The following is a 57,671-nucleotide window of genomic DNA, read 5'->3' as shown; positions in this document are numbered from 1 at the left end:
CCAGTCCGGCCACCAGTCGCACCGCGTCCACGTCCAGCGGCTCCACGCGGACCCGGTCGGCGAGCCTGCGCTGGAGCGCGACGGCCTCCTTGGGGTCGCGGGGCCAGTTCTCCGGGTCGTCCAGGACCCTCGCGACCCGCTCGGAGATCTCCGACATCCCGATCCTCCCGTTCGTTCGGTGGTACGCGTCCTCCATCCAATCCCATTACCCAGCCGGGCGCGGTGCCCGGGAACGGACGGAGGCGCTGTGCGACACTCCACAGCTCCCGGTACCCGGAGGAGGCGTATGGGCGCTGTACGGTGGTTTCCGCAGTTTTGCACTGACTGGTCAGTTCAAAAAACCGGAGGAGACGAGGGATGCGTCGGGCAACCGGAGCTCGTGTACAGGCCGAGGGCGTCGGGCTCGCCACCCGGGAGGGCCCCGTGTACACGGGGGTGGGGTTCACGGCCCGGCCGGGCACGCTCACCGTCTTCCGGGCCGATTCGGGGGGCGGGCGCAGCGCCCTGCTGCTCACCCTGACCGGCCGGATGCGCCCCTCGGAGGGGACGCTGCACGTGGACGGCCACGCCCTGCCCCGGCACGCGCGCCGGGTCCGCCGGATCAGCTCGCTCGGGCTGATGGACGAGGTCAACCCCCTGGACGAGCGGCTCCGGGTCCGCGAGCACCTGTCCGAGGGGCTGCTGCTGCGCATGCGCCCCGCCGCTCGGAGCCTGGCCGACGAGGCCATGGAGGCCGCGGGGCTGGGCGGGCTCGACCGCCGGTCGCTGGTGCGGGAGCTGTCCATGCTCGAACGGCGCCGCCTCGGGCTGGCCCTGGCCCTGCTGGCCGAACCCCGGCTGCTGGCCGTCGACGACGTCGACGGCGGCCTGGACCCCGGGCACCAGGCCGACCTGTGGCGCACCCTCAAGGAGCTGTCGGACGACGGGCTGACGGTGGTCGCCACCTGCGCCGACTCCGACGAGCTGGCCGGGGTCGCCGGACCGGACACCCAGGGGCCGATCCCGCTGCGCCAGGACACGGGGGACCCGTCCGCCTCCGGAACGGGCACCGGAACCGAAAGCGCGGGCGCCCCCGGCGGCACGGACGCTTCGGAGGACCGCGGCACCGGTGGCGCGACCGCCGTGGCTCCGGGGACCGGCGGGCGCCGCGGACGGCACCGCCGCCACGTCGGCCTGGACATCCTGTGCGGCGGCCGGGAGGAGGGCGGGGACCGTGGCCGGGCGTAGACGTTCGCGCCCGCTCGTGCGCCCCCTCGCGGTGCCCCGGCTCGGGCTGCTGACCGTACGCTCCTTCCTGCGCTCGCCGCTGCCCGCCGCGGCGCTGGCCGCGCTCCTGCTCATCCCCCTGCTCTACTCGGGGATGTACCTGTGGTCGTTCTGGGACCCCTTCGGCAGGATGGAGCGCCTGCCGGTCGCCCTCGTCAACGAGGACGAACCGGTCGAGGTCGGGGACCGCGAGGTCGACGCCGGGGGCGAGCTCACCGACACCCTCCTGGAGCGGGGGGACCTGGACTGGCACCCGGTGGACGCCCGGGAGGCCGCGCGCGGTGTCGCCGACGGCACCTACTACGTCTCCCTGACCATCCCCTCCGACTTCAGCGCCGACCTGACCTCGCCCTCCCGCGCCCGGGAGTCCCCCTCCCCCGCGACCCTGGAGGCGCACTACAACGACTCCAACAGCTTCATCGTCCGCCAGCTGGCCGGAAGCGCGTTCCGGGAGATCCAGGAGGCCGCCGCGGCGTCGGCGATCAACGGCTACCTGGACCAGATCTTCCTCGGTTTCAACGAGATCCACGACAGGACCGAGGAGGCCGCCGAGGGGGCCGACGAGCTCTCCGGCGGCGCGGACGAGGCCGAGGGGGGCTCCTCCGAACTGTCCGGAGGCGTCGGCGAGGCGCACGCGGGCGCCGGGGAGCTCAGCGGCGGCCTCGACCAGCTGTACGCCGGTTCGCAGGAGCTGGCCAGCGGTGCCGCGACCGCCTCCGAGGAGGTCTCGGCCCAGGTGGACAAGCTCGACGCGCTGGCCGACGAGTGGCTCCCCCGGCTGGAGGAGGACATCCCCTCCCTCCAGGAGCACGCCGCGACCGCCGCCGAGGTGACCGGAGCCCTGTCCGCGGCCCTGGAGGAGCTGCCGGAGGTCGACACCGCGGCCCTGGAGGAGGTGGACGGGCGCCTGGCGTCCTACCTGGAGGAGCACCCCGACCTGGAGACCGCGGACCCCGACCTGTACACCCTGCTGTGCGACCTCCAGGAGGCCGTCGACACCGCCCAGTCGGCGGCCGGGTTCGTCGAGGACAACCGCGACGCGATCACCGCGACCGCCGAGGACGCCGCGGCGCTGAGCGCGGAGGCCGCCGCGCTCTCGGAGGACCTGCCCGCCATGGCGGAGAGGGCGGAGGACGCCCGGGACCGGGCCGACGAACTCGACGAGGGCCTGGCCGAGCTGGCCGAGGGGTCCGCGGGGCTGCGCGACGGGCTGGCGGAGTCCGCCGACGGCGCGGGTGACCTCGACGAGGGGTTGGGCGAGCTCAGCAGTGGCGCCGACGAGCTGCACTCGGGGCTGGAGGAGCTGGCCTCGGGTTCCGACGAGCTCGCCGAGGGGCTCGACGAGGGCGTGGAGCAGGTCCCCACCTACTCCGAACAGGGGCGCGACGACGCGTCCTCGACGATGAGCCGTCCGGTACGGCTGGACAGCGCCGTCTCCAACGAGGCGCCCGACTACGGGACCGGGTTCACTCCGTTCTTCGTGCCGTTGTCGCTGTGGGTGGGCGCGATGGTGGTGTTCATGGTGCTGCCCGCGCTGTCCTCGCGGGCCCTGGCCTCCTCGGCCCCCTCCTGGCGGGTGGCGCTCGCCGGGCGGATCGCCCCGCTCGTGCTCGGCGTCGGCCAGGTGCTGGTCATGATGGTCGCCCTGCACCTGCTGCTGGGGCTGGAGGCGGGGAACTGGCCGCTGCTGATCGCGTTCCTGGTGCTGACCGCCGCCGCGTTCGCCGCGACGGTGCAGTACCTGAACGTGGCCTTCGGCGCGGCGGGGCGGGTGGTGGCTCTGGCGCTGCTGGTGCTCCAGCTGACCTCGGCGGGCGGGACGTACCCGATCGAGACCAGCCCGGCCTTCTTCCAGGCCGTGGGGCCGTTCCTGCCGCTGCACTGGGGCGTGACCGCGCTGCGCCACATGATCGGCGGCGGCGATCCGGACCTGGTCCGGGCCGCGTTCGGGGTGATGGCGCTGTGGCTGGTGGTGCCGCTGCTGCTCACGTGGTGGACCGTGGAACGCAAGCGCGTGTGGACGATGGGCGCGCTCCACCCGACGCTGAAGCTGTGACGTGCTCCGGGGCGGCGGACATGGCGCGACCTGTACGAGTATGGGCGAGAATGGACCGGATGAGTGCGAGCACGCCCGACCACCCCGTGAGCGGCCGCCGCGAGGCCACCCGGCGGCGCCTGTTCGAGGCCGCGGTCACGCTGATATCCGAGCAGGGGTACGGCGCCACGACCGTGGACGAGATCGCCGAGCGCGCCGGGGTGGCCAAGGGCACCGTCTACTACAACTTCGGCGGCAAGAGCGAGCTGTACGCGGCCCTGATGGAGTGGGGCGTGACCCGGCTGGCCGACACGCTCAAGGACGCGGTCCCCCTCCCGGGACCGGTACCGCCCCCCGCGAGGCGCTCGCCGCCGTGCTGCGCGCCGGAGTGGTGTTCATCGGCGAGCACGAGTCCCTGGCCCGCCTGCTCATGGCGGAGGCCTGGCGGACCAACCGGGCCTGGTACGCCACGGTCCTCCAGATCCGCACCGAGGCGATCGGGGTCATCACCGGCCTGTTGGACGACCTGGCCGCGGAGGGGGCGCTGCGACCGGACCTGGACACCGGCCTCGCGGGGTCCGCCCTGTTCGGCATGGTGGTGACAGTGGCCCTGGACTGGCGCACGCTCCAGCCCGGGCGCCCCGTCGAGGAGGTCCACACGGCGCTGGCCCGCATGGTCGGCGGCCTGGTCGGCCCCGCCGCCTCCCCCGACCGGACGAGCACTCCGGACACCTGAGAGGACGTACTTCGCGATGGCCACCCTCTACCCCCTGATCCCGCTCCTGGCCGGGGTGGTCATGCTCTGGGCGGTGACGCGTGACACGCGTCTGGAACTGCGGCTGCGCCGCCACGGGATGCGCGCCAAGGCACGCGTGATCGGCTACCACGAGACCTCCACGGCCTCCCGGATGATCGTGCAGTTCCGCACCGAGGACGGGCACGAGGTGCACGCCGAGCACGAGAACACCGGGTGGACGGCCTCCCGCGCCGGGGAGATCGTGACCGTCGCCTACGACCCCGACGCGCCCGAGCGGGCGCGGATCGTGTCCGCGCCCTGGTTGTCGCACTACGTGCGGGTGCTGTTCGGCGGCCTGGGCGCGGTCCTGGTGTTCACGGGGCTGCTGCTGGGCTACCTGGCCTGGCGCTGACCGCGTTGACCTGAGACCCGACCCGCACACCGTGATCTTGTACTTGTGGCGCGTCCCGACCGTCGAGCCCCGCCACAGGTACAAGATCATCCAGGCCGGGGCCCTCCGGCCACATAGGCGACGTTTCCGGCCGGTCCACCGGGCCGCAGGTGCTTCGGAACCCGCCTTCGCTTCTCACCCCCCGCTCCGCCCCGCGGCCACGGACTCCCCGCGCGGGGCGGAGTAGCGGACCATGCGTGAGGGCAGGGCCCCGTCCAGGGTGGCGCGGGTGCACACGCGCACGCCGCACAGCAGGTCGGCCACGCCCGCGCCGTCGGGCCGGACCAGAACGCTGCTGACGTGCACCGCGGCCACGGCGAGCGCGTACCAGGGCAGGCCCAGGGCGAGGAGGACGGCGACGGGTCCCTGGAGCAGGCAGGTGCGCGTCAGGACCCGCCAGCGGGCCGCCGGAGCCGGGTACCCGCGTTCGCGCAGCGCCAGCCGCACCGAGGCGGCCCCCGGGGTGGCGCGGTCGCGGCGCGTCAGCGCGGGGACCGCGGCCAGGACCGTGCCCAGGACCGTGCCCAGGCACAGCAGGGCGGCCGTACGCGTCCCGGTTCCCGGCTCCGTGGCGCCGAGCGCGTGCGCCAGGGCGGCGAGGGCCGCCGCGCCGAACCACCACAGGCCCAGGTCGAGCAGGGCTCCGGTGAGCCTGCGCACCGGCCCGGGCGCGGCGCGGTCCGCGACGGCCGCGGGCCAGCCCCGGGCGTACCCGGGCGGGAGCGCCCACCGGGCGAGCAGCCAGCCGAACAGGGTCGCGGCCGCGCCCCAGACCACGAGCCCGGGAGGAGCCTCGGCGTAGGCGCACGGGTACAGGCCCAGGAGGCCGGTGGCGCGGACGGCGACCACGGCCGCGGCCAGGGCCGTCCCCGTCAGCACGGTGACCGCGGCACCGCGGCGGAAACGGTGCCGGGCCAACAGGCCGACCGCCAGGAACAGGGCGAGTGGACCCGCCTCCTGCCCGGGCGCGGGAAGGACCCCCCGGCCGGAGCTGCCGTCGCCGAGGGGGTCCACGCACAGGCCGTCGACGGAGGCGGGCAGCGGCCAGACCGCGTACGCCGCCAGACCGACGGCGGTGGCCAGGGCGGCCGCGGTGCACAGGCCCGGCCAGCCGCGCGGACGGCCGTAGCGGCGGTACTGTAGGCCCAGGTAGAGCGCCGCCGCGCAGACCACCAGCAGCGGGACTCCCACGACCGCGACCTCCACGGCGACCGGTCCCCCGTCACGCGGCTGGCCCATACACATCCCCCGTCACGCGGCGCACTCTCTCCGGCACGCCACGCTAGTAGGCGCGGCGCCGGTGCGCGTGCCGAACACGGACATCGCGCGGCGGCGACCGGGTCCGGGGAGGGCGATGCCGGTCACCCGGAGCAGGACTTGCCATACTCTCCGCCATATGTGACCTTTGCCCTATTGTCACAATGCTTCACAGGAGGAAACACCCCTACCAGTCACCCGAGAAGTGGACATTCTCGCCTCCCATGGCAGACTGCCCCCACCACCCGATATTTCAGCGTTTCACCGGCGAGATACGATCCCCCACGCCGAAATGCCGCGTTTGTGGTTACCCTGCGGTACGTCCCGTGTCGAGAACCCCCGACGGACGCAGCCCGCGGGACACGAGACCGCGCACAGGCGGGCCGGGACGCGCCGCCTCCCCCGGCGGCCGCGGCCCCCCACCCCCAGAAGACCCCGGACGCGGATCGACAGGAGAACCGTGCAGGCAGTACCCAAGCGACGCGGTCGGAGCATCACCTCCCGCATCCGCGCAATGGTCATGATCCCCACCACCGCCCTGGTGGTGCTCTGGCTGGCCCTCACCGCGGCCCTCGCCGGAGACGCGGTCATCCAGATCCTCCGCGCCAACGCCACCGGCGAACTTGTCACCCCCGCCGCGGTCGGCCTCGTGGACGTGATGCAGGAGCGGTCGCACACGATCGCCCACATCGAGAACCCCGGGAACGCGGAGATCGAGGGCCAGCTGGCCGAGTCGCGCGAGAGCACCGACGCCTCCCTGGGCGCGGTCGTGGGTGAGCTCATCGGCTTCGCCGACATCGCCCCCGGCGAGAGCGGCCACCACATCGAGATGCTGCACATGCAGTACGGCGAGATCGACGAGATCCGCTCGGCGGTCGACGCGGGCGAGGCCTCCCGCGCCGACGTCCTGGACTACTACAACGAGCTGATCCTGCACGGCGCCGACAGCTTCGACAGCCAGGCACGCGAGGGCGACCTCGGGAACGCGGTCAGCTCCAGCTTCACCGCGACGTACATGTTCCGCACGGTCGACCTGTTCGCGCAGTCCGACGCCCGGGTCGCCCGCGCCTTCGCCACCGACGAGCTGACCCTGGAGGACCAGCGCCGGTTCACCGAGCTGGTCGGCTCCTACGAGAGCATGCTCGCGGCCAACGGCCACTACCTGGGGGGCGAGGGCCAGGAGGCCCGGTTGGAGAACCTGCTGGCGAGCCAGGAGTACGCCGACCTCCAGCGCATGCAGGACGAGATCATCGACCGCCAGGCGACCACCGAGACGGTCACCGACCCGGTGACCCTGGTGCCCAGCGAGGTCCAGGACCTGTCCATGCCGGTGGACTACGCCGCGTGGGACGAGTCCTACGACCACGTCCTGACCGAGCTCACCGCGATCGGCGCCGACGAGGCCCTGTACGCCGCGGACGTCACCCGCGCTCAGGCCAACCAGGCCGTGTTCCTCGCCGTGGCGGGCAGCCTCGGCGTCGGCGTCGTCACCGTGGCCGCCTTCCTGCTGGCCCGCCGCTCCTCGCGCACGCTCACCGAACGCCTGCTGCGTCTGCGCGAGGACTCCAACGACATGGCCGAGCACCGCCTGCCCGACCTCATGCGCCGCCTGCACGCGGGCGAGCAGGTGGACACCTGCACGGCCGTTCCCCAACTGGCCGCCGACGACGACGAGCTCGGCGACGTCGCCGGGGCGTTCAACACCGCGCAGCGCGCCGCCATCGACGCGGCGGTGCAGCAGGCGGAGCTGCGCCAGGGGGTCAACCGCGTGTTCCTCAACATCGCGCACCGCAGCCAGACGCTGGTCCACCGCCAGCTGCGGCTGCTGGACCGGATGGAGCGCGAGCAGGAGGACCCCGAGCAGCTGGCCCAGCTGTTCAAGCTCGACCACCTGGCCACCCGCTCCCGCCGCAACGCCGAGAACCTGCTCATCCTGGGCGGCGAGGCGCCGGGCCGCACCTGGCACCGCCCCATGCCGCTGATCGACGTGCTGCGCGGCGCCATCTCCGAGTCGGGCGACTACACCCGCGTCAAGCGGGAGCGGATCGCCCGCGTGCACCTCAACGGCCCGGCCGTGGCCGACGTCATCCACCTGGTCGCCGAACTGGTCGACAACGCCGCGATGTTCTCGCCGCCGCACACGCACGTGCGTCTGAGCAGCGAGGACGTGCCCAACGGCGTGACGGTCGAGATCGAGGACCGGGGCCTGGGCATGACCGAGAGCGAGTTCGCCTCGGCGAACGCGCTGCTGGCCAACCCGCCCGAGTTCGACGTGATGCGCCTGAACGAGAAGATGCGCCTGGGCCTGTTCGTGGTCTCGCACCTGGCCCACCGCCACGGGATCCGCGTGCACCTGCGCCCGTCGCCGTACGGGGGCGTGCAGGCCATCGTCCTGCTGCCGCACGAGCTGATCTCCGGCGACCGCTCCCCGCTGCCCTCCGACGAGAGCGGCGAGAACGCGTGGGACGTGCGCGAGATCCTCGACCGCACGCCCGGCGGCGAACTGTCGTCCGGCAGGCGCGTCAAGCCCGTGCTGACCTCGGTGTCCGCGCCGAAGGAGGAGGTTCCCGCCCGGGAGGACGAGGACTCCGCGGACTCCGCGGACTCCGCCGGGGACGAGGGGGACGAGGGGGACGAGGACGGCGCCGTGACCGCCGTGACCGCCGAGGCTCCGGTGGCCGGGGCCGCGCCGGAGGGCGGTACGGACCTCCTCGACGCGGACGGCGACCACCCCCCGCTGCCCACCCGGACGCCGCTGCCCACCCGGACCCCGACCGTCAGCGCGGTCCCCGACCCCGGCGCCCCCTCCGCGGCCGAACCACCCGCCATGGTCGAGGCGGGCGGGGGGAGGCCGCCGCTGCCCAAGCGGCGGCCCCAGGAGAACCTGGCTCCGCAGCTGGCCGCCGACCCCGTGGCCGACACCCGGAGCGGTCCCGCGACGGGCGGCGCGTCCTCCGCGAACGCGACCCCGGACGGCCAGGAGCGTCTGGCGCGCCTGCGCCGGAACATGTCCGCGTTCCAGAAGGGCACGGACCGCGGACGGCGCGAAGGCAAGCAGCAGACCAACGACACCGACAAGGACACGTAACCGTGACGAGTACTCCTGAAAGCGCCCAGCGTGACAGTGGAAGCGGCGCGGGCAAGAAGGACATCGACTGGCTGCTGGACGAGCTGCTCGACCGCGCGGTGGGATCCCGCCACGCGATCGTGCTCTCCGCCGACGGGCTGCTGATCGGCCGCTCCCGCGAGCTGGTCAAGGAGGACGCCGAGCACCTGTCCGCGGTGGCGTCCGCGTTCCAGAGCCTGGCCCGGGGCACCGGCCGCCACTTCGGCGGGGGCGAGGTGCTCCAGACCGTCGTGGAGATGGAGAACGCGTACCTGTTCGTCACCGGGGCCGGGCGCGGGGCGTGCCTGGCGGTGCTGGCCGAGGAGAGCGCCGACGTCGGCCTCATCGCCTACGAGATGAACGTGCTGGTCGAACAGGTGGGCCGTTATCTGGACGCCGCGCCCAGACGCGAGGGCGCTTCCGGGGAAGCCACGCGATAGGGGACGCCATGCAAGCGCACAACGAGCTGCCACCCGGGGAGGGGCCGCACGGCCTGCCCCAGAGGGACGCGGTCGGCGGGTACGACGAGGGCGCGGCGGCCGGGCAGCAGGACGCCGGACCGCTGGTACGGCCGTACGTGATCGCGCAGGGCCGCGACCACGCCGACACCGTGCAGCTGGACATGATCAGCGTCGTGATCGCGGCCAAGCGTGCCGAGGTCGACGAGATGGCGCTGGAGCCGGAGCAGATACGCATCCTGGAGCTGTGCCGACGGCCCCAGTCGGTCGCCGAGGTGTCCGCGCACCTGGACATCCCGGTGGCCGTCGTCAAGGTCCTGCTCAGCGACCTGCTCAACCGCGGCCTCGCGTTGGCCCGCGCCCCCTACACAGCGAAGAGCCCGGTGAGCCGGGACGTACTCCAGGCGGTTCTCGATGGCATCCAGCGACTCTGACGACACGCAGGCGCCCGTTCCGGCGGCGCTCAAGATCCTCGTGGCGGGGGGTTTCGGGGCCGGTAAGACCACGATGGTCGGATCGGTCAGCGAGATCGCGCCGCTGAGCACCGAGGAGGTGATGACCGAGGCCAGCTACGGGATCGACGACCTGTCGGGGGTGGAGGCCAAGACGACCACGACCGTGGCGCTGGACTTCGGCCGCATCACCATCAACGAGCACCTGGTGCTGTACCTGTTCGGCACCCCCGGCCAGGAGCGGTTCTGGTTCATGTGGGAGGAGCTGTCCGAGGGGGCGCTGGGGGCGGTGGTCATCGCCGACACCCGCCGCCTGGAGACGTGCTTCGCGGCGGTGGACTTCTTCGAGCGGCGCGGCGTGCCGTTCGTGGTGGCGGTGAACTGCTTCGAGGGCGCCCACCGGTACGAGCCCGAGGAGGTCCGCGACGCGCTGAGCCTGGACCCCGCGATCCCGGTCGTGCTGTGCGACGCGCGTGAGCGCGAGTCGGCCAAGAGGGTGCTGGTGACGCTGGTGAACCGGGTGGCCGAGCGGATGGCCGCCTAGGACGTGCTTCACGAAAGGGGCGGGGGCCTGTCCCCCGCCCTTCGTGTCGCCCGCCGGGGACGGACCCCTGCCCGCCGGGGACGAAGCCGGGGGTTTCGGACGCTCTGCCCGGTTGCGGACACGTTCGGTATCCGAGAACCGCTGTACACAAGGAGCTTCCAGGTAAAGTGCGCCCCGTGGAGCGCCGCGAGGCGCGCCACACCCGCAGACCACGGCCCCGTCTGAGCGGGCCCGCACGAAGGTGACTGGAGTTACCCATGAAGCGGTTCGAGTGGCGCGACCGGATCCATGCCCTGGACGCCGAGGACGACTGTGAGCAGATCGTGCGCATCCTCGGCAGCCACGAGTTCCCGTGGGACATCGAACAGGCCCTGGGCCTGGCCCTGTACCGCACCTACGCCGTGCCCAGCGTCGGCGAGCTGCTGGCGCACACGCGCGAGTTCACCGAGCGCACGCAGCACCGCTACGACGACACGGCGCTGATCCTCAACGACATCATGGAGCACGGATTCGGTCCGGGCCGCGGCCGTGACGCGCTGCGCCGGATGAACCAGATGCACCGCTCCTACGACATCAGCAACGACGACTACCGCTACGTCCTGAGCACCTTCGTGGTCATGCCGGTGCGCTGGATCAACGACCACGGCTACGGCTGGCGCAGGCTGAGCGACCACGAGATCGCCGCCAACACCAACTACTACCGCAAGCTCGGCAGGCACATGGGGATCAAGGACATCCCCGAGGACTACGCCGGGTTCCTCGAACTCCTCGACTCCTACGAGCGCGAGCACTTCGCCTACACCGAGGGCGGCCGGGCCGTCTCCGACGCCACCCTGGGGCTGATGGTGGACCTCTACCCGGCCTGGCAGCGGCCCCTGGTGCGCCCCTTCACCAAGGCCCTGCTCGACGACCGGCTCATCCGCGCCTTCGGCTACCCCGAGCCCTCCGCCGCCTGGCGGCGGCTGAGCGCGGGCGCGCTGAGGCTGCGGGCCAGGGTGGTGCGCCTGATGCCGCCGCGCCGGGAGCCGCGCTGGGCCAGGATGAGCCCCAACATCCGCAGCTACCCCCGGGGCTACGACCCGTCCCGGATCGGCACCTTCCCCCAGGGCTGCCCGGTCCCGCACGGCATGGTGACCCGCGAGGTCGCCGCCACGGGCGCCCGCGTGCCCGCGCCGGACCAGGCGGTCGCACCGGCGGGCGGGGAGGCGTCCGCGCAGGCCTCCGAGGATGACGCGCAGAGGTAGCGGCCCCCGGCCCCGATCCCCTCTCCCCGAAGGAACCGCAGTTGACTTCCTCTCCTGCCTGAAGGCAGGAGAATCCGGAACCACCTACTGGTGGTTCGAGGCCAGGGCCTCGTCACGGGTCGCCCCGTGGCCTTCCTGTTTCATTGCCGGTCGCCCCGTCCGGGAGGACTCCCGTTGAGGTCTCACACCAGCTCCCGCCCCTACTGTGTGGGCTTCGCCATGATCACACAGCGGGGGCCCGGCCCCAACCGCCAGCCCGGCGGCTTCGAGATTGAGCGCCGCGTTCACATCCCGGTCATGGGCCACCCCACAACCGGGGCACGTCCACGTCCGTACACGCAGCGGCAACGACGCGTGCACGTAGGCGCACCCGGGGGTCGAGCACGCCTTGGAGGAGGGGAGGAACCGGTCCACCACGACCAGATCGCGTCCGTACCAGGCGCACTTGTACTCCAGCATGGTGCGCAGCTCACGCCAGGCCACATCGGAGATCGCTCGGGCGAGTCTGCGGTTCTTGACCAGGTTGCGCACGGCCAGGTCCTCGATCACGACCGCTTGGTTCTCGCGGACGAGTCGAGTGGAGAGCTTGTGCAGGAAGTCGCGCCTGCGGTCGGTGATGCGGGCGCACACCCGCGCGACTTTGCGGCGGGCCTTGTCCCGGTTGGCGCTGCCCTTGGCCTTACGGGCCAGCGCCCGTTGAGCCTTGGCCAGCCTGGCGCGGTCGCGTCGCTCGTGGCGGGGGTTGGCCACCTTCTCCCCCGTGGACAACACCACCAGCGACGTCACACCCATGTCCACACCCACCGCGTCGTTGGCGGCCGGAGCCGACTCGACGGTGTCCTCGCACAGCAGGGACACGAACCAGCGCCCGGCCGCGTCACGCGAGACCGTGACCGTGGAGGGGCGTGCTCCTTTTGGCAGGGGCCGCGACCACACGATGTCCAGGGGTTCGGCCATCTTGGCCAGGGTCAGGTGGCCGTCGCGGTAGCGGAACGCGGACCGGGTGTACTCCGCGCTGGCGCGCGACGTCTTCTTGGACTTGAACCGCGGGTACTTCGCGCGCCGGTCGAAGAAGTTGCGAAAGGCGGTGTGCAGGTGGCGCAGCGTCTGCTGGAGCGGGACGCAGGAGACCTCGGTGAGGAAGGACAGCTCCTCGGTCCTCTTCCAGGCGGTGAGCATGGCCGAGGTCTGGGAGTAGCCCATCCGCTCCCGGCGCTGCTGCCAGGCGGCGCTGTGTTCGGCCAGAGCACGGTTGTGGACCAGGCGCACACACCCGAACGTGCGCGACAGCTCAGCCGCCTGCGCGTCGCTCGGATAGAAGCGGTACCGAAACGCCCGCTTCACACTCTTGCTGGTCATGGCACACACCGTAGCGACCGCCCTGTGGTCGCGTGAGCAGAATCCAACACAAAGTCACGAGAAGGGAGCGGGTGTGTCCTCCGCGTCCTGAAGGGCGGGGTATCCACGCCCAACAAACAGATGAAGCGTTTCGACCTCAGAGACGAGATCCACCACCTGGACCACGAGGCCGACTGCGTACGGATCATGCAGATCCTCAACTCCCAGGAGTTCCCCTGGGACATGGGCCGGGCGCTGGGCATCGCCCTGTACCGCACCTACGCCGTGCCCAGCATCGGCGAGCTCCTGGGCCGGACCAACGAGTTCACCGGCAGCACCCAGAAGCGCTACGACGACACCGCGCTGATCCTCAACAACATGATGCGGTACGGGTTCGAGCCGGGTCAGGGCCGCGACGCGCTGCGCCGGATGAACCAGATGCACCGCTCCTACGACATCAGCAACGACGACTACCGGTACGTGCTCAGCACGTTCGTGGTCATGCCGGTGCGCTGGATCAACGACCACGGCTACGGCTGGCGCAGGCTGAGCGGGCACGAGATCTCCGCGATCACGCACTACTACCGCAGGCTCGGCCGGTACATGGGGATCAAGGACATCCCCGAGACCTACGAGCAGTTCCGGGACCTCCTCGACTCCTACGAGCGCGAGCACTTCGCCTACACCGAGGGCGGCCGGGCGGTCTCCGACGCCACCCTCGACCTGATGGTGTCCTTCTACCCGCAGCGCGTGTCCGGACTGGCCCGGAAGTTCTCCATGGCGATCCTGGACGAGTCGCTCATCGAGACCTTCCGCTACGAGCCGCCCAGCAGGGCCTGGCGGCGGGCGGCGGACCTGGCGCTGAGGCTGCGGGCCCTGGTGGTGCGCCGGATGAAGCCGCGCGAGGAGCCGCTGTGGGCGGACGGCAACCCGAACATCCGCAGTTACCCGCGGGGGTACGACGTCAACCGGATCGGCACCTTCCCGGCGGGCTGCCCCGTGGCGCACGACGTGGACCCGGTGGGCCACGAGGAGCTGTACGGCGACGGCGGCGGGAGGGACGGCGCTGCCTCGGAAGCCGTGGAGCTTCCCGCGGCTCCGGAGCCACGGGAGGCTCCGGCCGAGGCCTCCTCGGACGGGCGCGCGTGACGGCCGCGACCGGCTCCGCGGCGTCCGGGGGTACCGGACCCGTGGGCTCCGCGTCCGATGGCGCCGGGCCCACCGCCCGAGGCACGGTCAGCGGGCCCGGTGCCCCGCTGCCCCGTTCCGTGCACGCCTGGTACGGCAGCGGCGCGGTGGCCACGGGGATCTTCAACACGGTGCCCGGGCTGCTGCTCCTGATCTACCTGACCGACACGCTCGCGGTGAGCCCCGCCCTGGCCGGGGCGGTGGTGCTCCTGCCCAAGGTGGTCGATCTTCTGGTCAGTCCGTATATCGGAATCTGGTCGGATAGGACGCGTTCACCCTGGGGTCCGCGGCGCCCGTGGATGCTGGCCGGGGCGCTGACCCTGCCGGTGCTGTTCGCCGCGATGTTCGCCGGTCCGCCGCTGGAGGGGGGCTCCGCCGCGGTGTACGTGGCGGCCGTGTTCGTGGCCGCCGCGCTGGCCTCGTCGGTGTTCCAGGTGCCGCACACGGCCATGCCCGGGGAGATCACCTCCGACTACCACGAGCGCTCCACGTTCAACACGTGGCGGACCGCGTTCGTGGGGCTCGCCCTGATGCTGGGCGGCGCCCTGGCCCCGGTCGTCCAGTCGGCCCCCGCGGACCCCGTGGCCGGGTACCGGCTGATGGGCCTGCTCATGGGCTGCGTGGTGCTGGTGTCGATGCTGGGTTCGGTGGTGGGCACGCGCCGGGCACCGCGCCCGGTGTTCGCGCACCGCACGGAGGGTCTGGCGACCCAGCTGCGGGTGGCCTTCGCCCACCGGCACTTCCGGGTGCTCTTCCCCGCCAACCTCCTGATGGCCACGGCGAGCGGCACCATGGTCGCGGGCGTGCCGTACGTGACGGCCAACGTCATGGGGAACCCGGGCTACACGAGCGTCCTCATGGTGTGCGTGCTGGTGCCGCTGATCGCGTCGGCCCCGCTGTGGCGGCGGCTGTCCCTGCGCGTGGACAAGCGCCGCGCCGCCGGGTACGCGGCGGCGGTGTTCGCCCTGGGCGGCCTGGGTCTGCTGCTCATCCCGCTCTGGGGCTTCCCCGGCGCCGTGCTGTCCTCCGTGCTGGTGGGCGTGGGCCTGTCCGGGACGACGCTGCTGCCGTGGTCGATGCTGGCCGACTGCCTGGCCACCACCGACGCGTCCGGGCGGCGGCAGGGCGGCGTGCTCTCGGGCGTGTGGACCGCTGGGGAGGCCATGGCGCAGTCGGTGGGAACCGGGCTGCTGTCGCTGGCCCTGGCGGTGAGCGGCTACGTGGAGTCCGGGGCCGGGGACATGGTCCGGCAGAGCGACGAGGCGCTGCGCGGCATGCTGGTCGGCAGCACGCTGGTGCCCGCCGCGGTGATGCTGTGCTGCCTGGTACCGCTGGCGTTCTACCGGCTGACCGCCGAGGAGGCGGGCGCGCGCTGACCGGAGGCGTCGCTGGCGCGGCGCCCGGGGTTCCCGCTTCCGGCGGACCGCTGGGCTTCGGCGGCGGGACGCACGGGCGTTCCGCCACCGCCTCAGGGGAGCAGGACGGTCCTGCCGCGCCCGTGGCCGGTGTCCAGCTCACGGTGGGCCCGGGCCGCCTCCCGGAGGGGCGACCGGCGCGGGGCGCCCCCGAAACGACCGCCCCGGGAGGACCGCCCGCGACGGCGCCCGGCATCAGCGGCCCAGACGGCGCCACAGCGGGCGCGGGAGCAGCCGCATCCCCGCGAAGAGCGGCTGGAGCACGCGCGGCGCCCACACGGTGGTGGCCCCCGAGCGCAGTCCTGCCGACACCGCGTCCGCGACCTGGCCCGGGGTGGCCGGGAAGGGCGCGGGCGCCACGTGCGCCGACATCCGCGTCGGCACGTAGCCCGGCCGCACCACCAGCACCCGTGCGCCGGACCCGTGCAGGGAGTCGGCCAGCCCCTGCGCGAAGCCGTCCAGGCCCGCCTTGGCCGACCCGTACACGAAGTTGAACCTGCGCACCCGCACCCCCGCCACGGAGGAGAGCACCACGAGCGTCCCGTGTCCCTGCCCGCGCAGGCGGGCGGCCACGGCCAGGTCGGCGGACACGTGCCCGGTGTAGTTGACGGCGGCGGCGCGGGCGGCGGCGGCCGGGTCGGCCTCGTACTCGGACTGCTCGCCCAGCACCCCGAACGCGTCCACCACCACGTCGAGGTCGCCCACCAGCGCCACCGCGGCCGCCACGGTACCGGTGTGGGTGTCGGGCAGACCGGCGTCGAAGTCCACCGAGCACACCCGCGCCCCGAGCGCGGTGAGCGCGCCCGGCGGGGAGGCCACCCCGCCCCGGGCGGCCAGCACCACCTCGCGGGCGCCCTCGCGGACCAGCCGTTCGACGATGGCCAGGCCGATCTCGCTGCGGCCGCCAAGCAGCAGCACGCTCCGCACCGCTCCCACCGAGTCGCGCACGGCTGTCCCTGCCTTTCCGGAGGTTCGTGTTTCTTCTGGGCCTCCGCTTCGCTTCGGCCCGCCCGTCGCCCGCCGGGGGCGCTTCGCGACGGGGCGGGCTACCACCCTCAACAGACGCTACGCGCAGCGCTCTCCTTGTTCGGGCGCCCTTCGATGCGGGAGCCTTCGGCGCCTCCGGTGAGACGGCTCGTCCCTCGCAGTCTCACCTCCGCCACCTCCAGAACCCCGTGGGCACCCGAACACCCCCTCTCGCGCTGAGGCTCGTTCGGAGAAGAGGTCCGGGGACGGCCGTCATCGTGTCACCGAGGGGCCGCGCTGTCACAGCAGCCGCAGTCGGCGGGCCAGGTCCGAGACCAGGACCCCGCCCGGGTCGGCCCGCTCCCGCACGCGGCGCCACGCGGGCAGACCGGGGTACATGGCGTGCACGGCCTCGGGGCGGGCCCGGCTGTCCTTGGCCAGGTACAGGCGGCCCCCCGCGTCGGCCACGCGCTCGTCGAAGCGGTGCAGCAGGGGGCCGAGGCCGGGCAGGTCGGCGGGCAGGTCCACGGCCAGCGACCACCCCGGCCGGGGGAAGGACAGCGGCCCCGGCGTCGGCCGCCCCATCCTCTTGAGGACCGCCAGGAACGACGGCGCGCGCGTGCGCGACAGCTCCCCGGCGATCCACGCCAGGGCGTCCTCCGCGCCGAAGGGGACCACGAACTGGTACTGCACGGCCCCGTGCCTCCCGTACAGCCGGTTCCACCCGTCGAGGGCGTCCAGCGGGTGGAAGTAGCCGCCCACCGGCTGGACCCGGCCGCGCCGCCTCCTGGGCGCCCGGCCGTGTTCGAGGGCGTTGAACGCGCCGACGGTCCACCGGTTCAGGGCCGCCACCGGCGGGGTGAGGGGCGGCACGGGCAGGCTCGTGTTCCGGTACCGCAGCGGATCGCGGCGCAGCGGCGCCGGGAGGTCGCCCGGCTGCGCGTGGTGGGCGCGGGTGACCACGCCCCGGCCCAGGCCGCTCCCGCGGGCGAACAGGTCCAGCCAGGCCACCGAGTACCGGTGGCCGGGACGCGCCATCAGCTCCAGCGTGGCCTCCAGGTCCCGCGTCCGGTCGGTGTCCACCCGCATGTACGCGGTCCGTACCGGAAACACGCCCAGGGTGGCCTCGGTGACCACCCCGGTCAGGCCCATGCCGCCGACGGTCGCCCAGAACAGGTCGGGGTCGCCGCCGGGCTCCGGACCCAGACGGCGCGTGCGCCCGTCCGGGGTGACCAGGGTGAGGGAGCGCAGGTGCGCGCCCAGGGAGGAGTCGGCGTGGTGGTTCTTGCCGTGGACGTCGGCGGCGACCGCCCCGCCCAGGGTGACGCGGCGGGTCCCGGGCGTGACGGGGACGAAGAGGCCGCGGGGCAACAGGCGGGAGAGCAGGGCGTCCACGCTGGTGCCCGCGGGGGCGGTGACCTCGCCGCGTTCGGCGTCCACGCGCACGGGCCCGGTGAGCCCGGTGCAGTCCAGCACCAGTCCCCCCGCGTCCTGGGCGGCGTCGCCGTAGGAGCGCCCGAGCCCGCGCGGCAGCGCCCCGCGCTCACCCGCCAGGGCGAGCGCCTCGGCGACCTGGGCAGGTGTGCGGGGGCGCACCACGCGTGCGGCCGTGGGCGCGGTGCGCCCCCACCCCCGCAGGAGGACCGGCCGTCCCGGCGGCGGCTGGTTCACAGGTGGATCCCCGCTGCGACCAGGACCGCGAGTCCGCAGAGGGCGAGCTGGAGGGGCCGGTCGCGCAGGGCGATCTCCTCCGGCTCCTCCCCCACGCCCCGGTCCACGAGCAGGTTGTAGCGCAGAACGAACATGATGAACGGCACGATGCTCAGCGCGTGGAAGAGCGTCCTGTGCCCGTCGCCCGGTTCCAGCGCCCACAGGCAGTAGGTGACGATCATGGCGCCCGAGGCCATGGTGCGGGTCTGGGAGAGGTAGGCGGTGCTGTAGCCGCGCAGGGCGGGCCGGACCACGGCCGCCGCGGCGGCCGGTTCCCCGGGGACATCGCCGGTCGCGGCGGTCGCGGCACCGGTCGCGCGCAGTTCGGCCTCGCGCTTGCCGACCACCACGAGCAGCGCGGCCAGGGACACCACGATCACGAACCACGAGGTCAGCGGCACGCCGACGGCCACCCCGCCCGCCACCGCGCGCAGCACGTGGCAGGAGGCGACCGCGACCAGGTCGCACACCACCAGGTCCCGCAGGTAGCGGGTGTAGACGAGTGTGAGCAGCACGTACCCGGCGACCAGGACGGACAGCACGGGGTCGCCCAGCGCCAGGGAGGCCAGCGGCGCGGCGGCGCTGAGCGCGATCCCGGCCGCGACGGCCGCGGGGACGGGGAGCGCGCCGGAGGCCACCGGGCGGTGGCGCTTGCGCGGGTGCGCGCGGTCGCGGTGCGCGTCGTGGACGTCGTTGAGCAGGTAGGTGCCGCTGGCGGCCGCGCAGAACAGGGCGAACACCGCGGCGCTGGTCAGCAGCGCCCCGGGCTGCGTCAGGGCTCCGGCCGCGGCGGGCGCGGCCAGGACCAGGAGGTTCTTGAGCCACTGCCGGGGGCGGCACGCGCGGACGAGCGCGCCGACCGTCCCCCCGTCGCCGCGCGGCGCCCCGGCCGCCGCCGGTCCCGTGGCCCGCGTCCTCTCCGTCACCGCGGCCGGGGGTCGGAGGGCCGCACACCGACGCGCCTGGTCGGACGCGTCGGCGAGGGACGGGCGCGGGGGTCAGTTGTGGTGGTCACGACGGCGGCCCGTGGCGAACAGGACGACAGCGATGCCGATGAATCCGACACCGACGACGAGGCAGGCGACGGGCAGGGTGGTCTGGAGGAGGGGGAGCACGGTGCGCCCCTGCTCGGAGTTGGCGACCGCGTTCTGGACGGACTCGTCGTTGGAGACGAGTTCGGCGTCGAACAGGGTCAGGACCTCCTCGCCGTCCACGACGACGACGCGGTTCTGGTCCTCGCTGATCTTGAGGGGGGAGCCGGTGACGGGCTCGATCCAGTAGGTGCGGGTGATGGAGAAGACCTCGTCTCCGGTGACGTCGCCCTCGCCCTCCATCCCGGCCACCGAGCGGGGCAGGGTGCGCTCGCCGATGACCTCGCCCTCGACCTCCTGGACGAACCTGTAGGTCTCGACCCCTCCGACCTCCTCGGTCCCCTGGAACTCCATGGGGACGACCTCACGCGCGGTGGTCTCGAAGAAGTCGTAGTCGCGCTGCTCGGTGAAGAAGGGGAACTTCCAGGCCTGGCCGCTCTGGGCGACGGACTCGTCGTTGACCATGGCGTCGCAGCAGTCGACCGTCTCCCCGGTGACGCGGTCGTGTCCGGCGCGGCGGCTGCTGGAGGTGATGCCGAAGTCGGTCTCGGCGTCCCTGACCCAGGTGAACTGGTCCCACACCACCGTCTCGTCGGTGCTGGAGGCCACGTCGGCCCGGATGGTCGAACGCGCCTCCAGGGTGGCGTCCTCGACGAGCTCGACGTCCTCGATGTTGAAGTAGGTGGCCCCGTCGGCTTCGAGGACTGTTTCGCTGTAGTAGTCCAGAGGGGTCTTCATCAGGGAGCTCGACAACCACGTGCGCATCATGGGGGCAAAGGCGAGGAAGAAGACCCCAAACGCGACGAGAACGACCGCAACGGTACGGCGCATGTGCCCTCCTGGGCGTATGAGAGTCCAGATCTGGAACTGGGTCTAGTGGAACTAGGTTCAGTTCCGGGTAGAGTACTGCCCAGTAGCGAACGACGTCACCAGGGCGTGTCGAAATTTTTATAACGCGTTCTAGTGAAACTCGTTCCGCCCTCTATCCAGTCCTGGAAGGCCCATGGCGCCCACCTCCTCCTCCGCGCCCGGGGACCCTGCCGCCGGTGCCCACCCCGTCAGCGCGCGCACCCCCGACCCCTCGCTGCTGCTGCCTCAGGTCGACGGCCGCCACGAGGCCCTCGACGGCGTCCGCGCGGTGGCCGCCCTGATGGTCCTGGTCTTCCACGTGGCCACCGAGACCGGCGACTCCCTCGCGCCGGGGGTCCTGGGCGGCCTGCTGTCCGCCTTCGACGTGGCCGTGCCGCTGTTCTTCGCGCTCTCGGGCGTGCTGCTGTACCGGCCCTGGGCCCGCGCGGCCCTGGACGGGGTGCGCGGGCCGCGCGCCCGCCCCTACCTGTGGCGCCGCGCCGTGCGCGTCCTGCCCGCCTACTGGCTGGTGGCCGTGACGGCGCTGCTGGTCTACTCCCGGGACGAACTCGGATCGCCGCGGTACTGGTGGGAGGTCCTCACCCTCACCTTCCCCTTCAACACCGACCCGCCGTGGGTGGGCACCGGCCCCTACGGCCTCGGCCAGATGTGGAGCCTGTCGGTGGAGGTCAGCTTCTACCTGCTGCTCCCGCTGTTCGGGCTGTTCCTGGCCCTGTGGGCGCGCGGCGGCCGGGGCGTGGACGCCCGGGGGCGGCGGCTGCTCGTGGGCCTGGGGGTCATGGCGCTGCTGGGCCTGGCCGCGCTGGTCCCGCAGTTCTATCCCGAGCCCCGCGAGTACATGCACGCCTGGCTGCCCCGGGCCGCGGGCCTGTTCGCCGCCGGTATGGCGCTGGCCGTGCTCTCGGAGTGGGCCTGGCGCGAACCCGGCACGGACGGCCCGGTGCGCCGCCTGTGCCGGACCGTCGGCTCCTCCCCCGGGGTGTGCTGGCTGGTCGCGGGCGGGTTCTTCGCGCTGAAGGCCACCGAGGCCTCCGGCGGCCGCTTCATCGGCTCCGGCGGCATCTGGACCTCGGCCGTGGACTCGCTGGCCGGGATCGGGTTCGCGTTCTTCCTGATCGCCCCGTGCGCGCTGGCGCCGCGCCCGGTCGGGGAGCCGCTGCCGCTGCGGGAGGCGCGGGCCTGGCGCGGCGGCCGGTGGCTGGACTCGCTGCTGCGGCACCGGGTGTGCCAGTTCCTGGGACGGATCTCCTACGGCGTGTTCCTGTGGCAGTTCATGGTGCTCTACCTGTGGCGCGACTTCACCGGCCAGGAGATCTTCACCGGATCGTTCTGGCTGGACGCGGTTCCGGTGACGATCGGGACCGTGCTGCTGGCCGCGGCGAGTTACCGGTGGGTGGAGGAGCCCGGCCGCCGGTGGTCCCACCGCCTCTCCCGCGGACGGCGGAGCCCGGCCCACCTGCCGTGATCTTGTGCTTATGGCGAGTCTCGGCCGCCCAACCTCGCCATGAGTACAAGGTCATCCCAGGTCAGACCCCATGCATCACATCCGCAACACTTCCGGCCAGCCCACTAGCCCTCCGCGCGCCCGCCCTCCTCGGGAGCCCACGGGTTGCCCTCCACCGTGGGCGCCATGCCGCCCACCGACACCCAGTTCAGGCACAGCCCGCCCCGGTCCTGCGGATCCTCGGGCACGAACACCGACAGCTGCTCGCCGGGGGCGCCCGCGGGCACGTACCGGGTGCCGTTCTCCTCCGCGGCGGGCAGCTCGACCTCGATCCAGTCGTCGCCCAGCGCCACCACCACGCCGACGTCCTCCTCTGCCGTGTAGCCGAGCGTGACGACCTGGGCTACGCCGCCGTGCGCCTCCACCGGCCAGGACACCAGCCCCTCCCAGGGCTCCAGGCACTCGTCCGCCGGTCCGGGGGCGAACATGTCGCTGTCGTCGGAGGGCCGCGCCGGGACCAGGAACCCGGCGTCGTTGAACACGTACGCGGTGGCGGCCTCCTCCGGCACGGCCATCCGCGCGGCCACGTCGTCCGACGCCAGCGGCGGCAGCACCCACGAGCTCAGGCGGCGCTGGCCGTTCCACTCCAGGACCACGTCCTCGGGGACCGGACGTGCGTACAGGCCGCCCTCCTCCGGGACGTCCTCCAGCGCCGTGCGCACCGTGTCCAGGTACCACTGGAGGCGGTCGCCGCTCAGGGTCTGGGCGTAGGCGTGGGTGGAGCAGCCCGCCGCCACCGCGTACACCACCGTCGCCAGCGCGGCCGCGACCCGGGCGGCCCGCCGGGGCCGCACGCGGTAGGGCGCCGGGGCCACCGGGTCCGCCGAGGCCCCGCCGACCAGGGCGCGCGCCCGTTCCTCCCTGGTGGGCAGGTAGGCCAGGGCCAGGCACAGGGCGAACACCAGCGCCGCGTCCGCCACGTACCGGGGGTCGGCGGCGGCCACGTCCTGGAACCGGCCGCGCGCGATGATCGTCGGGATGACGTCCACGACCACCAGGTAGGCCAGCAACAGCACCCAGGCCCGCCACGCCCCGCGCCGCATCCGCAGGCTGACCAGCACGATCACGGCGAAGACCGCCCAGGCGGCCAGCACGGTCACACCCGGCACGTCGACCAGGCCGCCGGTCGGGGTGACCGGGCCCCACTCCAGGGGGCCGCCCAGAGCACCGACCGGAAACACCTCGGTGAGCAGCCCGCGCAGCATCGCCAGGGCGGGCTCGCCCTGGGGCACGCCCGCGCCCTCGCCGCCCCCCGCCGCGCGCATCCGCGCCAGGTAGAACACCGCGTAGGCGGCGAACAGCGCGCCCATCGCCGTCCAGAACGGCCGGTGCAGGGCCCACGCTCGCCGGGCCCCGGCGACCGGTCCGCCGGGGTAGAGGTGGGCGGCGGCCACGGCGAACAGCAGCAGCGGCAGGAACATCGCCTTGACCGTGAACAGCATGCCGAACACGACGGCGCCGCCCGCCCGCCAGGCCAGGCGGTGGTCGTCCGTGCGCAGGTAGCGCACGGTCCACAGCACGGCGAGCACCAGGGCCAGTTGGAGGGGGACCGCGTTGAGCGCCGCTGACCACCAGCCCAGCACGGGCACGGTCAGCGGGGCCATCGCGTACACGGTCAGCGGGGCCAGCAGCGCCCAGCGGCGGCCGAACAGCTCCCACACCAGGCGCAGGAAGCCCACCATCGCGGCGGCCTGGAGGGCGAGCATGGTGCCCGCGCTGACCCACCACTCGTAGGGCCACAGCGCGGTCTGGAGGTAGACCAGGAACAGCGCCCCCGGCATCAGGTGGCCCTTGTGCAGGGTGAGCAGGTAGTCCGGCCCCAGGTCGCTGGCGTGGGCGTTGGCGAAGAAGAGGTAGTCGTCCTCCACGAAGTAGGACTCGCCCAGCACGTAGGCCCGCAGCCCCAAGGCTCCCAGCACCACCACAAGTCCCGCCAGGACCAGCCGGTCGCGGGCCAGGCGGCGCGCGGCGGCCCACACGGCGCGGGACGCTCCGCCCGGCCCCGGGTTCCTCCCGCCGGGCCCCCCGACGGAGCGGCGCACCCTGGACGCCCCGGCCGGGCCGGACCGCGCGGCTTCGGCGCCCGGACCGTCGTGCCCACTCGCGGTGGGGGGAACAGGCGGCATCGGCATCTCTCCCGCCGTAGTTGGCCGATCCGGAGAAGGGGTGCCAGAATACAACACGTTCCACTTTTTCTTTCGACCCTTGCCGCAGGCCATCCCGGCCTGAATACCCGGAACAGGAACACGATGCAGGCTCCGTGTTCCGGCGGGGTCGCGAACACCGTGGAGGTGATGCGGGTGGGGCTCGAACAGGTCCGCCGCGACTGGACGCGGCTGGGTTGCGCCGAACCCCTGTGGGCGGTGTGCGTGGACCCCGGAAAGAGGGGAGGCGGCTGGGACGACGACGAGTTCCTCGCCTCCGGACGGGCCGACATCGACCCGTCCGTCGCCCGCCTGGAGGAGCTGGGCATCCGCCCCGAGGGGGGCCGGGTGCTGGACTTCGGGTGCGGCGCGGGACGGCTGTCCAACGCCCTGGCCGCACACTTCCCCGAGGTCGTGGGGGTGGACATCTCCGCGCCGATGCTGGAGGAGGCCCGCCGCCTGGACCGCTCCGGGGGGCGGATCGGATTCGTGCTGAACGAGCGTCCGGACCTGTCGGTGTTCGGGGACGACTCCTTCGACCTGGTCTACACCAACCTGGTCCTCCAGCACCTGCCGCCCGCCCTGGCCGAGGGCTACGTGCGCGAGTTCGCGCGGGTGCTGCGCCCCGGCGGTGCCATGGTGCTGGGCGTGCCCGAGTCCGAGCGGCGCACCTTCAAGGGGCTGGTGTTCCGGTACGCGCCGTGGCCGCTGGTGGCCCTCGCCCAGCGGGTGCTGCTGCGCTACCCGGCGCCGATGCGGATGCACACCCTGCGCACCGGGCGGATCGCCGAGCTGGTCCCGGGCGGCCGGATCGCCGCCTCCGACGAGTACTGGGGCGGCGACCACTGGCGCCACCTGCGCCACTTCGTGGTGCTGGAGGAGAACACGTGACCGCGAACACCACCGATCAGGGCACCGTCCCCTTCCGCGCCACCCTGGGCCGGTCGGTGCGGTTGTTCTCCGCCTTCCGCAGGGAGCAGGCCGACCCGGCGTCCTTCTACGGCACGCTCGCCCGCGACACCGTCGCGCAGCTGCGCTCCTACACGCCTCTGGACGGCAGGATCGTGGTGGACGTGGGCGGCGGCCCGGGCTACTTCGCCGACGAGCTGAGGTCGGCCGGGGCCCGCTGCCTGTGCGTGGACGCCGACGCCCACGAGATGACGCTGCACGGGCGCGACGCCGACGCGTACGGCGTCCAGGGCAGCGCCCTGGACCTGCCGCTGCGCAGCGGGTCGGTGGACGTGTGCTTCTCCTCCAACGTGCTGGAGCACGTGCCGGACCGGACCCGGATGGCCGACGAGATGGTGCGGGTGACCCGGCCGGGAGGGCTGGTGTACCTGTCGTACACGCTGTGGCTGTCCCCGTGGGGCGGCCACGAGACCTCGCCGTGGCACTACCTGGGCGGCGCGTACGCGGCGGAGCGGTTCGCGCGGCGCCACGGCCGGCGGCCCAAGAACGACTTCGGCCGCACCATGTACGCCGCGCACGCCAAGGAGATGCTGCGCTGGACGCGCGGGCGCACCGACGTGGACGTGGTGGACGTGCGCCCCCGCTACCTGCCCGGATGGGCCAGGCCGGTCGTGCGGGTGCCGCTGCTGCGCGAGATCGTCACCTGGAACCTGCTGCTGGTCCTGCGCAGGCGCTGACCGACAGGCCCAGGACGTTGCTGGTGGGACACATGGTCCTCTGACCCGCGGTGATCTTGCTCCTAGCGGCACTGTGGGCCGTCGACATTGCCGCTAGGAGCAAGATCATCCCCGGCGGGCGCACAGCAGCGGACCTTTTCTGGCACAGGACCGGTCGACGCGCTCACTCCAGGTCGAACGGCAGCCTGCGGCGCGTGTGCTGGACGCTGACCCAGTGGTCGGCGGTGAACTCCTCCATCGCCCACTCGCCGCCGAACCGGCCGAGCCCGGAGTGGTTCTCCCCGCCGAAGGCGGTGTTGGCCTCGTCGTTGAGCGTGGAGTCGTTGACGTGTGTCATGCCCGCCCCCAGGCGGCGGGCGAAGCGCACCCCCCGCTCAGCGTCGCGGGTGTGCACCGCGCTGGACAGCCCGTACTCGGTGTCGTTGGCGATGCGCAGCGCGTCCTCCTCGTCCTCGGCGCGGACGACCGTGGCCACCGGGCCGAACACCTCCTCGGACGCGCTCGGCATGTCGTTGGTGGCCAGCAGCAGGTGGGGCGGCAGGACCCTGCCCGCCGGGCCGGTCGGGTCGCCGGACAGCAGGAGCCGCGCGCCCTGCTCGACGGAGCGCGCCACCACGTCCCGCACGCCGTCGCGCTGCTCGTCGTCGATGACGGGGCCGATCTGGGTGGCGGGGTCGGAGGGGTCGCCCACCCGCAGCGCCTGGGCGCGCACGAGCATCCTCTCGACCAGCTCGTCGTGGACGGTGGCGTCGGCCACGACCCGGTTCGTGGCCATGCAGATCTGGCCCTGGTGGTAGTAGGAGCCGAACACGGCGGCGTCCGCGGCCAGGTCGAGGTCGGCGTCCTCCAGCACCACCAGCGGCCCGTTCCCGCCGAGTTCGAGCGCGCGCCTCTTGAGCGGGATCTGCCGGGCGATGTGGCGGCCGACCTCGGTGGAGCCGGTGAACGAGATCATCCGGGCGAGCTCGTGGGTGGCCAGGGCGTCGCCGATCTCGCCGCCCCTGCCGACGACCACGTTGATCACCCCGGGCGGGAGCCCGGCCTCCTCGTAGATCCGGGCGAGCAGCAGCCCACCCGTGACCGGGGTGTTCTCGGCGGGTTTGAGGACCACGGTGTTGCCGAGGGCGACGGCGGGAGCGACGGAGCGGTGGGAGAGCTGGAACGGGAAGTTCCACGGACTGATCACCGTGACCACGCCGAGGGGTTCGCGGTAGACGCGGTTCTCCTTGCCCGGTGTGATGCCGGGCAGGATCCTGCCCAGGACCCGCGTGGGGTAGGAGGTCACCTCGACCATGCCGCTGCGCACCAGCCGCCACTCGAACTCGGCGCGCTCGCGGACCGCCCCGGCCTCGTGGACCAGCCAGTCGACGATCTCCTCGCGGCGCGCGTCCAGGACGCGCAGGGCCCGCACGAAGACCTCCGCGCGCTCGGCGGCGGGGGTCGCGGCCCAGCCCGGCCACGCCCGCTGCGCCTCGCGGTAGGCCAGGTCCACGTCGCCGCCGTCTGCCAGTCGGAACTCGGCCAGGACCGTGTCGTCGTAGGGGTCCACGTCCTGGACGACGTTCCCGGACGATCCGTGCCGCCACTGGTCCCCGATGGGCATCCGGTCCAGTCCCGTGTAGGCGTCCGGCCTGCGGTCCGCGTGCATCGGCCCTCCCCTGCTTCGGCGTCACTGATGCCACGGTCGCCCCTGCCCGGAGCGCGGGCAACGGGACTTGCCGCCTCTTGGCCAACTGTTCAGCGACTCCGCGACCGCCCTTGCCGCCCGTCGTCCTCAGCGGGCGGGGGTGAGCAGGAGCTCGCTGACGACGCGGCCGTCGGCCCCGGTGACCGTGGCCGTCCAACCGCCCAGGTCCACGCTCTCCCCGGGCTCCTCCGGGATGTGGCCGAGCAGGACCAGGACCATCCCGGCCACGGTCACGTAGCTGCCCTGAGGCCGGTCGGTGAGGACGACGCCGAGGTCCTCCAGTTCGTGGACGGGGTAGGTGCCGGGCAGGCGCAGGGCGCCGCCGTCCAGCCGGGCGGGGACGCGCTCGTCGGTGTCGGTCTCGTCGTAGATCTCGCCGACGACCTCCTCCAGCAGGTCCTCCAGGCTGACGATGCCGCTGACCTCGCCGCTCTCGCCGATCACGACGGCCAGCTGCTGGCGTTCGACGGTGAGCCGGTGCAGCGCTGCGGAGACCGTCAGCGAGTCGGGGAGCAGCAGCGGCTCGCGGGCCAGGTCCTCGGCCGTGCCCTCGCCCCGCAGGAGGTCGGACCAGTGCACCACGCCGACGATGTCGTCCACGTCGCCCCGGGCGACCACCGGGGCGCGCGAGTGGCCGTGCTCGGCCAGGAGCAGGGCCGCCTCGCGCGCGGGCAGGTCGGCGGGGACGGTGTCCACGTCGGGGCGGGGGACCAGGACCTGGCGCAGCGTCCGCCCGGTGATGTCGAAGGCCCCGGAGAGGATGGTGCGCTGCTCGGGGGTCATCTGGCCCTGGGCCGCGATCATGTCGCGCAGCTCCTCCTCGGTGGCCTCGTCCCGCGTGCCCTTCGGGTCCACTCCGCTGAGCCGGACCACCAGGTCGGTGGAGACGCTGAGCAGCCACACCGCGGGGCGGGAGAGCAGTGCAAGCGCGTTGAGCGGGCGGGCCACGAGCAGCGCCCAGGGCTCGGCGCGCTGCATGGCGATGCGCTTCGGGGCGAGTTCGCCCAGGACCAGGGTGACGAAGGCGAGCACGACGGTGACCAGCACGACCGACACCGGAGCCGCGTAGGAGCCCAGGAAGCCCAGCGGCTCGACCAGGGGTCGGGCCAGCGAGACGGCCGCGGCGGCGGAGGCGAGGAAGCCCGCGAGGGTGATACCGATCTGGATGGTGGCCAGGAACCGGTTGGGGTCGCGGGCGAGCCGGGCCACCGCGCGGCCGCCCGGGCCGCGTTCCTCCAGCCGCCTGACCTGTCCCTCCCGCAGCGTGATCAGGGCGATCTCGCTGCCCGCGAACACGGCGTTCACCACGACCAGGACCAGCACGAGGCCGATCTGGGCCCCGTAGCCCTCCATGGGACTCCCCCGCGGTCGACTGTCGGTCTCCGGAGCTGGGATTCCTTCCCCGAAACCCGCGGGCCACACACCGCCCCGGGCCGTCGTCCACACACCGCCGGAGCCCACCGCCCCCACGGCAGTGAATCCGATTTTTTCTCCTTCACTTCAGTGCTGTTGCCGCAGGTAGGGCCACACACGAATCACCGTGAAGAACGGTTGTCCCACAGGGAAGTGGGAAACCTTGATGGAGCAGACCGAGCAGACCGAGCAGGACCTACGCGACGGCCCCGGCCAGGACAGCCTGGAGCGTCTGATCGAGTCGGCTCTGCTTTCCGGCAGCCAGCTGACCTACTTCGGTGACGCGGTCCCCAGCATGGTCCCGGACGAGCTGGGCGGTGACGAGCACCCGTCAGTCGTCAACCTGTGGTGGACCTCGATGACCGAGGAAGAGCAGGAACAGGCCGTACGGGACCATCCCGAGCTTCTGCGCGAGCTCGACGGCATCCCGGCGACCGTCCGCGACCAGCTCAACCGCGACCACCTCGACGACGAGATCGAGCGGTTCGAGGAGGACACCGCGGAACGGGACGAGGAGATCAGGGATATGGCCGCACGGGGCGGCAACGGCTCCTCCGCGATCGCCACGAGCATGGCCGACGACGACACGCTCGACAACCAGCTCAAGGAGCTGAAGGAGCTGAGGGAGAGCCTGGATGACGAGAACAACGACAGGTGTCTTCTCGCTCTCGACACCGAGGGCGACGGCCGCGCGATCGTCGCCAACGGCAACCCCGACACCGCCGACAACGTGGCGACTCTGGTTCCCGGTACCACGACCAGGTGGGCCGTGGCGACAGTCTGATGTTGGCGGCAGAGGACGCCGATCCAAACGCGCATCACTCCGTCATCAGCTGGATCGGATACGACGCCCCCAATGTCCCGGAGGCGGCCCTCGAAGGACGGGCCGAGGGCGCGGTCAACGAGCTGAGCGGGTTCCAGGACGGGCTGCGGGCGACCCATCAGGGGCCTCCGTCCAACAACACCGTCATCGGCCACAGTTACGGTTCCACGGTGGTGGGACATACCGCGCAGAGCCAGCAGGGCCTCGACGCAGACGAACTGGTAGTCGTCGGCAGCCCTGGAATGAACGCCGACCACGTGTCCGATCTGCACATGCCTGCGGAGGACATGCACGCGTCGACGGCACAGAACGACAGGATCAACAAGGGATGGTTCGGTGCCGGATCTGAGGCCGCACACGGCACCGACCCCACCCAGGAGAGCTTCGGAGCCACTCCCTTCCCCTCGAACCCGGGGACCGCAGGTGGTAACTGGCCGCTTGGAGAAGCCCGCTCCGAGTACTTCAACGATGAGACCACTTCATTGGCTTGCACGGGTGAGGTCATCGCGGGACAGCGTTAAGGACCATCTGAACATGATGCGACCAGGTCAGAGGGCCTGTGCCCTCGTACTCGCTCTGGCGTTGACCGGCTGCGGTGTCAGCACGCCGAATGAGACAGGAAGGGCAGAGACCATCACCGAGGATGAGGCTGCGGAGAAGGTCAGGGAACACGTCGACAACGCGATGACCGCCCTTCCAGAGGACGCGGAGTTGGAGGAGCGACGCGGAACCGTCGTCGCCGCCTGCGACGACCCCACAGACGGCGGCTCCAGGGACCGCGTCACCGTTAGCGAGAGGTTCTGGGTCCGCGGGCTTCCCGTGGAGGACAACGAGACCAACATCGAATCGCTCCACGCGTACTGGACCGCCAACGGCTACCAGGTACTCCACGACCAGCGGCCAGACGAGCTCTTCCTCGCAGCGGAGAACGAGGAGGACGCCTTCCGCATGTCCATCAGGACCGCGGGGGACGACAGTCTCACCCTCGGCGCCTCCTCACCCTGCATCTGGCCCGAGGGCGCCCCGGACTCATGACCCTCGCTTCGCGGCTCAGACCAGCCGCTCCAGGGCCCTGCGCGGGGAGCGGGCGTGCCGTCCCATCCCCGCGAACGGGCACTCCTCGCGCTCCAGGGAGATCGTGAGGTCCCGGGCCGTCTCCACCTTCTCCAGCTCCTCCCAGGTCAGCGGCGCCGCGATCGGCGCGCCCGGCCTGGCCCTCACCGAGTACGGGGTCACCGCGAGCTGTTCGCGGCCGTTGCGCAGGTAGTCCACGAACAGCCGGTCCCCGCGCGCGGCCCTGCGCACCTCGGTGGTCAGCTCGTCCGGCCGCCGGGCCGCCACCCGGTCCGCGACCGCCTCCGCCAGCACGCGGACCTCCTGGTCGTCCGTCTCGGGCCGCAGCGGCGAGCGCACGTGCAGCCCCCGGGACCCGCTGGTCATCACGTAGGCGGCCAGCCCCAGGTCGTCGAGCACCTCCCGTACGTCCCGCGCCGCGGCGCGGCAGGCGGCGAAGGCCCCGGGACCGTCCCCGGCGGGGTCGAGGTCGAGCACCATCCGGTCGGGCAGACCCAGGTTCGGCCGCCGGGACTGCCAGGCGTGCACGGTGATCGCCGCCTGGTCGGCGCACCAGACCAGCGCCGCCGCGTCCTGGCACAGCATCATCCGTCCGCCGCTGGTCTCCACGGTCCCCACCCAGTCCGGAACCGACGGGTGCTTGACGAAGAACCCCTGCACGTCGATCCCGTCGGGGAAGCGCGCCAGGGCCACCGGACGGTCGCGCAGGTGCGGCAGCATCAGGGGGGCGATCCGGGCGTGGTACCGCGCCAGGTCCTCCTTGGTCGCCCCGCCCTCGCCGAACAGCGGCTTGCCGGGCCTGCGCACCCGCACCACGCGCCGTCCCGCGCGCACCCCCGCGGTCTCCGTCGCCATGCCCGTCCCCCCGTTCGCCGTGCGGCCCGCCTACCCGGCCGCCGGGCCCGGAAACAGCCCCCCGGACGGCACGAACGCCCGGCCGGGGAGATCCCTGGCCGGGCGTTCGGGGTCGGCGCGCTGCGCCTGCGCCTTTCGACTACTTGCGCTTGTTGATCTCCTCGGTCAGCTGCGGGGCGACCGCGTGCAGGTCGCCCACGACGCCGAAGTCGGCCAGCTCGAAGATCGGGGCCTCGGGGTCCTTGTTGATCGCCACGATGTTCTTGGCGGTCTGCATGCCCGCGCGGTGCTGGATCGCGCCGGAGATGCCCAGGGCCACGTACAGGTTCGGGCTGACCGTCTTACCGGTCTGGCCGACCTGGAACTGGTTCGGGTACCAGCCGGAGTCGACGGCGGCGCGGGAGGCGCCCACGGCAGCGCCCAGCGAGTCGGCCAGGTTCTCCACGACCGAGAAGTCGTCGGAGCCCACGCCGCGCCCGCCGGAGACCACGACGGCGGCCTCGGTGAGCTCGGGGCGCTCACCCTGCTCCTCGTTGACGCGCTCGACGACCCTGGCCGTCCTGGCGGCGTCGGAGACCTCCACCGACACCTGCTCCTCGGCGGCGGCGCCGGAGGCGGCCTCGGCCGGGACGGAGTTCGGGCGGACCGCGACGACCGGCACGCCGGTACGCACGCGGGCGTGGGTGATGGTGGCACCGCCGAAGATGCTGTGCTCGGCGACGACCTCGGCGTTGACGTCCACGACGTCGGTGAGCACGCCGGAGCCCAGCTTGACCGCGGTGCGGCCCGCGATCTCCTTGTTCTCGGCGGTGGCCGAGACCAGGATCGCTGCGGCGCCCCTGTCCTGGGCGAGCTTGGCGAGCAGCTCGGCCTTGGGAGCCACGACGTGGTCGTTCAGCTCGGCCGAAGCCACGTAGACCTTCTCGGCGCCGTACTCGGCCAGGGTGCCCCTGCCCGACTCGGCGCCGTCACCGATCCACACGGCCGCGGGCTCGCCGATGCGGCGGGCGGCGGTCAGCAGCTCGGTGGTGACCTTCTTGACCTGTCCGTCGACGTGGTCGACGAGGACGAGGACCTCAGCCATATCCCTTGAACCTTCCCTGAGTCTCTCGTCTGACCTAGACGAACTTCTTCTCGACGAGGAACTCGGCGATCTTCGCGGCGCCGTCGCCCTCGTCCTTGACCACCGTGCCCGCGGCGCGCGGCGGCGCGGCGTCGAAGTCGACGGTCTCGGTGGTGGCGTTGGCCAGACCCACCCTGGCCGTGTCGATGCCCGCGTCGGCGGCGGACCTCTTGTCGACCGGCTTCTTCTTCGCCTGCATGATGAGCTTGAAGGACGGGTAGCGCGGCTCGTTGATCTTCTCGACCACGGAGACGACCGCCGGGAGCTGGGCCTCGACGAGGTCGTAGCCGTAGTCGGTCTGGCGCTGGATCCTGATGGTGCTGCCGTCGATGTCGACCTTGCGGGCGAACGTGAGCTGCGGCAGGCCGAGGTACTCGGCGAGCGCGGCCCCGACGACGCCGGTGCGCGCGTCGGTGGACTCCGAGCCCAGGACGACCACGTCGAACTCGATGGTGCCCAGGGCCTGCGCGAGGGCGTAGGCGGTCTGGAGCGAGTCCGAGCCGTGGAGCGCGTCGTCGTTGACGAAGACGGCCTTGTCCGCACCCATCGACAGGGCCTTGCGGATGGAGTCCGTGGCCTGGTCCGGTCCCATCGTCAGGATGGTGACCTCGCCGCCGTGCTTCTCCTTGAGCTGGAGCGCCTCTTCGATCGCGTACTCGTCGAGCTCGTTGATGACACCGTCGGACGCGGCGCGGTCCAGCGTCTTGTCATCGGCGTTGAGCTTCCGTTCGGTCGCCGTGTCCGGGACCTGCTTGACCAAAACGACAATATTCATGGCCGGTGGCCGACCTCCCTGCACTCCATGATCCGCCGTGCGGCGGCCGGACGCTGGCGCGCCCCCTACTGCCAACAATGCCGAATGCCGTTCGGTCATCCGACGGCGGGGCCGTCTTCACGTCCAGACAGGTCCCGCGATGTGCTCATAGCCCAGATGTTACTGGCTAGTAGCTTGGAGGCCAACCCCTGGTCTCCGGTGTGACTGAGGCAACCCTAAGCACCGCCGTGCCGACGTACCGCCGCCGACGTACCGCCGCTGACGGTCCGCCACGGGCGGTCCACCGTCGCCGGACACCGGCCGCGGGCGCCCGCCTCCCGCTCCCCACCCTAGTCGCCGCGGATCCCGCCGGAACCGGTCACACCACCGGTAACAGGCCAGAACCTCCCCCGCCCCGGGGACGCCGAAGGCCCCGGGCCGGAGCCCGGGGCCTTCGCGGTGCCTGGTGAGCGGTGCCCGGTGAGCCGTACGGCCCCCGGGCCGGGGTCACTGCCCGTCGAACCAGTCCGAGGGGCCGCCCAGCGGCACCCAGTCCGGAGCCGCCGACAGTCCGAACGACAGGATGAGCATGGTCAGCAGCACGAGGCCGATGACGACACCGACGTAGACGTACAGGTTGCGGTAGTGGACCCGGCGCACCAGCCACACCGCCTGGTGCCGCGCCTCGCGGCCGCTCGGCATGACGTAGCTGAGCAGGATCATCACGAAGGTCGCGAAGGCGCCGGTGTAGTTGGCGCCTTGTCCCGGCACGTCCGCGATCCGCGCGTAGATCATGCCGACCAGGATGCCCGCCAGCAGGTAGATCAGGCCGAAACCGAGCGTGCGCAGCGCCATGCGCCCGAAGGCCCACGGGAAGCTGAGCGCCACCACCATGTTGTCGGAGCTGCGCGGGCCGCGCGTCTGGAGGCGGCGGGCGTGCTCGGCCTTGACCACGTCCAGGGCGCCCAGCGCGGCGATGAGCACGACGCCCAGGATCAGGCCGAACCAGGGGAAGAGCAGGGACACACCGGCCACGGAGACCAGCATGGGCAGGATCGTCAGCGGGTGCATCCGCCACGACCGCTCCTCGTACTCCTCGTCCTCCTCGTCGGAGTCGTTCGGGAAGTAGTCGCTCACCCGGTCGCTGCCGCCGCGCCGGAACCGGCCCAGCAGACCGCCGCGCCGGTCCTCGTACTCGTCCTCGTCGAACTCCTGTGTCTGGTTGCTGCCCCGGCCGTCGTCCACCGGGGTGAGGATGTCGGCGAAGTCGCCCTTGTGCAGCGGGGTGTTGAAGAACTGCGTGTGCGGCGCCTGGTAGCCCTCGTCCTCGCGCTCGTCGACGGGGCGCCGACCGTACCCGTCCCGGTCCACCGGGTCCATCATCATGGTGCCCTGCGGGTCCTCGCGGGAGAACTCGTCGGGCTGGATGCGCCGCGTGCCCAGCATGTCGTCCGGCTCGTCGCGGACCGGGCTGATCCGCATCGTCCCCTGCGGGTCGTCCGGGTCGTCGGCGTCGCGCGGGGCGATGCGCTCGGTGCCCGGGAGCCCGTCGTCCTCGTCGTCCCAGCCGCGCCGGGCGCCCGACAGGTCGTCGGTGGCCTCCGGGTCTCCGACGGGGCGGCGGCCGTTCACGGCGCCCGAGAGGTCGTCGGTGGACTCGGGGTCGTCGGCCAGACCGCCGGAGTGCGCGGCGGAGGTCGGGAGCGCGGGGTCCCCGGACGGGGACCAGGCGCTGGAGACGGGGCCGCTGCTGGTGTGCGAGGGGCCCCAGCCCTCGTCGCCCCGGCCCGCGCGACCGGCCAGGTAGCCCGCCGCTCCGCCGAGCGCGGCACCGGCCGCGCCCGCCGCCGCGGCGCCGCCCGGGCCGCCGCTGTCGGGCTCGTCGCGCGTGCCCCCCGCCGTGGTCGGGTGGTACACGGTGTGGCTGCCGGTGAGCCCGCTGGGTCGGCCCCCCGTGTCCTCGGTCCAGGGCAGGTCGAGGTTGAGGCGGCTGGCCTCCTCCAGCAGCTGCTCCGCCGTGGGACGGCTGCGCATGTCGCGGGAGACGGCGCGGTTGACCAGCGGCCGCAGCGCCTCGTGCATCCCGTCCATGTCGATCTCGCCGTTGAGGATGCGGAAGAAGATGACCTCGAAGGTGCCCGCGCCGTAGGGCGGGCGGCCGGTGGAGGCGAAGGCGACGGTGCCGCCCCAGGCGTGGATGTCGGTGGCCGGGCCCAGGTCGGTGCCCTCGATGACCTCCGGGGACAGGTAGCTGGGCGTGCCGACGAACGTGCCGGTCTGGGTCAGCTTGGCGCCGTCCACCGCGTGCGCGATGCCGAAGTCGATGACGATCGGCTCGCCGTTGGAGATGATCACGTTGCCGGGCTTGAGGTCGCGGTGGATCACGTCCACCGCGTGGATGTCCCGGATCGCGCGGGCCATGCCGGTGACGAAGCGGGTGAGAGCGCGGCCGCGCAGCGGGCCGTGGTTGGTGACCGTGGCGTCCAGGGTCGGGCCGGGGATGTGCTCGGTGACCACCCACGGCAGCTCGGCCTGGGTGTCGGCTTCGATGACCTCGGCCACGTTGGGGCTCTGCACACGGCGCATGGTCTCGACCTCGCGGGCCAGGCGGGCCCGGGCGATGTGGTCGCCCGCGACCTCCGGCTTGAGGACCTTCACCGCGACGAACTGCTCGGTCCGGGGGTCCTCGGCCTGGTACACCACGCCCATGCCGCCCTGTCCGATGCGGCGGCGGATGACGTAGTGGCCGATGCGCTCCGGCAGCTCCTCACCCATGGGGAAACCTGCCGACATTGCCATCGAGAACTCATCCCCTCAAAAGACCACATACCACCGCGTCCAGCTTATCGGCCGGGGGATGGGTCACCATTGGCTTGTTCGCCCCGTCTCGGGCCCGTGTGGTCGCTTCCGCACCGCCGGGCGTCCGGGGTTCAGGCGGCGCGTCCGTCCGGGGGCGACCCTCACGAGTATGACGGAAAACTGGCGTGGGCGGTTCCCTCCCTCCTGTCCGGACTGGCCGGATGCGGACGTCCGGACGAACCCCCCGTGACACCGTTCGATCCAACGAGCGGGGCGAAAAGTTCTCGAATCCACCGAAACGGCGGCGGGACGGGCGGCACTGCGCGGTGTGCCGCCGCCCCCACCTGCTGTTTCGGTGCCCGGTCGGCGCCGGTCAGCGCCGTTCAACGCCCCTGGAAAACGGCCTTGCCGGGCCCCTGCTCGACGAAGCTGCGCATGCCGTCCTTCTGGTCCTCGGTCGCGAAAAGTCCCGCGAAGTGCAGGCGCTCGATCTCCAGACCGGTCTCCAGGTCCGTCTCCAGGCCCCGGTCCACCGCCTCCTTGGCCGCGGCCAGCGCGACGGCCGGGCCCTCGGCGTACCGGGCGACCAGGGCCACGGCGGCCCGGTAGACCTCCTCGTCCGGGACGACCTGGTCCACCAGGCCGATCTCCCGGGCCTCGTCCGCCTTCACGTGGCGGCCGCTGAAGATCATCTCCTTGGCCCGGGAGGAGCCGATCAGGCGGGGCAGGCGCTGGGTCCCGCCCGCGCCGGGGATGACACCGAGCTGGATCTCGGGCACGCCCAGCCTGGCTCCGGCCCCCGCGACGCGGAAGTCCGCCGCCAGGGCCAGCTCCAGGCCGCCGCCGAGCGCGTACCCGGTGACCGCCGCCACGACCGGCTTGGGGATGCGGGCCACCAGGTTCAGGGCGCCCTGGAGGTCGCGCGCGTAGCCCAGCATCTGGGCGGCGGTGCGGTCGGCCATCTCCTTGATGTCGGCGCCCGCGACGAACACCCGCTCGCCGCCGTAGACGACCACGGCGCGCACGTCCGGGTCCTTGGAGACCCGGGTCGCGGCCTCGGCGATCTCCGCGGTGAGCGCGGCGTTGAGCGCGTTCACCTTCGGCCTGTCAAGCCGGATCACGGCCACGGCCGGGTGGTCCGGGTCTGTCTCCACTCGCACGAACTCGCCCACGGTCTGCTGCCCCTCACTCACTTGGACGTCACTGTCTCCGAACTGCTTACCACCCGGTTCAGGAGAACAGCAGCACCAGGGTGCCCAGCCACGAGGACAGGGCGTAGGCCGCCGCCAGGAGCAGGGCGGAGCCCGCCAGCAGCAGCGTGTCCGCTGTCCGCCAGCGGCTCTCCCGGGCGCGCGTGCGCGGCCCGGTCCCGAAGGCGCGCGCGTCCATCGCGGCGGCCAGCAGCGTCCCGGTGCGGATGGAGCGCACCAGCAGGGCGAACAGGCGGCCGAAGAACAGCGCGACCGCCCGGACGGGGTTGCGCCCGGCCTCCAGCCCGCGCGCCCTCCGCGCCAGTGTGATCGTGCGCCACTGGTCGGCGATCAGGGGGACGAGCCGCAGCGCCGCCAGCACGCCCATGGCGGGGCGCTCGGGCACCCGCAGCCGCTGCACCAGGCCGTCGGCGGTCTCCGTGGGGTCGCTGCTCACGGCCGCGAGCAGACCGGGCAGGGCGATGGCCAGCAGGCGCACCGCGGCGCCCAGCGCGCCCTCCGCGCCGTGCTCCCCGTACAGGTAGTTGACCAGTCCGTTGGAGAGCCCCATGAGCAGGAAGGGACCGCCCAGGACGAGCAGGGTGCGCCGGTCGATCCCGCTGAACGGCAGGAGCAGCAGGACGCCCGCCAGCACCACGCCGCCGGTGACGGCGTCCACGGCCGGGACCAGGCCGACGCCCAGCAGCAGGGCGGCGAGCAGTTTGGCCGCCGGGTTGAGCCCGACCAGCCAGAAGCGCGCCCCGCCGTCCTCGGGCGCCTCCAGGGTGAGCGCGTCCCCGCCCGGTACACGGGTCCCGCCCTGCTCTCGTGCCCCGCCCGGTACACGGACTTCATCCGGTGCGCGACGGACCTCGTCCGCCTCCCGGATCCCATCCGGCATACGGCCCTCACCCGGTGCGCGGTCTCCGTCCACGGGTGTGTCCGGGAACCTCCGGTCAGCCACGGCTCCCCCTTTCCGCCGCCGCGTGCCCCGCGTTCACGGGCGGGCCGGGCGGGCCCGCCCCGGCATCCGCGTCCGGTGCGGCGGCCTCGTACACGGCGCGGCCCCCGGCCACGCGCACCCGAGCGTCGGCCAGGTGGCGCAGCAGCAGGTCGTCGTGGGTGGCCATGACCACCGCCCGGCCCGCGGACCGCAGGGTGGCGAGCAGTTCCACGAGTTCGGTCCAGGTGCGGGTGTCCTGGCCGAAGGTGGGCTCGTCGAGGACGAGCGCGTCGGGCGCGTGCGCGGGGCCGGAGCTGAGCGCCGTGGCCACCGACAGCCGCCGCTTCTCCCCGCCCGAGAGCGTGTAGGGGTGCACGTCGGCCAGCGCGGACAGGCGCAGCCGCTCCATCAGCTCTCCCACCCAGGCCTCGGTCTCGGCCTCGCCCGTTCCGGCGCGCAGCGGGGCGAAGCGCAGCTCGTCGCGCACGGTGGCGGTGACGAACTGGTCCTCGGCGTGTTGGAAGACCGTGCCCACGTGCCGGGCCAGCCTGCGGGCGGGCCAGCGCACGAGCGGGCGCGGGTCGGCCCCGGCCAGCGGCCCGCGCGGCAGCACCGCCCCCCGGTGGGGCTTGGACAGTCCGGCGAGCATGGTCAGCAGCGTGGACTTGCCCGCACCGTTGGGGCCGGTCAGGGCGGTCGCGGTCCCGGCTCGGACGGCGGCGTCCACCCCTTCGAGCACCGTGCGCCGGGGCGCGGCGCGCACGCCGAGCTGGAGCGGGGTGCGCGCCGCGACGCCCACGGCCTCCAGCAGGGGCTCCCCGCCCGGCGCGGGCGCCAGGACGGGCGCGGGCTCGTGCCCGGGCACCCACACGCCCTGCGCGGCCAGCGAGCGCCCGTGCTCGGCGAACACGGTCCCCGGGGAGCCGTCGGCGACGACGCCTCCGCCTGGCGCCACGACCACGACCCGGTCCACCAGGTCCACGACGTCGGCCACCCGGTGCTCGACCAGCACCAGAGTCGCCTCGGTCTCGGCCAGCAGGCGGGCCAGCACGCCGCGCACCAGCGCGGCACCGGCCGGGTCGAGGTTGGCGGTGGGCTCGTCCAGCAGCAGCAGGCGGGGACGCATCGCCAGGGCCCCGGCGATCACCAGGCGCTGCTTCTCGCCGCCCGAAAGAGCGCCGGTGGGGTGGCGCGGTCCGTACGGGAAGCCGACGGCCTCCAGCGCCTCGTGGACCCGGGGCCAGATGAGTTCGGGGGCCACGCCCAGGTTCTCCGGGCCGAAGGCGACGTCGTCGCCCGCGCGCGCCATCACCAGCTGCGTCTCGGGGTCCTGGCTGACCATGCCGACCGAGCCCCGGCTCCGGTCGGCGGGCTCGCCGTCCAGGAGCAGGGTGCCCTCGCGGTCGCCGCTGATGGCGCCGTCCTCGCCGGTCAGGCCGGCCATCGAGTGCAGCAGGGTGGACTTGCCCGCGCCGGAGGCACCCAGCAGCAGTACGCGCTCGCCCGGCTCGATCACCAGGTCCACGCCGCGCAGCGCGTGGGACCCGCGGCCCGAGTGCCGCCAGCCCCAGCCGGAGAACTCCACGCGCGCGCCGGGACCCCCGGCCGCCGCGCGGTGCCCGTTCGCGAAGGCCACGGTCAGCCCCTCGCGGACGGGAAGGGGGCCAGGGCCCCGGAGCGGGCCAGGGCGGTGGTGAGCAGACGGGCGCCCACGCCCGCGATGAGGGCGGCGCTGACCACCACGATGACGCCGTAGGCGACCTGGTAGGACAGCGGCCAGGTCACGTTGTAGGCGAGGTTGTCGCGGATGGCCGGGGAGATCCCCGCGGCCGCCGCCGCGAGGACGGCCACGCCCATGCCCCAGCGGCGGTAGCCGAAGGCGAGGAAGACCAGCTCGGGCAGGATGCCCTGGAGGGCGCCGTCGAGGACGACCATGATCCCCCACTGGGTGCCCAGGAGCGCCGACACCGAGGCGGCGGCGATGGCGGTGAGCAGGGCCGCGCCGGGCTTGCGGATGATCAGGCCGCCCAGCACGCCGGAGATCAGCCACATGCCGTAGACGACGGCCTGCGCGGGCGGGAAGCCGACGAACAGGGGGGTCGTGACCGACCAGACGATGTTCCAGAGCCAGAAGACCACGCCGACCGCGACGCCGATGACGGCGGCCACGACGATGTCGACGGTGCGCCAGCTCCGCAGCCGGCCGAGGACGTCGCGCCGGAAGCCGGTGCCCTGGGGGGTGGTGGTGTTCCTCTTCATGCGGTGTCCCTTCGCCGGGGGATGCGAGGGGCCGGGCGGCCGAGAGCGGCTCCGGGGCGCGTTCCGCGTGCGCCGGGACGTCCCCGGTGCGCGGGAGACACGCCACCGGTGACGGTTCCTACGACTTCCTTCGCTGGCATGACCCAGATCAGGTGTGTAAGGGTCTGCGGCCTGGTGCCGCACTCTCAGCGCTCGCGCGCTCCCCTGTCGGTTTCCTCCAGTATGAACAAGGGGGAACGCCGGGGTGTTCCCGGGCCGCGTTTACACACATGGAGGGCTCAGTCCGACGGCCCGACGCCGCCCTCGGGCACCTGCGGCTGTGGAGTCCCGCCGCTCCAGGGCGCGCCGCCGTCCTCGCCCGGGGACCCGCCGCCACCCTCGCCACCGCCGCCGGTGCTCCCACCGTCTCCACCGCCACCGCCGGTACCGCCGCCGGTCGAGCCCTCACCGCCGCCACCGCCGGTTCCACCGCCACCACCGGTCGAACCCCCACCACCACCGCCTCCGCCACCGCCACCGGCACCGCCGCCTCCACCGCCACCGGTCGAACCCTCACCGCCGCCACCACCAGTTCCACCGCCACCACCGGTCGAACCCCCACCACCACCGCCACCACCGGCGCCTCCGTCTCCGCCGGTCGAGCCCTCACCACCGCCACCGGCGCCACCACCGGCCGCGCCACCGTCATCCCCGGCGCCGCCGTCACCGCCGGTTCCCCCGCCACCGGCCGCGACGCCGCCGTCACCGCCGTCGCCACCGGTGTCATCGTCGCCACCGCCGCCCGACGGCTTGTCCGAGGCCTTGCCGTAGACCTTCGGCGAGGGGGCGAACTCCTCCTCCGGGAGGTCCGCCACGGCCTCGCGCATGGTGGCCTGCCAGATCGGGCCGGGCAGCGTGGCTCCGTAGACGATGCCGTAGTAGCGGTCGCCGATGGTCACGCCCTGGAGCGTGTGCTGCTCCCCGCCCCGGATGTCGCCGACGACCACGGTCCCGGCCAGGTTCGGGGTGTAGCCCGCGAACCACGCGTAGGCAGCGCTGTCGGTGGTGCCGGTCTTGCCCGCCACCGGGCGTCCGATCTCCAGGCCGTTGGCGGTGCCGCCGTCGAAGGTCTGCTGGAGCAGGTGGTTGACGCCGTCGGCGACCTCGGTGTCCAGCGCGCCCTCCTCGCACTCGGTGCCCACCTCGATCTCCTCGCCGTCCTCGCCCTCGACGAGGACCGAGGTCACGGGGACCGGTTCGCAGTAGGTGCCCCGGGAGGCGAAGACGGCGTAGGCGCTGGCCATGGTCAGCGGGGAGACCTCCTGGTCGCCCAGGGTGAAGGAGCTCCACACCTCCAGGTCCTCGCCGTCCGCGCGGTGGACGCCCAGGCTCCGGGCCATCTTCGCCGTCTCGCACAGGCCGACGCGTTCCTGGAGCTGCGCGAAGTAGGTGTTCACCGAACCCTTCGTCCCGCTGATCATGTTGTGCCTGCCCCCGTCGCTCTCCCCGGCGTTGCCCACGGACCAGGGCGCCATCCTCCCGCCCTCGCAGTTCTCCAGACCGCTCACCGTCGTGCTCTTGGGCGAGGAGAAGCTGGTGCCGTAATCGAGCCCGGAGTCCAGGGCGGCGGCCAGGGTGAACGGCTTGAACGTCGACCCCGCCTGGTAGCCCAGCGACCCGCCGTCGTCGTGGTCCACGGACAGGTTGATCGAGGTGGTGCCCGGCTCGTCGTCGAAGCCGTAGCGCATGTTCTGGGCCATCGCCCGCACCCGGCCGGTACCGGGCTCCACGAGGACCTCGGCGGCGAACTTGTGGGAGTCGCCCGCGGGGACGTAGCGCTCGATCGCCTGCTCGGCGGACTCCTGCATGCCCAGGTCCAGGGTGGTGCGCACGGTGATACCGCCCCGCTCCAGCATCCGGTCGCGCTCCTCCTGGGTGTCGGCGAGCGCGTCGGAGCCGCGCAGCCACCGCATGACGTAGTCGCAGAAGAACGGCTGCTCGCTGCTGAAGCAGCTGCCCCCGCGCGCGGTCTCGTCCACCTCCAGGCCCCGGCCCTTGTACTCCTCCGCCTCCGCGCTCTCCAGGTATCCGGTGGCGACCATCCGGTCCAGCACCAGGTTGCGGCGCTCGGTGGCGGCCTCGGGGTTGGTGAGCGGGTCGTAGTACGAGGGCGCGCGCACCAGCGCCACGATCGTGGCGGCCTGCGCGGGGTTGAGCTCGGAGGCCGGGACGGAGAAGTAGCGCTCGGCGGCGACCTCGATGCCGTACGCGTTCTGGCCGAAGTAGGCGAGGTTGAGGTAACCCTCCATGATCTCGTCCTTGGTGAGCTTCTCCTCCAGCTCGATGGCGTAGCGCAGTTCCAGCACCTTGCGGGTCAGGGTGCGCGCGTTGGCGCTCGCCAGCTCCTCCTCGGTGTCGGCCTGTTCCATGAGGAGGTTCTTCACGTACTGCTGGGTGATGGTGGACCCGCCCTGGGTGTTGCCCAGGGCGGTGCGGACCGCGGCGCGCAGCGTGCCGCGCAGGTCCAGCCCGGCGTGCTCGTAGAAGCGGTCGTCCTCGATCGCCATGAGGGCGGCGGGCACCCAGGGACTGATCTCGTCCAGCGGCACCACGTCGCGCTCGCGCTCGGCGACCTCGGCGATCGGCTCGCCGTCGACGTCGGTCAGCAGCACGCGTTCGGCCGGGCGCGGCACGGCCAGGTCGCTGGGCAGGGCCATGAAGGCCGCGGCGGAGTCCTTGGCCACCAGTCCGAGACCGCCCACCCAGGGCATGACCAGCGCCGCCGTGAGCAGACCGGCGACCGCGCTGGTACCCGCCAGGCGCTGGATCATCTCCCTGCGGTCCTCCGCCGGGGGCGGTTCCTCCAGCTTCCGGCGCAGGACCTCGGCCCACCTCCGGGCACGCGGGCCCGCCGCGGCCGGTAGCGCGGCCCCCGCGCGGGACAGGACGCCGCGCCAGCCCCGGCGCGGGGCCTCGTGCCGCCGCCCGCGCGGCGAACGCTGGTTGGACTCCGTCACGTCGCCCCCTACAGCCGTGTGCCGCCCCGCCCGCGGGACGTGCGGGCAGGCAACTCCATCGACCACGGTCTCAGGGCGGACGCAAAGGGCAGACCGGGTGAACGGGTGTGTCAGCGAAAAACTTCCCCAATGCCAAGCAAAGCACCGCAGAAAGAACATAATTCGTCAATCACCACGAAACAGGCACACCACACGGCCGACGGCGGGGGAGGACGGGGCAGCGGAGAAGGCCGAGCCGATCGCGGGTGACCGGATTCGGGACAAAAGATCCTTAGGAGACTATTCGGTCACACGCGGATGTCCGGAATACGGCCAGACAACTCGCGAGTGCATTCGATCATCCCTACCCACCTCGACACACCGCCCAACATGACCGATCAGTTTTTCGGCATTTCCGCAGAATACATCGGAAAACAACTACAGAGGCACCTGCATCTGGTGTGGCCTTATGACCGTTTTGAGAGGTTTACTCAGCAGAAACCCGGCAAATACCAGCTCTTAGTACACCCAGCCAGTGTGACGAGGATCACATAAATTATTCGGCCCTGGCACTCCGCCAAACACCACAAGAGGGCAGACGATAGACAGCGGAGGGCACCGAAGCCTTAATCCGGACAGTTTCTGTTCCGGACACTTCATGAACTCCGCCTTACCCTGGATTAACTCCCGGTTATTTCCGCCTGCCGAAAAACAGCACGGTTCCGCAACGCCGAACCACGACAATTACGGTGTAGCCAGTGATCGGACGCCTTCCCATCCTCGATATCTCTCCAGAGAACGACCTCGGACCGGTGAAAGCCGTTCCGGGTGAACGCTTCACCGTGGGAGCGACGGTGATCCGCGAGGGCCACGACTCCCTCGCCGCGGGCGTCGTCGTCTACTCCCCCAAGGGACGCCGCGAACGGCTCGTCCCCATGCGCGAGCACGCGCCCGGCACCGACCGGTACGAGGCCTGCGTCAGCCTCCCCACGGAGGGGACGTGGTCGTTCGCCGTCGAGTCGTGGACCAACCCCTTCGCCACCTGGCACCACGTCGCGGGCGTCAAGCTCCCGCTGGACCAGGACACCGAGCTCGTCCTGGAGGAGGGTGCCCGCCTGCTCGCCCGCGCCGGGCGCCGGGTCCCTCGCCACCCCGCCCTGAACGCCGCCGCCAGGGCGCTGCGCGACACCTCCATGACCCCGACGGAGCGCTTCGAGGCGGCGCTCACCCCCGAGGTCCTGGCCGAGATGGAGCGCGCGCCCCTGCGCGAGCTGGTCACCAGGTCCAGGCGCACCAGCGTCGTCGTCCACCGCGAGCGCGCGCTGTTCGGCTCCTGGTACGAGTTCTTCCCCCGTTCGGAGGGCGCCCAGGTCGACACCGTTCCCGGCCAGGAGCGCTCGGGCACCCTCGCCACCGCGGCCAAGCGCCTGCCCGCCGTCGCCGACATGGGCTTCGACGTGGTCTACCTCCCGCCGATCCACCCCGTCGGAACCACCCACCGCAAGGGCGCCAACAACACCCTGACCGCCGGTCCCGGCGACCCCGGGTCGGTGTGGGCCATCGGGTCGGCCGACGGCGGCCACGACGCGGTCCACCCCGACCTGGGCACCCTCGCCGACTTCGACGCCTTCGTCGCCGAGGCCCGCGAGCACGGCATGGAGGTTGCCCTGGACCTGGCCCTCCAGTGCTCCCCCGACCACCCCTGGGTCACCGAGCACCCCGAGTGGTTCACCGCCCGGGCCGACGGCTCCATCGCCCACGCCGAGAACCCGCCCAAGAAGTACCAGGACATCTACCCGCTCAACTTCGACCGCGACTTCAAGGGCCTGTACGCGGAGATCCTGCGGGTGGTCGAGCACTGGATCGGGCACGGCGTGCGGATCTTCCGCGTCGACAACCCGCACACCAAACCGGTCGCGTTCTGGCAGAAGCTGCTCGCCGACGTCGCCCTCAGGCACCCCGACGTGCTGTTCCTCGCCGAGGCCTTCACCCGCCCCGCCATGATGCGCACCCTGGCCAAGGTCGGCTTCCACCAGTCCTACACCTACTTCACCTGGCGCAACGGCAAGGACGAGCTGACCGACTACCTCACCGAGCTGAGCCGGGAGAGCGCCCACTACCTGCGCCCCAACTTCTTCGCCAACACCCCGGACATCCTGCACGCCTACCTCCAGCACGGCGGTAGGCCCGCGTTCGCCGTCCGCGCGGTGCTGGCGGCCCTGCTCTCCCCCACCTGGGGCGTCTACTCCGGCTTCGAGCTGTGCGAGAACACCCCCGCCGGGCCGGGCAGCGAGGAGTACCTCGACTCGGAGAAGTACCAGTACCGCCCCCGCGACTGGGCCGCGGCCGAGGCCTCCGGAGAATCCCTCACCGGGCTGCTCACGCTGCTCAACCGGCTGCGCCGCGAGCACCCGGCACTGCGGGAGCTGCGCAACTTGCGCTTCCACCACGTGGACCGGCCCGAGATCCTCTGCTTCTCCAAGCACCGGCCCGGCACCGGACCCAAGGACCCCGACGACACCGTGATCACCGTCGTCAACCTCGACCCGCACCACGCACGCGAGGCGACGGTGCACCTGGATCTGCCGTCCATCGGCCTCACAAGGGAGGAGGAGCTCAGGGTGACCGACGAGCTGACCGGCCGTTCCTACACCTGGGGCGCGGACAACTACGTCCGGCTCGACCCCGCGGCCGGTCCCGCGCACGTGTTCACCGTCAGCGGCAGATAGCGGCCCCGGAACCGGCGCACGGGGCCCACCGGCGTCTCCGCCGGCGCCCCTCCGTGTCCGAAACGCCTGTTGAACCGACGTCGAACATTCTTGGTGGGGAGCAGTAGATGAGCAAAGACGAGCCCGGCCCCGGCGGACACGGCCACGCCGAACACGGTCCGCTCGCCCCGGCCACCGGGGCCGCCACCGGCCCGCTGATGTCCTCCGGCGGCACCAGTGATCCCCACTGGTACAAACACGCCGTCTTCTACGAGGTGCTCGCCCGGGGCTTCTTCGACTCCAACGGCGACGGCACCGGCGACCTCGCCGGTCTGGTGCAGAAGCTGGACTACCTCCAGTGGCTGGGCGTCGACTGCGTGTGGCTGCTGCCGATGTACGAGTCGCCCCTGCGCGACGGCGGCTACGACATCTCCGACTACTTCAAGATCCTCCCGGAGTTCGGCCGCACCGCCGACTTCGTGGAGCTCCTGGACGAGGCGCACCGGCGCGGCATCCGGGTCATCACCGACCTGGTCATGAACCACACCAGCGACCAGCACCCGTGGTTCAAGGCCTCCCGCGAGGACCCGGACGGGCCCTACGGGGACTTCTACGTGTGGTCGGACACCGACGACCGCTACGACGGGGCCCGCATCATCTTCGTCGACACCGAGACCTCCAACTGGACCTACGACGAGGTCCGCGGCCAGTACTACTGGCACCGTTTCTTCTCCCACCAGCCCGACCTCAACTTCGAGAACCCGGCCGTCCAGGAGGCGATCCTGGAGGTCCTGCGCTACTGGCTGGACCTGGGCATCGACGGGTTCCGCCTGGACGCCGTGCCCTACCTGTACGAGCGCGAGGGCACCAACTGCGAGAACCTCAAGGAGACGCACGAGTTCCTCAAGCGCGTGCGCGCCGAGGTGGACCGGCTCTACCCCGACCGCGTGCTGCTGAGCGAGGCCAACCAGTGGCCGTCCGACGTCGTCGACTACTTCGGCGACTTCGAGTCCGGCGGCGACGAGTGCCACATGAACTTCCACTTCCCGCTGATGCCGCGCATGTTCATGGCGGTCCGGCAGGAGCAGCGCTTCCCGATCTCGGAGATCCTCGCCCAGACACCGCCGATCCCCCGCAACTGCCAGTGGGCGATCTTCCTGCGCAACCACGACGAGCTGACCCTGGAGATGGTCACCGACGAGGAGCGCGACTACATGTACTCCGAGTACGCCAAGGAACCCCGCATGCGCGCCAACGTGGGGATCCGCAGGCGGCTCGCACCCCTGCTGGACAACGACCGCAACCAGATCGAGCTGTTCACGGCCCTGCTGCTGTCCCTGCCGGGCTCGCCCGTCCTGTACTACGGCGACGAGATCGGCATGGGCGACAACATCTGGCTGGGCGACCGCGACGCCGTGCGCACGCCCATGCAGTGGAGCTCGGACCGCAACGCCGGGTTCTCCAAGGGCGACCCGGCCCGCCTGTACCTGCCGCTGATCATGGACCCGGTCTACGGCTACCAGGCGCTCAACGTCGAGTCCCAGCGCGACAACCCCGGCTCGCTGCTGCACTGGACGCGGCGCATGATCCAGATCCGCAAGCGCCACCCCGTGTTCGGCACCGGAGCCTTCACCGAGCTCAACGCCACCAACCCGAGCGTGCTGGCCTTCATCCGCGAGCACGGCGACGACCGCATGCTCTGCGTCAACAACCTGTCGCGGTACCCGCAGCCCGTGGAGCTGGACCTGGGGCGCTACGCGGGTGTCGCCCCGGTGGAGTGCGTGGGCGGTGTGCGCTTCCCCGAGATCGGGGAGCTGCCCTACCTGCTCACCCTGCCCGGGCACGGCTTCTACTGGTTCCAGCTGCCCGCGACCGCCGAGCAGGGGTCCGCGCACGGGAGCCGGGACGGCATGCCGTCCTACGGACTGCCCGAGGCCGGGGCCCGGGTGCACGCCACCTTCGAGACCTCTCCGGTGGCGGCGGCCGCGCCCCGGACGCATGCACCGGACCACCCAGTGAGCACGACGTCCAGCATCCCGGCCGGGGTCTCCCCCGCGTTCGGCGACGGCGCCTCCGCCCCCTCCCACGGGAGCGCGGTGCGCGCAGCGGGCCCTCCCGGCCCAGCCGCTGAGCGCACGGATCGGGGTGGGGGCGAGAAGGGAAACGGGCCGCTCTGACATGTCCCAACTCGAAGAACTCCTGGCCGTCTGGCTACCGAGACAGCGCTGGTTCTCCGGCAAGGGGATCCCCATCCGCCAGATCCGGGTCGAGAGCAGGCACACGCTGGTGACCTCCGGCCCCGAAGGGCCGGACCTGAACGTCCTGGTCCTCCAGGCCGGGCAGCGGGGCCGCAGCTCCCGCTACCAGGTGCTGCTGGGCTCGCGTCCGCCGCGCTCCCTGCCGCCGGACCTGGCACGCGTGGCCATCGGCGTGTGCCAGGTGGCGGGCGGCAGACCCAGGGTGGTCTACGACGCCGCCCACGACGAGGAGCTGACCCGGATGCTCCTGGAGCGGTTCGCCGCACCCACCGGGGCCGAGCCCTCCGGCAGGGTGCGCTTCCGCAGCCTGCCGGGCGGGAGCATCCGCACCGGGTCGGCCGGGCGGATACTCACCGGCGAGCAGTCCAACACGTCGCTGGTCTTCGGCGAGGACTACATCCTCAAGACCTTCCGCAGACTCTGGCCCGGGCCCAACCCGGACCTGGAGCTGAACATGGCCCTGTCGGGGACCCCGTACGTGGCCCGGCCGTGCGGGTGGATCGAGGCCGACCTGGCCGGGCACTCCACGCCCACGACGCTGGCCATGCTCCAGACCTTCATCCCGCAGGCCACGGACGGGTGGGTGCTCGCCACCGCCAACGTGCGCGCCCTGCTGGAGGGGACGGGGGGCGGGCGCGAGTCCGCGTTCACCGGGGAGGCGGCCCGGCTGGGCCGCACCACCGCCGAGGTGCACCGGTCGCTGGCCAGGGCCCTGCCCACGGACGTGCTCACCCCGACGGGCGCGGCCGAGATGGCCGACGCCATGGTGGAGCGCCTGGCGATGGCCAGCGCCGAGGTGCCGGAACTGGCCGAGCACGCACCCCGGGTGATGGAGGCCTACGCCGACTTCTCCGAGGTGGACGAGCCGCTGCCGATACAGCGCATCCACGGCGACTACCACCTGGGGCAGGCGATCCGGACCGGGTCCGGGTGGGTGCTGCTGGACTTCGAGGGCGAGCCCACCGTGCCGGTGCGCGACCGCCAGCGCCTGTCCAGTCCGCTGCGGGACGTGGCGGGGATGCTCCGCTCCTTCGACTACGCGGCCGGGTACCTGCTGATCGGGCACCCGGGCGACCCCGGGCTGGAGTGGGCGGCCCGTTCCTGGGCCCAGCACAACCGGGAGGCGTTCTGCCGGGGCTACGCCGACGGCGGTGGGGCCGACCCGGAGAAGCACCTGGTGGTCCTGCGGGCCTTCGAGTTCGACAAGGCCGTGTACGAGGTGCTGTACGAGGCCAGGAACCGGCCGAACTGGCTGCGGGTCCCGCTGGAGTCCATCGCCACCGCCGCCGCGCCTCCCGTGCCCGGATAGGCGGTGTCTGATGAGAGTTCGCTTGGCCCCCGGGGTGCCGGGCTCGGGCGTCGACGGGGTTCTGGAGGTGCCGGACGTGGGTTTGCGAGGAACGAGCCGACCCGCCGAAGGCGCCGAAGGTCCGCACCCTTGAGACGCCCGAGCACGGGGCGAAGCGAAGCGGAGCCCCGAAGAACACGGCCGCCTCCCGAGCGGGGCGGCCGCCCCTTCGACCACCACGCACCCCCCGATCCGTCCGCACGACTACCACGGAGTCCGTATTGACCTCGCCCCGCAGCGAACAACGTCCGCGTGCCAGCGCAGCCAAGACTGCGTCGAACGGGAAGAACCCGAAGAAGAAGGCCGTGGAGAGCATCCCGGTCGTGGAGGAGGTGTCGGTCGCGGAGACGGCGGCCGCGGTGGAACCCGCCGCTGACGGACCCGCGGCGGCCAGGGCGGGAAAGAAGGCCACGGCCGCCAAGCGGGCACCGGCCTCCGCGAACGGCGGGGCCGGCGCCAAGGGCACCGCCAAGGCGAAGGCCTCCGCCGACGGCGGGTCCGCGGCGAAGAAGAAGACCGCGGAGAACGGCGGGGCCGCCAAGCGGGCCCCGGCCGCCTCCCGGAGCAAGGGGCCCGACCCCGAGCTGGTCGCCGCCCTGGACCGGCTGGTGGACGGCCACCACCACGACCCACACGCGCTGCTGGGCGTGCACGCCCAGGGCCGGGGCACCGTCGTGCGGGCCCTGCGGCCGGGCGCGGTGGAGGTGCACGCCGTCCTGGCCGACGGCTCGCGGCTGCGCCTGGACCACCTGCACCGGGGCGTGTTCTCCGCGAAGGTGTCCCGGAGCAGGCTCGGCTCCGTGCCCGACTACCGGATCAGCGCCCGCTACGAGGACGGCGTCGAGCACGTGGCCGCCGACCCGTACCGGTTCGCGCCGACCCTGGGCGAGCTGGACCTGCACCTGATCGGCGAGGGCCGCCACGAGGAGCTGTGGAACGCCCTCGGGGCGCACGTGCGGGTCGAGGACACCGCGATGGGCGAGGTGGCCGGAACCCGGTTCGCGGTGTGGGCGCCGGACGCGCGCGGCGTGCGGATGATCGGCGACTTCAACCACTGGAGCGGCGTCGGGCACCCGATGCGGAGCCTGGGCTCCAGCGGCGTGTGGGAGCTGTTCCTGCCCGGGGTCGGCGAGGGCGGGCTGTACAAGTTCCAGGTCCTGGGCGCCGACGGGCACTGGCGCGACAAGGCCGACCCGATGGCGCGGTGCACGCAGATGCCGCCCGCGACCGCCTCCGTGGTCACCTCCTCCGCGCACGTGTGGTCCGACCAGGAGTGGATGACCGAGCGCAAGGGCGTGGAGCAGCACCGGGCGCCGATGAGCGTGTACGAGGTGCACCTGGGCTCCTGGCGCCCCGGCCTGGGCTACGCCGAGCTGGCCGAGGAGCTCGTCGCGTACGTGACCGACATGGGGTTCACGCACGTGGAGTTCCTGCCCGTGGCGGGGCACCCCTACGACGGCTCCTGGGGTTACCAGGTGACCTCGTACTACGCGCCCACGCCCCGGTTCGGCACACCGGACGAGTTCCGCCACCTGGTGGACTCCCTGCACCGCGCGGGGGTCGGCGTGCTGCTGGACTGGGTGCCCGCGCACTTCCCGAAGGACGAGTGGGCGCTGGCCCGCTTCGACGGGAGCGCGCTGTACGAGCACCCCGACCCGCGCCGGGGCGAGCACCCGGACTGGGGGACGCTGATCTTCAACTACGGGCGGACCGAGGTGCGCAACTTCCTCGTGGCCAACGCCCTGTACTGGTTGGAGGAGTTCCACGTCGACGGCCTGCGGGTGGACGCGGTGGCCTCGATGATCTACCTGGACTACTCGCGCGACTCCGGGGCCTGGGAGCCGAACGCGTTCGGCGGCAGGGAGAACCTGGAGGCGATCGACTTCCTCAAGGAGCTCAACACCACCGTCTACCGGCGCAACCCGCACGTGGCGATGATCGCGGAGGAGTCCACCGCCTACACGGGCGTGACCACGCCGGTCGACCACGGGGGGCTCGGCTTCGGGTTCAAGTGGAACATGGGGTGGATGCACGACACCCTGGAGTACGTCAAGAAGGAGCCGGTCCACCGCCAGTACCACCACGACGACGTCACGTTCTCGATGGTCTACGCCTACAGCGAGAACTACGTGCTGCCGCTGTCGCACGACGAGGTGGTGCACGGCAAGCAGTCGCTGTTCAACAAGCCGCCCGGCGACGAGTGGCAGCGGTCGGCGACCCTGCGCGCGCTCCTGGCGTTCATGTGGTCCCACCCGGGCAAGCAGCTGCTGTTCATGGGCGGGGAGATCGCCCAGGGCGACGAGTGGTCCCACCAGGAGGGCGTGCCGTGGTGGCTGCTCCAGTTCGAGCACCACGCGGGGGTGCAGCGCCTGGTGCGGGCCCTCAACGAGGCCTACCGGCCGCGGGCCGCGCTGTGGTCACAGGACACCGCACCGGCGGGCTTCACCTGGCTGGACGGCGGCGACCGCGAGGGGAACACGCTGTCGTACCTGCGCCACGGCGACGACGGCTCGGTGCTCGCCTGCGCGGTGAACTTCTCGCCGGTGCCCCGTACGGAGCGGCGGATGGGCCTGCCCTCCGGAGGCCGGTGGACCGCGCTGCTCAACACCGATGAGGCGCGCTTCGGCGGCTCGGACCACCCGGTGCCCGCCCGCGTGGAGGCCGAGCCCGTGCCCTGGGACGGGCAGCCGTTCTCGGCGGAGGTCGTCCTGCCCCCGCTCGGCGCGGTCTGGTTCGAGCCCGAGGCCTAGCAGTGTCCTCTTTGGACCTCCGCTTCGCTTCGGTCCGTGTCCGGTCACCCGAAGCACGGGAACCTTCGGTGCCTACGGTGAGACGGCTCGTTCCTCGCAGCCTCACCTCCGCCACCTCCAGAACCCCGTGGGCGCCCGAACCGACCCCCACAGGCTGAGGCCGGTTCGAAAGCACATCCCAAACGGAGTCGCCGGTGCGGCGCCCGGGCCCTTGTCAGCCCGGGCGCCGCACTGTGTATCATCTACACTGTATTAGATACACAATTAAGGGGCGGCGCCGTGGCCAGTACCGAGATCCGGACCTTCCGCGAGGACGACCGCGCCGAACTGCGGGCGCTGTTCGCCCGTGCGGGTGAGGGGTCGCCGTCCGGGGCGCTCTGGGGACACCTGCCGTCCGAGGCCGCGATCTACCTGGATCCCTACATGGACCACGTGCCCGACTCACTCCTCGTCGCCCTCGTCGACGGACGGATGGCGGGCTACCTGACCGGCTGTCCCGACCCCTCCGCGATGCCCGGGGAGAGCGAGCTCATGGACCGCGCGATCCGGGAGCACCGGCTCGCTCTGCGACGCGGACCGGCGGCCTTCTTCGCCCGGGCCCTGCTGGACACGGGGGTGTCAGTCCTCCGGCGCAGGCCCACCGCGGGCGAGCTCTCGGATCCGCGCTGGCCCGCCCACCTGCACGTCAACGTCGAGTCCCGGGCACGCGGCACCGGCGTGGGCGCCGCTCTGGTGCGCGAGTGGCAGGAGCGGTTGCGTGCGCGGGGATCCCGCGGCTGCCACCTGCAGACCCTCGTGGAGAACACCGGTGCCGTGCGCTTCTTCGCACGGGCCGGGTTCGAGCCCCACGGTCCGGCCCCGGTGGTGCCGGGAGTGCGCTTCAGGGGAAAGCACGTGCACCAGCGGACCATGGTGTGGAACCCCTGAACCGGTAGGCGGCGGGAGCGGACCACCGGGTGCCGCTCCGCCTCGGAACGGACCGGAGGCGAACACGTCCGCGACGGGCTCTTCCGCTCACCGCCGCCGCGTGCTTGTGTGTCCTGCACCACAGGCACGACCGTTGGGAGACTCCGTGTCCGACAACAGCCAGAGTTTCGTCCGGGTGCTGGGAAGGGGTGACGTCCTCGCCCTCGGCTTCGGCGCGATGATCGGCTTCGGCTGGATCGTGCTGGTCGGCGACTTCGTCAGCGCGGCGGGCAGCGCGGGCGCCGCCCTGGCCTTCGTGGTCGGCGGCGTCATCATGGCCTTCGTGGTCGGCGGCGTCATCATGGCCTTCGTCGGCCTCGCCTACGCCGAACTCGTCGCCGCGATGCCGCACGCGGGCGGAGAGCACCACTACGCCATGCGCGCCATCGGCCCCAAGGGGGCCCTCACCGCCTCCTGGGCCATGGCCCTCGGCTACGTCTCCGTCGTCGCCTTCGAGGCCGTCGCCGTCCCCCAGACCCTCGTCTACCTCTTCCCCGACATGGCGGTCGGCCGCCTGTGGACCGTCGCCGGGTACGACGTCCACGCCAGCCTGGTCGCCGTCGGCGTGGCCGCGGCCGTGCTGATGACCGTGCTCAACTACGTCGGCATCAAGCCCGCGAGCGTCTTCCAGACCGTCGCGGTGCTGTTCCTGCTGGCAGCCGGGGCCGTCATGGTCACCGGCGCGTTCGTCGGCGGGTCCGTGGAGAACATGCGGCCGCTGTTCACCGGCGGCGTCTCGGGCGTGTTCGTGGTTCTGGTGGCGGTCCCGTTCCTCTTCGTCGGCTTCGACGTCATCCCGCAGTCGGCCTCCGAGATCAGGCTCCCGTACCGCATGGTCGGCACCCTGCTGGTCCTGTCGGTGTTCTGCGCGACCGCCTGGTACGTGATGGTCATGCTGACGGCGGGATCGGGCCTGGGCCCGGACGGGCTGGCGGCCTCCGACCTGGCCTCCGCCGACGCCGTCGCAGCCATGTGGGACAGCGCGGCCATGGGCAACCTGCTCGTCCTCGGCGGTGTCGCGGGCCTGCTCACCAGTTGGAACGCCTTCCTCATCGGCGGCAGCCGCCTCATCTACGCCATGGCCGCCTCGCGGATGCTCCCGGCCTGGTTCGGCCGCCTGCACCCGCGCTTTCGCACCCCGTCCAACGCCGTCCTGTTCGTCGGCGCGCTCTCGCTGGTGTCCCCGTTCTTCGGAGAGCCGATGCTGGGCTGGCTGGTCAACGCGGGCGGCCTGAACATCGTGGTCGGCTTCGTCACGGTGGTGGTCAGCTTCCTCGTGCTGCGCCGCCGCGAACCCGGCATGGAGCGGCCCTTCACCGTTCCGGCGGGCGTCCCCGTCGGCGTGGTGGCCCTCGTGCTGAGCCTGGGGCTGCTCCTGCTCTACCTGCCCGGCATGCCCGCGGCGCTGAGCTGGCCCAACGAGTGGCTGATGGTGCTCGTGTGGTGGGTGGCCGGAGCCGCCCTGATGTGGCGCCTGCCCCGGATCGCCGCGGGGCCCGACGCCGAGCGGCGCCTGGTCGAGGTGATGGACGCGCGCTCCCGCAGGAGCCCTCGGGCCTGACGGACGCCGCCGCGCGCTCCCGTAGGGGACGCACGGCGGCGGGTTCCCACCTCTCGCGCGCGTGCCGACCCGGTACACGCTGACCCGTGCCCGACCGGTCCTTCGTCCCTAGCGCCCGCGCGCGTGCCAGCCGACGAGGCGGGCGACCGCCTCGTCCAGCACCTCGTCCCTCTTGCAGAACGCGAACCGGAGCAGGTGCGCGCCCTCCTCCTGCCGGTCGTAGAACACCTGGGCGGGCACCGCGGCCACCCCCGCCTCCCGGGGCAGCGCGCGGGCCACCTCCACCCCGTCGGTGTAACCGAGCGGGCGGATGTCGGCCATGACGAAATAGGTGCCCTCGCACGCGTCCACGTCGAAACCGGCGCCGGTCAGCCCCTCCACCAACCGGTCGCGCTTGCCCTGGAGGGCGGTGCGCTGGGCGGCGACCCACTCCTCCTCGTGGTCGATGGCGTCGGCCGTGGCCAGCTGGAGCGCGCCGTTGGCGGAGAAGGTGAGGAACTGGTTCACCGTGCGCACCGCGTTGACCAGAGGCTCGGGTCCCATCACCCAGCCGGTCTTCCACCCGGTCACGGCGAACATCTTGCCGACCGAGGACACCGACAGCGTCCGCTCGCGCATGCCCGGCAGGGAGGCCAGCGGCACGTGCGGCCGCCCGTCGAAGGTGAGGAACTCGTACACCTCGTCGGTGAACGCGATCAGGTCGTGCTCGCGGCACACCTGCGCGACCGCCTCCAGCTCCTCGGCGGTGAACACGGTCCCCGTGGGGTTGTGCGGCGTGTTCACCACGACCATCCGGGTGCGGGGGCCCACGGCCGCGCGCAGCTCAGCGGGGTCGAAGGTGAACCGGCCGGTCACGGGGTCCGGCCGCAGCGTCACCGGCCTGCGCACCCCGCCCGCCAGCGTGATCATGGCGGCGTAGGAGTCGTACATCGGCTCGAAGACGACCACCTCGTCGCCGCGCTCCACCAGGGCGAGCATCGCGGCCGCGATCCCGGCGGTGGCGCCGACGGTGACGTAGACCTCGGTGTCCGGGTCCAGTTCGATGCCGTAGTGGCGGGCCCGGTACCGGCTCACCGCCCGCCGCAGCTCGGGGCGGCCCGGCCCGGGCGGGTACTGGTTCACCCCCTCCAGGATGTGCCCGGAGGCGGCCTCCAGCAGGGAGCGGGGACCGTCGGTGTCGGGGAACCCCTGCCCCAGGTTGACCGACCCGGTCTCCACGGCCAGCCGCGTCATCTCGGCGAAGACCGTCTCGCCGTACACGCGCATTCGTTCGATCAGCGGTTCTTCCACCCGTCGAGCGTATCCACCCTCCCGGTCGGCGGGCCAGGCGCGGGGACGCCGACGGGTCGGGTCCCGCAGGAACCCGCCCCGTCCGCCGCCCGCCTACAGCAGCAGGCTCAGCACCATCCACGTCACGGGACCGGCGATCAGCAGCGAGTCCAGGCGGTCCATCAGGCCGCCGTGCCCGGGCATGAACCCGCCCATGTCCTTGACCCCGAGGTCGCGCTTGAACAGCGACTCGATGAGGTCCCCGACGGTGGCGGCCAGCACGACCGCCAGGCCGAGGACCACGCCGACCCACCACGGGCCGTCCAGCATGAGCGTCACGCACAGCGCGCCCGCGACGGCGCAGCCCACGACCGAGCCGCCGAAGCCCTCCCAGGTCTTGTTGGGGCTGATCACCGGCGCCATCTTGTGCCTGCCCAGCAGGATCCCGGCGAAGTACCCGCCGATGTCGCTGGAGATCGTCACCACGATGAACGTGACCAGGCGGTACTGGCCGTCCTCGGGGTGCGAGATGAGCAGCAGCCACGTGCCCAGCAGGAACGGCAGGTACACCAGGGTGAACAGGTTCGCCGCGACGTCGGCCACGAACCCTTCCGTACCTCCGCGAAGCCGCCACACCAGGGCGATGATGGCGGTCAGCGCGGTCGTGCCCACCAGCCAGTCGGTTCCCCCGAAGTAGGCGGCGACCTGCATGGCCACGCCGCCGACGGCGAGCGGTGCCAGTGCCAGGCCCATGCCCTTGCCCGCGAACGCCCGGTTGACCTCGCGCAGGCCGATCAGCACCCCCAGGGAGGTGATGATCGTGAACAGCTGGGGCCAGGGGAAGATCGAGAAGAACACGAGGGCGCCCAGGGCGCACCCGCTGGCGATGGCCACCGGGAGGTTGCGGCCCGTCCGGACCGGCTCGCCCCCCGGTTTGTGCAGCACGAAGCGCTGCCCGTCCGGATCGGGACCGTCCTGCGGCCCGCCGCCGGGTCTGTGCTCGGGCGAGCGGTCATCGCCTCCCGAGTCGCTGGAGGAAGGAAGGGTCACCGGCTAAACCTCGAGCAGTTCCGATTCCTTGTGCTTCAGCAGCTCGTCGACGGACGCGACGTACTTCGAAGACAGCTCGTCCAGCTCGGCCTGGGCGCGGTGCGCCTCGTCCTCGCCGACGTCGCCGGACTTGACGGCCTTCTCGAAGGTGTCCTTGGCACGGCGGCGGACGTTGCGGATCGAGACCTTGCTGTCCTCGGCCTTGGTCCGCGCGACCTTGACGTACTCCTTGCGGCGCTCCTCGGACAGGTCGGGGAACACCACACGGATGACCTGGCCGTCGTCGGAGGGGTTCACGCCCAGGTCGCTGTTGCGGATGGCGTTGATGATCTCGGTGCGCGAGTTGACGTCGAACGGCGAGATGACCACCATGCGCGGCTCGGGGACCGAGAAGGAGGCCAGCTGGTTGATCGGCGTCCGGGCACCGTAGTAGTCGACGGTGATC

The 57,671-nt window shown here is 72.4% G+C and carries 42 protein-coding genes, 2 pseudogenes and 1 riboswitch (2 of these 45 running past the window's edge); of the genes and pseudogenes, 22 read left to right on the top strand and 22 right to left on the bottom strand.

Annotated features, from left to right (window positions below):
- A protein-coding gene (locus FYW99_RS16315; RefSeq protein WP_150252886.1) for an endonuclease V crosses the window boundary here: on the bottom strand, positions 1-157 show its start. It extends 620 nt beyond the left edge of the window; the window shows 157 of its 777 coding nt (coding positions 1-157); its start codon is at positions 155-157; the stop codon falls past the left edge of the window.
- A 200-nt stretch (positions 158-357) separates the two neighbouring features.
- Between FYW99_RS16315 and FYW99_RS16310 the strand changes: the two genes are divergently transcribed.
- From FYW99_RS16310 to FYW99_RS16295, 4 genes and pseudogenes are all read left to right on the top strand, one after another.
- A complete protein-coding gene (locus tag FYW99_RS16310) occupies positions 358-1,227 on the top strand; it encodes an ATP-binding cassette domain-containing protein (RefSeq protein ID WP_150252885.1) in 870 nt (289 codons plus the stop codon).
- Positions 1,214-3,322, top strand: a complete 2,109-nt coding sequence (locus FYW99_RS16305; RefSeq protein ID WP_190394682.1) for a YhgE/Pip domain-containing protein — start codon at positions 1,214-1,216, stop codon at positions 3,320-3,322. Before FYW99_RS16310 ends, FYW99_RS16305 begins: the two co-directional genes overlap by 14 nt.
- Before the next feature lie 50 nt (positions 3,323-3,372).
- Positions 3,373-4,037, top strand: a pseudogene (locus tag FYW99_RS16300) (TetR/AcrR family transcriptional regulator).
- Positions 4,038-4,053: 16 nt separating this feature from the next.
- Positions 4,054-4,449 carry a DUF3592 domain-containing protein gene (locus FYW99_RS16295; protein WP_150252884.1) on the top strand — a complete coding sequence of 132 codons (396 nt, stop codon included), beginning with the start codon at positions 4,054-4,056 and terminating at the stop codon, positions 4,447-4,449.
- Between the two features lie 174 nt (positions 4,450-4,623).
- Here the strand turns inward: FYW99_RS16295 and FYW99_RS16290 are convergent, their stop codons facing one another.
- Positions 4,624-5,727 carry an antibiotic resistance protein VanZ gene (locus FYW99_RS16290; protein WP_150252883.1) on the bottom strand — a complete coding sequence of 368 codons (1,104 nt, stop codon included), beginning with the start codon at positions 5,725-5,727 and terminating at the stop codon, positions 4,624-4,626.
- Positions 5,728-6,205: 478 nt separating this feature from the next.
- Here FYW99_RS16290 and FYW99_RS16285 point away from each other — a divergent pair, with 478 nt between their 5' ends.
- The 5 genes from FYW99_RS16285 (at position 6,206) to FYW99_RS16265 (ending at position 11,549) form a co-directional block, all read left to right on the top strand.
- Entirely contained in the window at positions 6,206-8,833 is a 2,628-nt protein-coding gene (locus FYW99_RS16285) for a sensor histidine kinase (protein WP_150252882.1), read from the top strand.
- A 2-nt stretch (positions 8,834-8,835) separates the two neighbouring features.
- Entirely contained in the window at positions 8,836-9,291 is a 456-nt protein-coding gene (locus FYW99_RS16280) for a roadblock/LC7 domain-containing protein (RefSeq protein ID WP_150252881.1), read from the top strand.
- A gap of 8 nt (positions 9,292-9,299) precedes the next feature.
- Positions 9,300-9,743 carry a DUF742 domain-containing protein gene (locus tag FYW99_RS16275; RefSeq protein ID WP_150252880.1) on the top strand — a complete coding sequence of 148 codons (444 nt, stop codon included), beginning with the start codon at positions 9,300-9,302 and terminating at the stop codon, positions 9,741-9,743.
- Positions 9,724-10,305, top strand: a complete 582-nt coding sequence (locus FYW99_RS16270; RefSeq protein ID WP_150252879.1) for a GTP-binding protein — start codon at positions 9,724-9,726, stop codon at positions 10,303-10,305. The genes FYW99_RS16275 and FYW99_RS16270 overlap by 20 nt, the downstream gene beginning before the upstream one ends.
- Positions 10,306-10,562: 257 nt before the next feature.
- Positions 10,563-11,549, top strand: coding sequence for an oxygenase MpaB family protein (locus FYW99_RS16265; protein ID WP_150252878.1), 987 nt, complete (start codon positions 10,563-10,565; stop codon positions 11,547-11,549).
- 84 nt (positions 11,550-11,633) lie between these two features.
- Here FYW99_RS16265 and FYW99_RS16260 read toward each other — a convergent pair whose 3' ends face one another.
- Complete coding sequence (locus FYW99_RS16260; RefSeq protein ID WP_190394681.1) at positions 11,634-12,908, bottom strand: RNA-guided endonuclease InsQ/TnpB family protein; 1,275 nt, start codon at positions 12,906-12,908, stop codon at positions 11,634-11,636.
- A 120-nt stretch (positions 12,909-13,028) separates the two neighbouring features.
- On the opposite strand from FYW99_RS16260, the gene FYW99_RS16255 reads away from it, so the two are divergent.
- Together FYW99_RS16255 and FYW99_RS16250 are read left to right on the top strand one after the other, a co-directional pair.
- The gene (locus FYW99_RS16255; protein WP_150252877.1) at positions 13,029-14,036 is read left to right on the top strand and encodes an oxygenase MpaB family protein; all 1,008 of its coding nucleotides are present in this window, start codon (positions 13,029-13,031) and stop codon (positions 14,034-14,036) included.
- A gap of 41 nt (positions 14,037-14,077) precedes the next feature.
- Positions 14,078-15,451 carry an MFS transporter gene (locus tag FYW99_RS16250; protein ID WP_150252876.1) on the top strand — a complete coding sequence of 458 codons (1,374 nt, stop codon included), beginning with the start codon at positions 14,078-14,080 and terminating at the stop codon, positions 15,449-15,451.
- A 234-nt stretch (positions 15,452-15,685) separates the two neighbouring features.
- Here FYW99_RS16250 and FYW99_RS16245 read toward each other — a convergent pair whose 3' ends face one another.
- The 4 genes from FYW99_RS16245 to FYW99_RS16230 form a co-directional block, all read right to left on the bottom strand.
- The gene (locus FYW99_RS16245) at positions 15,686-16,438 is read right to left on the bottom strand and encodes an SDR family NAD(P)-dependent oxidoreductase (protein ID WP_150252875.1); all 753 of its coding nucleotides are present in this window, start codon (positions 16,436-16,438) and stop codon (positions 15,686-15,688) included.
- 318 nt (positions 16,439-16,756) lie between these two features.
- Entirely contained in the window at positions 16,757-18,127 is a 1,371-nt protein-coding gene (locus FYW99_RS16240; RefSeq protein ID WP_150252874.1) for an FAD-binding oxidoreductase, read from the bottom strand.
- Positions 18,124-19,092 (bottom strand): decaprenyl-phosphate phosphoribosyltransferase, encoded by a 969-nt coding sequence (locus FYW99_RS16235; protein ID WP_150252873.1) that lies wholly within the window; start codon positions 19,090-19,092, stop codon positions 18,124-18,126. Before FYW99_RS16235 ends, FYW99_RS16240 begins: the two co-directional genes overlap by 4 nt.
- A gap of 72 nt (positions 19,093-19,164) precedes the next feature.
- Positions 19,165-20,088, bottom strand: coding sequence for a cell envelope lipid trafficking protein PgfA (locus FYW99_RS16230; protein ID WP_150252872.1), 924 nt, complete (start codon positions 20,086-20,088; stop codon positions 19,165-19,167).
- A gap of 172 nt (positions 20,089-20,260) precedes the next feature.
- Between FYW99_RS16230 and FYW99_RS16225 the strand changes: the two genes are divergently transcribed.
- Positions 20,261-21,592 (top strand): acyltransferase family protein, encoded by a 1,332-nt coding sequence (locus tag FYW99_RS16225; RefSeq protein WP_150252871.1) that lies wholly within the window; start codon positions 20,261-20,263, stop codon positions 21,590-21,592.
- Positions 21,593-21,696: 104 nt separating this feature from the next.
- Here the strand turns inward: FYW99_RS16225 and FYW99_RS16220 are convergent, their stop codons facing one another.
- On the bottom strand, positions 21,697-23,757 hold the full coding sequence (locus FYW99_RS16220) for a hypothetical protein (protein WP_150252870.1): 2,061 nt from the start codon (positions 23,755-23,757) through the stop codon (positions 21,697-21,699).
- Positions 23,758-23,880: 123 nt separating this feature from the next.
- On the opposite strand from FYW99_RS16220, the gene FYW99_RS16215 reads away from it, so the two are divergent.
- Entirely contained in the window at positions 23,881-24,666 is a 786-nt protein-coding gene (locus tag FYW99_RS16215) for a class I SAM-dependent methyltransferase (RefSeq protein ID WP_150252869.1), read from the top strand.
- On the top strand, positions 24,663-25,421 hold the full coding sequence (locus tag FYW99_RS16210; protein WP_150252868.1) for a class I SAM-dependent methyltransferase: 759 nt from the start codon (positions 24,663-24,665) through the stop codon (positions 25,419-25,421). Before FYW99_RS16215 ends, FYW99_RS16210 begins: the two co-directional genes overlap by 4 nt.
- 163 nt (positions 25,422-25,584) lie before the next feature.
- Here the strand turns inward: FYW99_RS16210 and FYW99_RS16205 are convergent, their stop codons facing one another.
- Both FYW99_RS16205 and FYW99_RS16200 read right to left on the bottom strand, forming a co-directional pair.
- Entirely contained in the window at positions 25,585-27,069 is a 1,485-nt protein-coding gene (locus FYW99_RS16205) for an aldehyde dehydrogenase family protein (RefSeq protein ID WP_150252867.1), read from the bottom strand.
- A gap of 126 nt (positions 27,070-27,195) precedes the next feature.
- On the bottom strand, positions 27,196-28,461 hold the full coding sequence (locus tag FYW99_RS16200; protein ID WP_150252866.1) for a hemolysin family protein: 1,266 nt from the start codon (positions 28,459-28,461) through the stop codon (positions 27,196-27,198).
- Positions 28,462-28,666: 205 nt separating this feature from the next.
- On the opposite strand from FYW99_RS16200, the pseudogene FYW99_RS33190 reads away from it, so the two are divergent.
- Positions 28,667-29,865: pseudogene (locus FYW99_RS33190) on the top strand (alpha/beta hydrolase); the annotation flags it as partial.
- Between the two features lie 13 nt (positions 29,866-29,878).
- Positions 29,879-30,379: a hypothetical protein gene (locus FYW99_RS16190; RefSeq protein ID WP_150252865.1), complete on the top strand. Its 501-nt coding sequence runs from the start codon at positions 29,879-29,881 to the stop codon at positions 30,377-30,379.
- A gap of 15 nt (positions 30,380-30,394) precedes the next feature.
- On the opposite strand, the gene ligD is transcribed toward FYW99_RS16190, so the two are convergent.
- The 9 genes from ligD to FYW99_RS16145 form a co-directional block, all read right to left on the bottom strand.
- Positions 30,395-31,273, bottom strand: a complete 879-nt coding sequence (gene ligD / locus FYW99_RS16185) for a non-homologous end-joining DNA ligase (RefSeq protein WP_150252864.1) — start codon at positions 31,271-31,273, stop codon at positions 30,395-30,397.
- 139 nt (positions 31,274-31,412) lie between these two features.
- Positions 31,413-32,357, bottom strand: coding sequence for an electron transfer flavoprotein subunit alpha/FixB family protein (locus FYW99_RS16180; RefSeq protein WP_150252863.1), 945 nt, complete (start codon positions 32,355-32,357; stop codon positions 31,413-31,415).
- A 34-nt stretch (positions 32,358-32,391) separates the two neighbouring features.
- Positions 32,392-33,171 (bottom strand): electron transfer flavoprotein subunit beta/FixA family protein, encoded by a 780-nt coding sequence (locus FYW99_RS16175; RefSeq protein WP_190394679.1) that lies wholly within the window; start codon positions 33,169-33,171, stop codon positions 32,392-32,394.
- Positions 33,172-33,657: 486 nt separating this feature from the next.
- Positions 33,658-35,949 carry a protein kinase domain-containing protein gene (locus tag FYW99_RS16170; protein ID WP_223839079.1) on the bottom strand — a complete coding sequence of 764 codons (2,292 nt, stop codon included), beginning with the start codon at positions 35,947-35,949 and terminating at the stop codon, positions 33,658-33,660.
- A gap of 383 nt (positions 35,950-36,332) precedes the next feature.
- Positions 36,333-37,121, bottom strand: a complete 789-nt coding sequence (locus FYW99_RS16165) for an enoyl-CoA hydratase/isomerase family protein (RefSeq protein WP_150252989.1) — start codon at positions 37,119-37,121, stop codon at positions 36,333-36,335.
- 58 nt (positions 37,122-37,179) lie between these two features.
- On the bottom strand, positions 37,180-38,040 hold the full coding sequence (locus tag FYW99_RS16160; protein WP_223839059.1) for an energy-coupling factor transporter transmembrane component T family protein: 861 nt from the start codon (positions 38,038-38,040) through the stop codon (positions 37,180-37,182).
- 55 nt (positions 38,041-38,095) lie between these two features.
- Positions 38,096-39,718 carry an ABC transporter ATP-binding protein gene (locus FYW99_RS16155; RefSeq protein ID WP_150252862.1) on the bottom strand — a complete coding sequence of 541 codons (1,623 nt, stop codon included), beginning with the start codon at positions 39,716-39,718 and terminating at the stop codon, positions 38,096-38,098.
- A gap of 2 nt (positions 39,719-39,720) precedes the next feature.
- Entirely contained in the window at positions 39,721-40,341 is a 621-nt protein-coding gene (locus FYW99_RS16150; RefSeq protein ID WP_150252861.1) for an ECF transporter S component, read from the bottom strand.
- A gap of 108 nt (positions 40,342-40,449) precedes the next feature.
- Positions 40,450-40,557: riboswitch (TPP riboswitch) on the bottom strand.
- Positions 40,558-40,619: 62 nt separating this feature from the next.
- Complete coding sequence (locus FYW99_RS16145; protein WP_150252860.1) at positions 40,620-43,337, bottom strand: transglycosylase domain-containing protein; 2,718 nt, start codon at positions 43,335-43,337, stop codon at positions 40,620-40,622.
- Positions 43,338-44,074: 737 nt separating this feature from the next.
- Between FYW99_RS16145 and FYW99_RS16140 the strand changes: the two genes are divergently transcribed.
- The 6 genes from FYW99_RS16140 (at position 44,075) to FYW99_RS16115 (ending at position 54,907) form a co-directional block, all read left to right on the top strand.
- Positions 44,075-46,045 (top strand): alpha-1,4-glucan--maltose-1-phosphate maltosyltransferase, encoded by a 1,971-nt coding sequence (locus FYW99_RS16140; RefSeq protein ID WP_150252859.1) that lies wholly within the window; start codon positions 44,075-44,077, stop codon positions 46,043-46,045.
- A 107-nt stretch (positions 46,046-46,152) separates the two neighbouring features.
- On the top strand, positions 46,153-48,201 hold the full coding sequence (gene treS, locus FYW99_RS16135) for a maltose alpha-D-glucosyltransferase (RefSeq protein WP_150252858.1): 2,049 nt from the start codon (positions 46,153-46,155) through the stop codon (positions 48,199-48,201).
- A gap of 1 nt (position 48,202) precedes the next feature.
- Positions 48,203-49,591, top strand: a complete 1,389-nt coding sequence (locus tag FYW99_RS16130) for a maltokinase N-terminal cap-like domain-containing protein (protein ID WP_150252857.1) — start codon at positions 48,203-48,205, stop codon at positions 49,589-49,591.
- A gap of 623 nt (positions 49,592-50,214) precedes the next feature.
- Positions 50,215-52,380: a 1,4-alpha-glucan branching protein GlgB gene (gene glgB, locus FYW99_RS16125; protein ID WP_449289645.1), complete on the top strand. Its 2,166-nt coding sequence runs from the start codon at positions 50,215-50,217 to the stop codon at positions 52,378-52,380.
- A 279-nt stretch (positions 52,381-52,659) separates the two neighbouring features.
- Complete coding sequence (locus tag FYW99_RS16120) at positions 52,660-53,307, top strand: GNAT family N-acetyltransferase (RefSeq protein ID WP_150252856.1); 648 nt, start codon at positions 52,660-52,662, stop codon at positions 53,305-53,307.
- A gap of 145 nt (positions 53,308-53,452) precedes the next feature.
- On the top strand, positions 53,453-54,907 hold the full coding sequence (locus FYW99_RS16115) for an APC family permease (protein ID WP_150252855.1): 1,455 nt from the start codon (positions 53,453-53,455) through the stop codon (positions 54,905-54,907).
- 108 nt (positions 54,908-55,015) lie between these two features.
- On the opposite strand, the gene FYW99_RS16110 is transcribed toward FYW99_RS16115, so the two are convergent.
- The 3 genes from FYW99_RS16110 to frr form a co-directional block, all read right to left on the bottom strand.
- Positions 55,016-56,197 (bottom strand): pyridoxal phosphate-dependent aminotransferase, encoded by a 1,182-nt coding sequence (locus FYW99_RS16110; RefSeq protein WP_150252854.1) that lies wholly within the window; start codon positions 56,195-56,197, stop codon positions 55,016-55,018.
- 93 nt (positions 56,198-56,290) lie between these two features.
- A complete protein-coding gene (locus tag FYW99_RS16105; protein WP_150252853.1) occupies positions 56,291-57,226 on the bottom strand; it encodes a phosphatidate cytidylyltransferase in 936 nt (311 codons plus the stop codon).
- Between the two features lie 3 nt (positions 57,227-57,229).
- Positions 57,230-57,671 carry the 3' portion of a ribosome recycling factor gene (gene frr, locus FYW99_RS16100; protein WP_061078164.1) on the bottom strand. Its footprint extends 116 nt past the window's final position, so only the last 442 of its 558 coding nucleotides appear in the window; the start codon falls outside the window, past its right edge; its stop codon occupies positions 57,230-57,232.

It is taken from the genome of Nocardiopsis deserti, from assembly GCF_008638355.1.
GTDB classification, from domain to species: Bacteria; Actinomycetota; Actinomycetes; order Streptosporangiales; family Streptosporangiaceae; genus Nocardiopsis; species Nocardiopsis alborubida.
The sequence above is the reverse complement of the archived record's forward strand: the minus strand, read 5'-3'. Positions and strand labels throughout refer to the sequence as shown.

Bases quoted from the DNA above. Each gene is read 5' to 3' on its own strand.
- FYW99_RS16310 (WP_150252885.1), top strand. From the start codon at position 358: ATGCGTCGGGCAACCGGAGCTCGTGTACAGGCCGAGGGCGTCGGGCTC.
- FYW99_RS16295 (WP_150252884.1), top strand. From the start codon at position 4,054: ATGGCCACCCTCTACCCCCTGATCCCGCTCCTGGCCGGGGTGGTCATG.
- FYW99_RS16290 (WP_150252883.1), bottom strand. From the start codon at position 5,727: ATGGGCCAGCCGCGTGACGGGGGACCGGTCGCCGTGGAGGTCGCGGTC.
- FYW99_RS16275 (WP_150252880.1), top strand. From the start codon at position 9,300: ATGCAAGCGCACAACGAGCTGCCACCCGGGGAGGGGCCGCACGGCCTG.
- FYW99_RS16270 (WP_150252879.1), top strand. From the start codon at position 9,724: ATGGCATCCAGCGACTCTGACGACACGCAGGCGCCCGTTCCGGCGGCG.
- FYW99_RS16265 (WP_150252878.1), top strand. From the start codon at position 10,563: ATGAAGCGGTTCGAGTGGCGCGACCGGATCCATGCCCTGGACGCCGAG.
- FYW99_RS16260 (WP_190394681.1), bottom strand. From the start codon at position 12,908: ATGACCAGCAAGAGTGTGAAGCGGGCGTTTCGGTACCGCTTCTATCCG.
- FYW99_RS16255 (WP_150252877.1), top strand. From the start codon at position 13,029: ATGAAGCGTTTCGACCTCAGAGACGAGATCCACCACCTGGACCACGAG.
- FYW99_RS16230 (WP_150252872.1), bottom strand. From the start codon at position 20,088: ATGCGCCGTACCGTTGCGGTCGTTCTCGTCGCGTTTGGGGTCTTCTTC.
- FYW99_RS16225 (WP_150252871.1), top strand. From the start codon at position 20,261: ATGGCGCCCACCTCCTCCTCCGCGCCCGGGGACCCTGCCGCCGGTGCC.
- FYW99_RS16220 (WP_150252870.1), bottom strand. From the start codon at position 23,757: ATGCCGCCTGTTCCCCCCACCGCGAGTGGGCACGACGGTCCGGGCGCC.
- FYW99_RS16215 (WP_150252869.1), top strand. From the start codon at position 23,881: ATGCAGGCTCCGTGTTCCGGCGGGGTCGCGAACACCGTGGAGGTGATG.
- FYW99_RS16205 (WP_150252867.1), bottom strand. From the start codon at position 27,069: ATGCACGCGGACCGCAGGCCGGACGCCTACACGGGACTGGACCGGATG.
- FYW99_RS16200 (WP_150252866.1), bottom strand. From the start codon at position 28,461: ATGGAGGGCTACGGGGCCCAGATCGGCCTCGTGCTGGTCCTGGTCGTG.
- FYW99_RS16190 (WP_150252865.1), top strand. From the start codon at position 29,879: ATGATGCGACCAGGTCAGAGGGCCTGTGCCCTCGTACTCGCTCTGGCG.
- ligD (WP_150252864.1), bottom strand. From the start codon at position 31,273: ATGGCGACGGAGACCGCGGGGGTGCGCGCGGGACGGCGCGTGGTGCGG.
- FYW99_RS16180 (WP_150252863.1), bottom strand. From the start codon at position 32,357: ATGGCTGAGGTCCTCGTCCTCGTCGACCACGTCGACGGACAGGTCAAG.
- FYW99_RS16175 (WP_190394679.1), bottom strand. From the start codon at position 33,171: ATGAATATTGTCGTTTTGGTCAAGCAGGTCCCGGACACGGCGACCGAA.
- FYW99_RS16170 (WP_223839079.1), bottom strand. From the start codon at position 35,949: ATGGCAATGTCGGCAGGTTTCCCCATGGGTGAGGAGCTGCCGGAGCGC.
- FYW99_RS16160 (WP_223839059.1), bottom strand. From the start codon at position 38,040: ATGCCGGATGGGATCCGGGAGGCGGACGAGGTCCGTCGCGCACCGGAT.
- FYW99_RS16150 (WP_150252861.1), bottom strand. From the start codon at position 40,341: ATGAAGAGGAACACCACCACCCCCCAGGGCACCGGCTTCCGGCGCGAC.
- treS (WP_150252858.1), top strand. From the start codon at position 46,153: ATGAGCAAAGACGAGCCCGGCCCCGGCGGACACGGCCACGCCGAACAC.
- FYW99_RS16130 (WP_150252857.1), top strand. From the start codon at position 48,203: ATGTCCCAACTCGAAGAACTCCTGGCCGTCTGGCTACCGAGACAGCGC.